Source organism: Paenibacillus foliorum (assembly GCF_013141765.1).
GTDB lineage: Bacteria > Bacillota > Bacilli > Paenibacillales > NBRC-103111 > Paenibacillus_S > Paenibacillus_S foliorum.
The window spans coordinates 1-57,671 of the sequence record NZ_WHOD01000052.1; the positions used below are offsets into that span (position 1 = coordinate 1).

Sequence of the window (57,671 nt, forward strand, 5' to 3'; positions counted from 1 at the left end):
CCGGTTGCTCCAGTTTCACCTGTTACTCCCGTTGCTCCGGTTGCTCCTGTTACTCCAGTTGCTCCAGTTTCACCTGTTACTCCCGTTGCTCCCGTTGCTCCGGTTGGTCCAGTTTCACCTGTTACACCCGTTGCTCCCGTTGCTCCGGTTGCTCCGGTTGCTCCAGTTTCACCTGTTGCTCCCGTTGCTCCTGTTGCTCCTGTTGCCCCGGTTGCTCCAGTTTCACCTGTTACACCCGTTGCTCCCGTTGCTCCTGTTGCTCCGGTTGCCCCAGTTGCTCCAGTTTCACCTGTTACACCTGTTGCTCCCGTTGCTCCTATTGCTCCAGTTTCACCTGTTACTCCCGTTGCTCCGGTTGCTCCTGTTACTCCAGTTGCTCCTGTTGCCCCGGCTGCTCCAGTTTCACCTGTTACACCCGTTGCTCCTGTTGCTCCGGTTGCCCCAGTTGCTCCAGTTGCTCCGGTTGCTCCAGTTTCACCTGTTACTCCCGTCGCTCCCGTCGCTCCCGTTGCTCCTGTTGCCCCGGTTGCTCCGGTTGCACCCGTTACTCCAGTTTCACCTGTTACACCCGTTGCTCCCGTTGCTCCTGTTGCTCCGGTTGCCCCAGTTGCTCCTGGTTCACCTGTTACTCCCGTTGCTCCCGTTGCTCCCGTTGCTCCCGTTGCTCCGGTTGCTCCTGTTGCTCCCGTTGATCCCGTTGCTCCGGTTGCCCCAGTTGCTCCAGTTTCACCTGTTACTCCGGTTGCTCCTGTTGCTCCTGTTGCTCCTGTTGCTCCTGTTGCTCCAGTTTCACCTGTTACTCCAGTTGCTCCTGTTGCTCCGGTTGCCCCAGTTGCTCCCGGTTCACCTGTTACTCCCGTTGCTCCGGTTGCCCCAGTTGCTCCTGTTGCCCCAGTTGCTCCTGTTGCTCCTGTTGCTCCTGTTGCTCCTGTTGCTCCTGTTGCCCCAGTTGCTCCGGTTGCTCCTGGTTCACCTGTTACTCCGGTTGCCCCAGTTGCTCCTGTTGCCCCAGTTGCCCCAGTTGCTCCTGGTTCACCTGTTACTCCGGTTGCCCCAGTTGCTCCTGTTGCCCCAGTTGCTCCCGGTTCACCTGTTACTCCAGTTTCACCTGTTACTCCAGTTGCTCCTGTTGCTCCTGTTGCTCCTGTTGCTCCGGTTGCTCCTGGTTCACCTGTTACTCCAGTTGCCCCTGTTGCTCCGGTTGCTCCGGTTGCCCCTGTTGCTCCGGTTGCTCCTGGTTCACCTGTTACTCCGGTTGCCCCTGTTGCTCCCGTTGCTCCTGGAGGACCGCCTGCTGGTCCTGTTACTCCTGTTACTCCGGTTGCTCCTGTTGCTCCTGTGGCTCCTGTTGCTCCTGTGGCCCCTGTTGCTCCTGTTGCACCTGTTACTCCGGTTGCTCCTGTTACTCCTGTTACTCCTGCTGCTCCGGTTGCCCCTGTTGCTCCTGTTGCTCCGGTTGCCCCTGTTGCTCCTGTTGCTCCGGTTGCCCCAGTTGCTCCTGTTACTCCTGTTGCTCCCGTTGCGCCTGTCGCTCCCGTTGCCCCTGTTGCTCCTGTTACTCCCGTTGCTCCCATTGGTCCAGTTGGACCAGTTGGACCAGTTGGACCATAATAACCGCCGTCTTCAAATTTAATTTCGATTTCTGTTCCGTTATACAGTTCTATTTCAACTTCCTCAACTTGAATCCAATCGATGATTCCAAGAAAGTTTGCAAGAGCTACCTCTCTCTCAGCCTCGCCTTCATCTTCATCGAAGGATAACTCGTACTTTTCTCCGTTATAATATTTTATTTCAATTTCTTCGATATCTTCGATATCCAACGAATCAATAACTTGCATGACCTTTTCAAGTTTACTCAAGAAGCCTGCCACCTCCTCCTATAAATTAATAATTTTAATCTTCATCTTCATCTTCATCTTCATCTTCTCCGTCTTCTTCCTCAGCATCTTCTCCACATGGCAATTCTATTGAGATTTTAGTACCGTCCTCGTACTTAAACTCTATTTTGACTATTTGATCTAAATCAAATTTCTTCAACCATTTTTTTAACGAATTTTCAGAATCGTCATTAGAGTACGATATCTTTTCTCCGTTTTTTAGATGAACTTCGACTTCTATAGGATCTAAATCGAGAAGGGCTTTTATTAAATTTTTTAATGCCTCCAAAATACCTCACCCCTCTCTTGTATAAATTTGAAACATTCTAGTTTCATTGTGCATTATATGATTAGTAGAAAGGCGTGCTTGGGTGAATAAAAGAAGGTATAAGCGGATTTTTACATTTACTACCATATAAGGCATTGAAAAGCGGTAATAATATCACACATAATAGTAAAATTTTTAACCTTGAATAAAATCTGAAACCTTATATAGTAAAAGCAGCATGTCAAAATGCTAGTTTAGAACAAAATCGATTTCTCATCCGCTGGAGGTTACAATATGAAGCGTAAAAATATTATTCTAATAAGCGCAGCTGCAATAATCTTGCTGGGCATTCTCTGTACGGCCAAACTATATACTAGCAACGCTAGTAATAATGACTTTGTCTTTACTGTTGATGGAATTCCTGTGGCAAATGAAGAGTTTTATATTTTTTACCAAAACAATAAAGCAATGACGGCGAACTATTTTAAAACAAAATATAATATCGATTACAGTGCAGCTTTTTGGACAAGCACTTACAATGGCGAGAATCCCTCAGATTATGCTAAGCATAAGGCCATAGACGAATTGAAAAAATTTAAAATAGAGCAGCTTATCATGCAAGAACACAAAATAATCAAAGATCTTAGTTTCGATCATTTCACGGATAATTTAGATGCCGAAAATAAAGAAAGGCGCAGAAAAATTGAAAATAAAGAGCCTGTATACGGATTAACGCAATTTAACAAGATGCAATACTATTCTTATTTGCATGCTACTCATTACGCCAATATGATTAATTCCTTAATGGACAACCCCGCCTACAATTCGAGCGATTCTGTGTATCGAGAATATTACGAAAGGCAAAAACACTTTTACAGTAAAGGCTTCAAGCTTGAAGGCCAATTGATCACAACAGCTAGCCCCACCTACGAAACCATTTTTAAGTCGATTAAAGAGGGGAAGCTTGATTCGGGTAACAGTATTGTGCTAGAGAACTTGACCTTGAACTTGGAAGAGATATCCAAAGAAGAGCTTACTAAAAGAAGCCTATACGAAGTAGCACTTAAGCTGAATGAAAACGAGTTTAGCGAAATTTTCCCCTATAACAATGTAAATGCCATCTTTAAACTCACAAAAAAACAATCGCTAGGCTATAAGAGTTTTGATGATGTAAAGTCAGACGTAAAAAAGCTTTACATCAATGATAAGATACAAGAACAAATTACAGACCGTCTGAAGACAGCAAAAGTGATTATTAATCAACCGGTTTATGATAAGCTTATGTTGAACTAGCTTATAATGTCTTCCATCTCGTCCCTATCCTCGCGCCTTTTTCACCAAAAAGAACTCCTCCCTGGCAATATGATTGCCGGAGAGGAGCTCTTTTTGTTTAAATCAAACCTATTTCTCTTAGAAGTCTCAGCATGATTGCAGCTGCCTGAGCGCGCGTTGCCTGTTCACTCGGAGCAATTGCAGATTTACCTGTCATTACGTCTACTGTTCCATTAATGAGTCCATGTTCTATACACCAAGCAAGGTCACTTCTTTCACTTGCTGATACTTTGTCTGCATCCATGAACTTACTTAATTCTGTTAGATCGGCATCCACAAGGCTGCCATCTTTCAAATATTGGGCCGCGGCAACTGTTGCCCTTGCCATTTCAGCTCTTGTAATGGGAGCATTCGGCTTCAGGCTGTTTCCTTCAATCCATTTAAGAAGCCCCGCCTTATGGGCAATTGCCATATTTGCATAGTACCAGTCGCCTGATCGAACATCTTCATACAAGCTCTGATTGTCAGCAGTTTTTGGCAATCCCATTGCTTGAATCAGCATCGTGATATACTCAGCTCTAGTAATTTGTGCATCTGGATTAAATCTTCCTTGACCTACCCCACTTAGCAGCAGTCGTGAGCTTGCTTCTTCTATTGGTGCTTTAGCCCAATGCTCCATCGTTACATCCATATATGAGGCATGATGCTCTACCAAACCATATTTACTGTGGCTTGCGGTTTTGATTTGCATGTAGGACTTTCCATCTATTTCTACATACTTGGCCGTTCGTATACCTGCTGTCTTCTCCCCGTTTTCTCCTTCACTTATTGATAATGCTGCTACTACTTTATCTTTGAAGGACGGGCTTACCTCAATCAGCATTGTTCTTTGGCTATCGAAAGCTTTGACTTCCATAATCTGACCATTCGGCGCTTCAAGTCTTAGATGAACATTATACATACCGGACACGAGATTGAAGCCATCCAAGCCTGATTCCGCACCAAGTGCCTGTTCAACGACCTTTTCATCCTCAGGTGTTAACTTGGTAGCTTCTACCTGAACGTTAACCTTTAATTGATCCTTAGTTGTTTGGTTATTCTGCAGGAAATTATCGATACCTACAACCTTACTAGTTACATCGGTGGCTAATTCATAAATAAAGCCTTTTAAACGGATTAGAATTCTCACTCCATCGCTTACTTGCTGTGACTCTTTGAGTTCACCACTGTTAAAAGTCAATGAGACCCGTTCTTTGTCCTCAACATGAATCGTGACCGTTGCTGTCGCAGGATCGAACTCATGCTTGGCTACAGTGCCGTCATCAGCTATCACATTTACGACTCCCCCACCTTCCGCTGCTCCAGACGGCGCAGTTGAATGATGAGAGCTTGAATTATTGCGATAAGGTATTTTAGTGCTTTCGAAAGCCTTTATCGCTATATTTAGTTCTGCTTCTGCCTGATCCACTTCTTGCTGTGCTGCGTCTTTATTACTTACTACTGCTTTTGCACTCGTTACTTCCTGCTTCAGAGTGTCAACCGCACTTTGAGGGTATTGTCCCGTTAGTGATCCGACTGCAGCTGCGCCTAATTTTCCTTCTGCTTCCGCAATCTTGGCGTTCAATGCGTCTTTGTTGGCTTTTGGTTCCGTCGGGTGGTCCGTTACTATCTCACTGTCAAATGCAATTACCGCTCTTGCCAATGCGATTACAGCCTGATCCACTTCTTGCTGCACTGCGTCTATATTACTTACTACTGCTTTTGCACTCATTACTTCCCGCTTCAGAGTGTCAACCGCACTTTGCGGGTATTCTCCCGCTTGTGAACCAACTACAGCAGCGCTTAATTTTCCTTCTGCTTCGACAATTTTGGCTTTTAATGTGTCTTTGTTGGCTTTCACAATCTCTGTCGGTGTTTTCGTTAGGGTCATCCTTTTGCTTCCAACCGTTCCCAAAGCATCTTGAGCTGTTGCAACGACCGTCACTTCACCCTCCATATCTCCTGAAGAAAATACCCCTTCAGTTGTAATGGAAGCATTGGTTCCATTCTGATTGTTGACGGACCAAGTCACTGCTTTATTGACGGCATTATTAGGCGTTATGACCGCTGATAAGGCTACCATTCTTCCTACTTCCAGAGAATTTTCACCATTTGGAGTTTTGACTTCAATTCCCTCAACAAGAACCGGTTGATTCGTAACCGTAATGTCGAGAGGGCCGTCAAAGCCTCCGTCTTCAGAAATTGCATGCACTCTCGCCGTTCCATTCACGACAGCCGTCACAAGGCCTGTATTGGAAATTTGGGCTACTTTAGTAGAGCTTCCGTCTGTATTAAGAATTTTCCATGTAAGCTTCTTGTTTGTTGCGTTAGACGGAGAAATCGTAGCAATCAGCTGCAAGGTGCCGCCTGCTACATCTATGCTCTTCTTATCATTGGTGCCTCTAGTGCTCACTTCTGTCACAGAAACATATTGATTGGATATCGTGACATACATTTCCGCTTTAAGCGAAGGATTAGCCACCGATTGCGCAATGACCTTGACCCGTCCATCTTTGATTGCCGTCAAGAGACCCGTATTAGAAATCATAGCTCTGCCTGTTTCTTCCTCCAGGCTCCAGATCAAGCTGTAATCAATACCAGGTAACTGATTCGGAATCAAGCCGCCTTTGATCTGAAGCGTACCTTTATCGGTTGTAATCGATGTAGCGTTGTCCTCTCCCCAGATTCTCACACCGTCGATTTGAGTAGCATTTACTTTGACAGTTAGAGGAATCGCAGTCGCATTCGTTCTTGGCACGACAACTCGGATATCGTCATAATAGAAGTTACCTGCGGAGCTGTTCCATAAATTCATAAGTGAAACTGCCCGAAAACTGGATGAATTAAAAGTACCTGCTGGCTGATCATCAATAAACATGTTGACCATCGGACCTGTATAATCCCACTTTAATTCATGCCAGCCAACGCTGCGTGGAACATTGGACACGGACCAATTTGTAGTTTGGAATCTCGTAGCAAATTGGGAAGCAGAACCAAGTGAACCATCATAGAATAAGCCTAGTCCCATAATTTTTGTATTATCTCTGTAAGCCCCAACACTCCCAACCGCCCGGTTCGCCTTCGTTGTTCCATCATCATAGATCCACATCGAGGCTATAGCTTTCATGTCGGTAGAGAACGCCTTACTCATAACACTTTTGACTGCATTAATACGTTTCAGGCTGTATGCACCGGAATGGGCTTGCTCTGTAGAAGATTGCACCGAAACGGCATAGTCAGTTCCACTATCCATAGCAAAGTCGCCTAGCGTACCATCCTCAAATCCTTCCGAATACACCACATCTTCGTACGAAACATTAGCCGTTACATGTATTTCTGACGCACTGCCTAAATCCCCAGTAACTGTCAAGAGGCCATCTGAATCGATAGATACATTGGAATTGTCCGTGCTGTAGGTGACACTATTCAACCTAGGCTCGTTCAGTTCTGTTACTTTCTTTTTAAGTTCTCTTGTGCTGCCATCGCTCATCACGTTAGCAATTTTCAAATTAATTTTGCTGTTTGTTGCATCTAGATAAGGATAATTCGCTTCGACTATCATATCGCTTGTAGTTGTGATGGGTGCTTTAACCGTAATTTTAGTGGTAGCTGCAAGTCTAGGATCTGCTGTACTTTTTACGGTAATATTCGCAGTTCCTATAGCTACAGCTTTAACAGCCCCATTGGAATCAACCGTTGCCACAGATGGCTTATCGCTTTCCCATGTCATTGTTTTATTCCATGCTGTAGCAGGTTCAATTATCGTACCAAGAAGCGATGCTTCCCCTACGAGCAATGACACATTGGCCTGGTTAAGCTCAACTGACGTCGGCAATACTTCAGTAAAGGTATGAGTAGGGACATCATTAGTAAATTGGTGAATTCCGATATCACTAATACTGCCTAGCGGATTACCGAACATATCTTTCGTTACATCTGTAAAAGTAGACGGTAAGTCGACCTTCCAGCCAGCGCCAATCGCAGGCGAATTCGCCAGGATTTTGTAAGCTTCCAGCTTGGATACATCAAATCTATTTTTAGCTGTAATCACGTTCTTAGGGATTTCTCCGGGTCTTGCCAGCTGGGGATTCACATACAAGTTATTGGCAAGCTCTACACTTCCTGCAACCCCTCCAGTCGTCAGGATGTTCGGGTAGAAAATATTGTTCTTGATATAACCTTGCGTCAGATCTACATTGGCAAACCTTTTCACCTTACCCAGTGTCATCATGATGTTGTTGGCAAACTTGATATAAGGAGTGCTGTTATTAAATACAGTTGTAGCTATATCTTTCCCTGTAAAAATGGTATTGTTGTAAATCCAAGGAGCCTTCGTATAGGAGGATGGATGGTAAAAGAACAGCTCAGCCCCATTCCCATCGTTCACACTTAGATTATAACGGAACACGGATTGACCCGTACCCATGAATAAAATGATACCGCCTCTGTTTTCATGACTGTAGTTATATTGGTAAACAATATTGTCACTATACAGGTCGACATCCCACGCTTCTCCATCGTTGTACCCATATATGCCGCCAAAGGTTTCATTATATTGGAAAAGAGTATCCTTACTGCCATAAACCCAATTTGCTGCATAGTTCAAGGAGCCGACATTCGTGTTGGCATAACGCAAAATCGTATTATATTCGACGATACCGTTGTAGACATCCTTATCGCCATTATCAGCAATGTTACTAATAACCATACCGTCGCCCTGTACGTCCTGAATATAGTTGTTTTTAAAAACTATATTGTTCATAACCTGTGGAGCCCCACCGTTGGATGAACCGCTAGGAGCCATACCTGCATTTCGGATTCCTTCTATGGCAACATTGATAACTTTATTTCCTTCAACGAGGACGTCGGAATAATTGCCCAGTATCAGGATCCCCCCTGTCATTTTGTAAGCAGAAGGGTCTGAGTTAACGTCATGAACATAGCAATCCCTAATCACGATATGCTTAAGCTGATTTTGCTCCCATTCAGTTACCGTCACTCCCTTTTCGTTCAATGCGATAATACCGGCTCTCATGTTTTTCGTTGTAGCATCGTAGTTGGTAACCTCCAGGTTGCTAATCTCCCAGAAGCTTTGGTTTCGGACCTCAACCGTTGCGGCATAATGCTGACCGGCCACACTGCCTAATGGCATCACCAAGTTGACTCCGTCAGCCTCATCCGTTCCCATACCATTAAAAATAGGCCGAACTTCAGGATCAGTACTTCCATACTTATCAACTTTAATAGGAAGTCCTTCTGCACCGCTTCCATTCAGTCTAAGCTGACCGTTCCAGATGTCGCCTGCTTTGAACCCTATTTTATCGCCGGGACTGAATGTGGATGCATTCACTTTGTCCAGGCTTTTCCATGCTGTTGCTTCACTCAGACCGTCATTCGCATCATTACCGGACGTAATGCTTATATAATAAGTATGGTAAGACTGCCCGGAAATAGTAATCACGCATTGTCCAGCAACGCCGCTTCCATCTTGTGCTGTTGCTTTTACCGTTACGGTTCCATTGGAAATGGCTCTTAACAGACCTGTGCTGCTGATCGTTGCGCTTCCCGTACCATTTTCCACGGTCCAGACTACGTTTTTATTTGCAGCTTCAGCAGGGATACCAACGGCCTCCATTTGAAGAGAACCAGCTAACGCTGTTATCGATGTGGCACCTCCAGCGCCTACTACGGTTACAGTTGTAAGCTTTATCGCAAATGTGAGAGACAATATATTACTTTTAACATTACTCCCGTCCTTCGCAGTCGCCTGGATTTGGACGGTTCCGCTTTTTACAGGTGTCACTACACCTGTATTCGATACAGCTGCGACATCCGTACCTTGTATAACGGACCATGTAACAGCCTGATCTCCCGCATCTGCAGGCAAAGCTGTTGCGCTCAGCTGAACAGGATCCAAAGTTCCAAAGCTTGTCGCTCCCGATGGAGCTTGTATGGATAATTCAGTAACTTTGACGGTTTGTCCTGAAATGGTTACCACAAGGCTATTGGATACTGCCGGCTTGACAGCAGACGTTGCCGTTACCTTTACTGCACCGTTCCTTATAGCCGACAATACTCCGTTTGAGGATATGGAAGCTTTGTTGGTCGGTGTGCCGTCTTGATTTTCCACCTTCCATGTAACCTTCGATGATGCGCTGGAGGGAGTAACAGCTGCAGTCATTTGAAGACTGCCAGCATCTGCTGTAATGGTGCTTGCTCCACCCTGTCCTGAAACTGTTAGACTATCAATATCGCCAGTACCAGCTGTAACGGGTATGGATAATGCAGATGATGTACTTGTCCCAAGCTTTGTAGCTTTAATATCGTCATAATAGGTATTACTGTTGTCGGGCTTCCAATTTCCGACCAATGCTATGTATTGATATTGAGCTTCCGCGTTCGTAGCTGCTACTTGTGCACCATCAATATACATGGTGGCACCTGTACCTGAGGTGAGATCCCATTTGAACTCATGCCAGGCCGGTGTCGTTCCACGAGCTGCCGAAGTTGGGGAGAAAGAAGAGGTCATAATTCTTGATACGAATTGGGTGCCTGATCCTGTGCCTCCATCCCAGTGCTCTCCAAGAAGCAAGCCATTGGAAATGTCCACCCCGTTGGTAGCGGCATTAAGCTTTGTGCCTACAAAAATATTATTTCGCGAATTGCCTGCCGGTGTCCCATTATAGACCCATGCCGTAACCGTACCTTTCATGGCTGTGCCCATGTCTGCTCTTAATGTATTGTTCGTTGTGCCGCTGTTATTTCGATTGGCGCTGTAAGAACCACTGTGAGCAGGAACACCAGTTTTCGCTACAACCGAGGTAGTTGCGGTGTTAGTAGCTCCCGGATCATGTGTAAAGCTTCCTAAAGTCCCGCCTTCAAAACCCTCAAAATAGACAACATCTAAATAATTGACACTCGCACTAACATTCACAGGAACTTGCCCTGATGAGCCGTCATAGGTTAAAATGCCTGTCGTATCATCAATCGTCACCCCTGCAATAGTTGATGAATAATGAACGCTGTTAAGCTGCGGATCTGTTGAATTGGACGCCGTATTTTTCTTGAGCTCTTTATCAGGTCCGCTGCTCATCTTAGCCATAACCTTTAAATGAACCTGCTGATCGTACGCAGAAATTTCCGTCTTGTCAGCACCAACATAGGTACTTACTACCGTTGGAATAGTCGGCGTAACGACGGCTGCATGAGCTACATGCCTCTCAGTTGGGAAATAAACCATATTCACAGCCATGAGTAAAGTAATTCCTAAGGACACAGCACGTTTAATATTTTTACTCAATTTAATTGTACTCAACCCCTTTAAGCTTATTATGAAACGCTTACATTGCTGCCTGAATCGTCCAGTCGCATTAATCATAATACTCGAAGCTGAATAGAAAGAATGTGCACGATGTTTACTATATCGTGCACAATTTTTACTCTATACTATATGTCTTACCGATAATCCTTTGGACTGACGCCAACATACTTTTTGAATACCTTGGAAAAGTAGGTCCGTTCCATATACCCAAGCTTGAAAGCAATTATTTCAGTACTCTCCATACTTTCTTTAAGAAGCTTGCAAGCAATGTTCATTTTGTAACGGTGTACATAATCCGTAAAATTCATGCCGGTTTCCAATTTGAACGACCTGGAAAAATAACTCGGATTCAAAAACAACGTATCCGCCATATCGACGAGCGTAATATTCTCGGATAAGTGCTCAGATATGTACCGGTCAATTTGCTTTAACTTCATATTTTTCTCTGAGCTAGACGTGCCACTGATCATGATTTCTTGAATTCTTGACTTCATCAATTCAACGGCTGCATCCCATCGCCCACATTGCTGCAAACAGCGGTGAAACGAGTCTTCTCCCTTTAGATCACGCTCAAATTCCATAACTCTAATCCATTGCGAGCATTTTCCCATCAATTCAACTGGATCCAACTGCTGATGCTTAGCCTTTTCCTTGATCTCCTCCAAAGCGATGGTGATCGCATTATCATCACTGTCCTTAAACCCTTGTACGAGACGACTCCAAAGCGCTTCTAACGTCACCATGATCTCATGGTTCCACAGCTTCAGCTCGGACGACGGCAGTACGCCGAAAGAAATTTCACTGTAAAAAGCCTCTCGGTTATCCTGCTTTAAGCTCCGCAGCTCTTGTGAAATATTAGATATCCCTTTAAAAGGCGAAGAGTAATAAACATGAATCCCAATTCGGAGAAAACTGTGAATTTTCTCCCGAAGGGAGGCGAGAAAGCTTGAGAAGCGCTCCACTATATTGCAGCTCAAATTCGGTTGATAATTAAGTATGCACAGGAAATAGGACTCCTGATCCGTCAAGGTGGTTATCTCCAAGCTACCATCCAGCATTTCTTCTGCAATATTCGAAATCGCATACAGCAATATGGGCTCATCCTTATATCGGTATCGTTTAGGAAATGAAGCATAATTCAAATTACCCATAGCTATCATAAAATGGGAATGCTTCCACTCAATTCCGAGTTGTTTACCTGAGGTAAGCAAATCATCATGTCTATCCTCCAGCGTTAACTGCTTCAAGAACTGCCGTTTTAGCACGTCCTTGTTCATGAAAATTTCTCGCTTGTAAGATATTTCCTCGAGCTGCTGCCGAACAGTCTTTAGATCCTGAACCGATTTCCGTAAGCTCTCTTCCAGCTGTTCAGCCGTTATCTCGTCTTTGATAAGGTAATCATCAGCGTCAAGTTGAACCGCTTTCCTCGCATAATGAAACTCCTGGTGACATGTCAAAAACAGGATTCGCACTTCAGGCTTGAGCTTTTGCATCTCTGCAGCAAGCTCCATTCCATCCATTAACGGCATGCCAATATCCGTAATAACAATATCGGGACTAGTCTCCCGAAACAGCTGAAGCGCTCGCTTGCCTGAATGAGCCACTGCCACGATTTCGATTTGCAAAAGGCCCCAATCAATAAGCTTAGATAAATACTTGATCATCGGCACATCGTCATCCACCAGCATTACTTTGTACATTGCCCGATTCTCCCTTAGGTTGCTTAATTTGTAGTAGCTGCACCTGCATTCATTCTGCCTTAGATAATATCGGAATACTGACACAAACGGTGGTGCCGCCATCATCATTAGCAAGCAGATGAATAGCTGCTTCAGGGCCAAATGTTAACCGCATCCGCTGCAGCACATTTAGCAGGCCAATTCGTTTATAGGATTCATGCTCCTCAGTACTTCCAGCCTCCAGCATTACATTCAGTTCTTCCCGGATGTTTGTCGAAATTCCTACCCCATTATCGGAAATTTGAATCTCCACTTGATTGCCGATTTGTTCCGCAACTATGAGGATATGTGGATGGCTCTCCCCGCTATCCGCAAAGCCGTGTATGAAGGCGTTCTCTACAATAGGCTGCAGCAGCAGCTTCGGTATTTCAAGCTCTGCACATTCTGGTGCTACACGTATTTCTGAATTCAACGAAAGATCATTTCTCATCTTCATGATCTCTACATAGTCACCAAGCAGTTTGCACTCACTTCGCAATGATAAAGGTTCAGCCATTTTCATGTAGGCACGCAGAAGACTCATGAGCGATTCGATTAACCGGGTATGAACCTGGTCGTCAGACAAGCTCAGATTGCATTTAATAGAATTGAGTGTATTTAACAAAAAATGCGGCCGAATTTGAGCATACAAGGCTTGAAGCTCCAATACCCTCTTTTGCTCCTGCTCCTGTTCGATGTCGATAATCAGCTTATTTATTTGCTCGACCATGCCATTCAACGTTTTGCCCAGTTCGGCAATCTCGTCCTTACCCTCCTCCGGAAAGGTGATTGTACGGTTGCCTTTACCAAATTGCTTGATACTGCGCTGCAGCCGCAAAATCGGATAATGCAGCCGTTTGGCTACCACTATCGAGATGATAGAAAACAACAGGAAAAAGGGGAGCATCAGCAAAAGTGACAGGTAAAAGGTCTTGGACAGCTCACCTGTTAACTCTGATTCGGGCGTCTCATAGACGAGCTTCCATCCGGCTTTCTTGATCAATGCTTCATTACGGATATTCCTACTCACCCCTGAAGTTCTCTCATATGGAATATCAACAGCTCCAGCAATTCGCTGCCCATCCGCGTCAAATAAAGCAAGATGCTCAATAGATACCTGCTGAAACATCTTCCCGAAGTAAATCTCCGGCAGCCCGATATAAAGTGTACCAAGTAATTTATTATCAGAAGGATCACGGATTACTCTGGACAAGTAATAGGTCTTAACATTTCCGGATTGTACCATTCCGAGCCATTGTATCTGTTTCGGTTCACTCTCATTCACACGGGACTTGACGCTCTCCCACTGTTTCATAACCTGCTCCGGTGTCGGATACATATCGTACGCTTGCACGATAAAGCCCGCATCGTTTACCAAGTACATGAAGATTTCATTGTTCATTGTTTTGGCCACGACAAGACTGAAAAAATCTTTAATCAGCAAATACTGCTCCAAATGGCTGCCGTTCTCAATCCGTTTAACATTTGAAAAAGTACGAAGCGTATTCCGAACATTTGCGTCCTGAACGAAAAAATGGGATGCGAAGGTCAAATCGTCAATCATTTTCGATATATCTTTTGTCATAACTGCCAAAACATTATCATTGCTGAGCATCAGCTTTTCCTTCACTTGACGATTCGTCATAGAGTAATTAAGAAAGGCAACCATGATCGTGGGCAGCAAAATAAGCACCAAAAACGAAATTTGGATGCGTCTGTAATAGGTAAATCGAAACAGATGCCTCATGTAGCTGTCTCTTCTCCTTCGTTGTCTGCAAGTATTGGCGATATGTTCCTTCCCATATTAGTATAAAGGCTCTCAAATCGCCAAGACCAAGAAATGGAAAATACCCTCTTTCCAGATTAGCGGACGGTTTATGCGCAAAGAGGACGCTAAATCAGCGTCCTCATAACGATTGGTCTTATTTACCTTTACTTTGTATTTTGCTTGATCAGCTTGTCCCCTTCACCCATCATCCATTTCTGGGCATCTTCAGAGGACATGTTATCCAATAGCACCTTGGAAAGTCCGCCCTCAAGAACCGCTTTCAGTTGACTTGCATAAGGTACCGCAATATCTGATGAAACTGATGTTCTAACACGTTTATCATACAATGTGCTCGTTAGCGACTGCATGTCGATCAGATCCTTCATATTTCCAAACAGGCGTTCCACGATAAGCTTCGAATCACTCTTTTTCCACCCAGACAATTCAATTCTAGCCTCTTGTTCAGTGGACATGTATCGGATAAACTTGTAGGCTTCTTCCTTATATTTCGAGTTTGCTGCTACAGAAACATAATTCCCGCCGATATTCGTCAGTCCCGGCTCTGCATCCTTGGAGGAACGCGGTAGAGGGGCCACAACGGTTTTGAACGTATGCGGATACTTAGCCGTATCGCCAATGTTCGGAAGCGCGAAGGTTGCTGTCATTAACATGGCCGCTTTGCCGGTCAAGAATTCGTTGTTGTAATTCAGCTTAGCACCGATTACATCCGCCAGTGGCTTAACCGACTTGTCATCCTTTTCCATCGCTTTACGAAGATTAAAGAAATATTTGAAAGAAGCATCTTCGAATTGCGGTTTGAGGTCTATCGTCAAGAAAGGATTTTTCTTATCTGTATATACAATTGGATTCGCATACTCACCCCAAGAATGGAAGTAAGCCCCAAAACGCTTGTTGTTGTCATCGCCTTTGCTCAGCTTTTTGGCATAGTCGCGGAAATCATCCCATGTCCAGTCAAATGACGGTACAGGCAGATTGGCTTCCTTCAATGCATCAGCATTCAACAGTACCAGCCAGTTGCTCGAATTATTCATCAAAGCATAGCTTTTCCCCTTAAACTTCGGGTTGATATAATATTCTTCATCAGCATTCACGTTATCCTTCTTGTAGAAATCGTCAAGCGGAGCCAGTACGCCTTGAGCCGCTCGAGCGATAGTTTCTTCAATGCTAGGGAACATGACAACATCTACCTGTTCTCCGGACGACATGGTTACATCCAGCTTTTTCAAAGTTTCCACCGAATTGCCGGGTACAAGCGGAATAGACTCAACCTTAATATTAGGATTTTTAGCTTGATAATTCGCGATTAGTTTTTGGGTAGCAGCCTCAGCAATGTCTGGATTCCAGTTATAAAACTTCAGAGTCACATTTTGAGCGGGCTTTTCTCCTGAAGCCTGTGATGGTTTATCCCCACCAGCATTATCCGGCTTGGAAGCACATCCTCCCAATACACTTACAGCGACCAAAGCACTGCTTAATAATACGGCACTTGTTTTTTTCATATCTTTTCCCCCTAGAAAATATCGTTTATATTTGCATATTACAACAGCCGCTTTCCAAATGATGTGCAATATTTTGTGGCGTTTGTGCATTTTGTCTACCTTGCCCAAACCTAGCCTTTCACGCCACCCAACGTAATTCCCTTAATAACCTGCTTCTGCAAAACAATGAAGATAACAAGTAATGGAACAATCGCCGCAAGTGATGCCATCATTAGAACCGCGTAATTGTCAGCGTAATCGTTTTTGAACATTTGAATACCAAGCGGGATAGGAAACAACTTCTGTTGGATCAGGAAAATAAGCGGTCCTTGATAATCGTTCCATGACCAGATGAATTTGATGATGCCAACGGTAGCCAAAATCGGCTTGCACAGGGGTACCATGATGCCTGCATAAATTCGCCAATACCCTGCTCCATCGATTTTCGCTGCTTCTATATACTCATTATGGATACCAGCCATGAATTGGCGCAGAAGAAATGTAAAATACATGGAAAACATGCCCATCAGGATCAAACCCTCATGAGTATTATAGAGATGAAGCCATTTCAATAATAGATACCTTGGAACAAGTGTTGACTCAGACGGAATGATCATTAGTGCTAACAACAGTCCGAACACGTAATCGCGTCCCTTGTATTGCAGCTTCGTAAATGCGAATGCCGCCATGGAAGAGAAAATTAGCGTGAATACGGTCATGATAACAGCTAGCTTCAAAGAATTCCAATAAAATAGAGAAAACGATATTTTGCTGAACCACACTTGCTTGAAATTAGCGATAACATTCCATCGCTCTGGGATCCACTGGATCGGGTAAGTAAGAACATCCGCCTCATACTTCATGGCTGCTGAAACCATCCACAACAATGGAATGAGGAATAATATTGAAAAAATAGCGAGCACAATCGTTGTCAGCCATTTAGAAACATCGAATTTTGTAGTTAGCAACTATTTCACCTCTTTGTTAAGATCACTTCTTGCTGTTTTGTAATTTCCATGTTAATAAAGTCACGATCCCTACAATCAGGAATAATACCCAGGAAATGGCCGATGCATATCCCATCCGGAAATTACGAAAGCCTTCTTCATAAATGCGGTAAACGAGAACTGTGGATGAATCATTCGGACCGCCTCCCGTTAAGAAAGAGATTAAATCGAACACTTTGAACGACGACATAAGGGTCGTAATAAATAAAAATGACAATGTAGGCGCAAGAAGCGGCAGCGTAATACGGAAAAATTGCTGCAGAGAATTGGCTCCATCAATGCTCGCTGCTTCGTAGAGCTCATCTGGAATGTTGGTCAAGCCAGCGATAAAAATAATCATTTGATAACCAATTGCTGCCCAAATGGCGATAATAATGATGGCAACTAATGAATAGTGCGTATCCGCCAGCCACTTTGGAGGTTCTGAAATCCCCAGGCTAATCAGAAATCTGTTGACCGGGCCTGAAGACGGATGATATAATGCGCTCCACACCGTGCCAAGTGCTATAATAGAGGAAATATACGGAATAAAGAAGGCGACTTTAAAAAAGCTTTGGCCGTATACACGGGAATGGACTAGCACCGACAACACCAATGCAAGAAATAACCCTACCGGCACAACAAAAATCGTATACGTGAAGTTGTTTTTCAAAGCCATGAAAAACTTCTCGTCCTCCAGTAGCATTTTAAAATTATCCAATCCCACGAAATTAATAGTCGATAGCCCACCTACCAAATTCCAGTCGCAAAAGCTTAAATACAGCGAAAACAGAATCGGAAACAACCCCAGCATAAGGAGACCAATCAATTCCGGGGCCGTAAAAAGCCATCCTGCCAATGCTTCTTTTCTAGTAGTGTTCCAATATTTTTTTCGTAATGCGGCAGGTCTGGACGCTGCTTCCACTTTGGCCATACTCTTAGTCACCTCAACGATAGATTTGATACTATTACTATAACGCGATCTCGAATCCACACCCGCACCTGATTTTTACTAATGTGTGCACTATTTTTACCTGAGTACTCTTCCAATTCGGTTCACTTCTAATGAATGCGTTTTCATTTTTTGCTTGAAATTATAGGGTTTCCATCTTATATTAAATCTTATATTGCTGGCAAACAGCATGATGGTATACAATATACTCAAACATAAAATAACTAAGAATGGAGAAACATCAACCATGACAAATGATAGCCTCTTTTTACAACTAGATCTTGTAAGAGAACGCACCCTCCAACAATTAGAATTAGTTACAGAAGAAATCGCTGACCAAATCCCGCTAGGATACAGAAATAACCTTCGCTGGAACCTGGGACATATCCTGACGGTTCAGGAAAATTTGGTTTTCAAACTCATTGGTGAGCCCGTTAGCCTACCGGAGACATATTCAAGCCTATTTAACAATGGAACGTCGCCGGCAGATTGGCAGATTGAACCTCCTGCAATTGAAACCATCAAGCTTCAACTGACGCAACAGACAGAGAGGATCAAGGACAAGCTTTCACAACGTCTGGATGAAAAGCTTCAGCAGCCTTTCAAAGGTATTGATACAGTAGGCGGAATGATTAGCTTCACTCTATATCACGAAGGAATTCACACAGGATATATGATGAGCATGCGCAAGACCATCCAAGCTACCTAAATACATATCAGTTACAAAAAACATTGTTAATCGGAATATTTCGATTAACAATGTTTTTTTATTCCAAGTCCATATTGATTTTCTTACTATTTGACGCATAATAGTACAAGGGAGATGAATCTAAGTTTTCGTGAAAGATGCTATTTTATGGTTAAACTCAACATCGGATTTTTGACACATGGATGGAGGAATTGTATGAGTTACAAAGATATTGCTTTGGGCATGTTTAGGACAGGCATACTAGGATTTGGCGGCGGCCCATCTGTAATCCCTTTGATACGTTATGAAGCTGTGATCCGGTATAAATGGGTTGGAGATGAGGAATTCGCTGAAATTCTAGCCATTGCTAATGCTCTGCCCGGACCTATAGCAACCAAAATGGCTGCTTATCTTGGATATAAGCAGCGCGGCTGGATGGGCGCTTTCGTATCTATTTGCGCTCACATTTTACCAACCAGCTTGGCCATCGTCGCCTTGCTTGGCGTTCTATACTCTTTTAGCAGCTCCAAATATGTAGCGGGTATGATCTATGCTGTCAGACCTGTGATTGTTGTTATGCTTGGAATGATGGCTTACGAGTTTATGTCCAAAGCCTGGAAAGGGCTAGGCAAAGGATTTGCTATTGCATTCGCACTGATCGCTGCGCTATTGCTAACTGTTCTTGATATCCATCCTGGGATCGTAATTGCCTTATACTTAGCTTATGGAGCCTTCCATTTAAAATGGTTTCAGCGTAAGGCTGTACCTGACAAGGGGGCCTCTCGATGATGACATGGCTAACCCTATTTTGGGGATTTTTTGTAGCTAATGTACTGGGGTACGGTGGAGGTCCTGCGTCAATCCCATTGATGCAAGAAGAAATCGTCAACCATTACGGTTGGATCTCTAATGAGCAATTTGCTGATTTATTAGCTGTAGCTAATGCACTTCCCGGGCCGATTGCAACTAAGCTTGCCGCTTTTGTAGGCTACCAACAGCTGGGATGGTTCGGCTTTCTTATCGCTACTATCGCTACCGTGGTGCCTTCCGCTGTTGCATTGATTGTTTTACTGAACATACTGAACCGGTATCGGCAATCTTATGTAGTAAAAGGCATGACCCTGCTTGTGCAGCCTATCATAGCTGTCATGATGGTTATCTTAACTTGGCAAATGTCTGACGTTTCCATTCAAGGCATCGGATTCTGGCATTCACTAGCCATTGCTGCACTAGCCTTTTGGGCTATGACCAAAGGGAAAATTCACCCTGCTCTCATTATTGTTGTCGCTTTCCTATATGGCGGTTTCGTGATATCACATATCATTTAGTTCTTGAATTAGAGTCATTCTTGTTAGCAAAAACGATACCGGGAGGTAAAAGATGCGAAAGCTGATTTTTTTCGTAGGTCCCGCCGGAGCCGGAAAGACAACAATCGCGAAAGCATTAGCTCGCAAGCGTCGCATGGCATTTCTGGATATGGACACATTGCTACGGCCCTCTGCAGAGGTTATTATGAGAATTTCCGGGAATGATCCGAACGATCGGGATTCATTCGTGTACAAAACGCATTGCCGGGACTTGGGCTACCGTGTCACTATAGACGCTGCGCTGGAAAACGTGGAGCTTGGACTAGATGTTATTGTCGTTGGACCTTTTACCAAAGAGATCGAGAACCCTTTGTGGCTTGAACAAGAGCTTAAGAGGATTAATGCTTCAAGTCATGATGTCGATGTAATGGCCATATTCGTATCTCTTCCCGACAAGGAGCTTTACCGCCAACGAATCCAGGCAAGAGGCTTGGAGATGGATGAGTGGAAGCTGGAGAACTGGAGCGAATTCAGCCATTCACTCGTGCAGCGGCAAATCAAATGGCCCCTTCCTGCTTCTTCCGTATATTATTTCGATAATTCAGGGCAATTAACGGAAGAGAAATTTTCTCTTATCGAGCAGTTTGTTTTTGGAGACGGTCATAATGGTTGAAATCAACAAAAAAGGCGTTTATACCTGCGGTCCGTACCGTCAGATATAAACGCTTTTCATTTTCACTATTTTTTCAGCAATTCGATTGTTTTACCAAAATGTCCGCCAGTTTCCTGCAGTGCTTGAGCTGCTTCTTGTTGGCTAATGTTATATTTCAGCATTAGGATAGCCACTCGAGCATCACCTTTGGCCGAACTCACATAGGCTTTAGCTGTTTCTTCATCGGCAAGCGTTGCATCCTGCACGATCCGTACTACACGATCCTTCAGCTTAGCATTCGTCGCTTGGACATTTACCATTAAATTTCCATATACCTTACCAAGCTGAATCATCGATCCTGTTGTGATCATGTTTAAAACCATTTTCGTCGCTGTTCCAGCCTTAAGACGTGTTGATCCTGTAATAATTTCAGGTCCCACAGGAACCTCTATCGGATATTGAGCCGCAGCGCTCATGGGTGCATCACCGTTACAGCTTAGACTCACAGTCAGAGCGCCAATGCGGGCCGCCTCCTGAAGTGCGCCTATCACATATGGCGTGCGTCCGCTAGCGGCAATGCCGATAACAGCGTCACGAGACGTCACCTGAGCAGCAGCCTCCAATTTGCCAGCTTCGGCATTATCCTCTGCATTCTCAATAGCTTGAGTCATAGCTTTCTCGCCACCGGCAATAATGCCAATGACTAGCTCTGGGCTCACCCCGAAGGTAGGAGGACATTCGGATGCGTCCAGAATTCCCAACCTTCCGCTAGTGCCTGCCCCAAAGTAGAACAATCTGCCTCCATTTTCCATGATTCGGACAATCGCTTCAATTGCCGAGGATATTTGAGGCAACGCCCTGCTTACCGAATGCGCCACGGACTGGTCCTCTTCATTCATTATTTCTACAATTTCCCGAACGCTCAGTTGATCTAATTGAATAGATCGCTCATTGATTTGTTCCGTTGTCATTGTATGGTTTGTGAGCTGTATCATCTTGCTTTTCCCCTTTGTCATTGCATTGTTGTTGAATTCTATTTATCATCTCAGGCGTAACAAGCAGCCCAGCCTGTTTAACAGCAAAGTAATAACTCCCAATTACAGGAGGTACGTTCAAGCAACGAATATCAAGCGATAATGAACGTATTTCCGGGCATTCAGTGAATGATTCTAAGAAATAAGGCTCCTGAAATACGCCTCCACTCAAAATAAGTGGTGTTCTATCAGATCCTAGCTTCAGCTTGTTATGAGTAGCAGCTACAAGTGCTGCCAGCTCACGAACAGCTTCGGACACAATAAACTCTGCTGCAGCGTCTCCCTCCTTGGCCGCTTCAAATACTGCCGGAGACAAGGAAGCTACTTTTGCTCTCATATTATCTGATTCATAAATAGTTGTAATGAGTTTATCCGGGCTGGCAATTGAGAGCCTCGTCAATATTTTATCCGTCAACAAAGTGGGAGCTGTTCTTCCGTCATAGGCTTTCATTACGGCTTGCAGACCTTTTTTACCAAGGTCGAAGCCGCTACCCTCATCTCCAAACACATATCCCCATCCGCCTACACGGACATATTCCTCTGTAACTGGGTCAAATGCGCAGCAGATGGATCCAGTGCCTGAGATCAGCACCATTCCTCTTTCACCAAAGGTTCCGGCAGCAAGCGCTGTGATAGCGTCATTGTACACAGTGATCACTGCTTGCTGAGGCAATTCAGCTGATAGGAACTCTACAATGCGAGCCCTGTCCTCGGGTCTGTCGCTTCCTCCCAAACCAAGAACGATGCCTGCCACCTGATCCCGCGAAGAACCAGACTGCTCTAAGCCATGGCGAATCAACCCGGAGAGTTCAGCCTTCACTTCATCCCATGGCCTTGATTTCAAATTGCTTGAGCCTCCTCGGCTAAAGGAAAGCAGATGTCCTTCATCATCTCCGACTAAGAGAACCGTCTTAGTTCCTCCGCCGTCAACAGCAAGGAAACGTCTATTGCTCTTACCCGTCATTACGCATCCTTCCCTTCTGCGCTCATTCGCCCGGAAGCCTCCGATTCCAGACAATTGAACAATTCGCCCAGGTTGCTAATGACATAAGCCGGAATGTAGCTATCCGATAAAGGAGCTCCCGACAGTTCTGGATTTTCCTGTACGGCAAGCTTTCCTAACAACTTCAGAAGGGTTTCACTTTGTGTCCGTTCCTTTGGATTCAAGGCAAGCAGTTCCTCCGGCATACTACGATTAATCAGCACCGGTGCTACCCCTATCCTATTAGCTATCGTAATATCGTGATCCAGACGGTCTCCTACATGCGCAACAATTTCCCCGCCTTGCAGCAAGCCGTCTACCATACGGACATCCGGCTTAGCATAACCGACTCGCTCCGGAGTAACAATCTCATCCAGCCACTCGGTTAGCCCCAGTGCTTTCATTACCGGGTATTGGTATTTATAATATCCGTTTGTTACAGCAGCTACTGAATACCCTTCTTCTTTCAAACGCTTTAAAGCAGGAAGAACCGTATCGTCAAGCAAATATATTTTGGGCCAAACCGAGTGCTTAAGCACCATTTCTTCAATGTTAAATTGTCTGTTCAAGCCCAGTTCTTGTGACAATCCTTTAACAATGCTGTCCCAGTCATAGGCCGCTACAATTTGTCCACTCAGCAGCAAGCTTTCGTGCTTAGCTAGCAGCTCTTTCTTTGCTTCATAGGGAGAATTCAGTTCCCCGGACAAGATGCCTTCAATCTCTGGAAAAATCCAGGAACCAAAAGGATTCTGCATAAGGGTTCCATCCAAATCAAATGTAATCCATCGTTTCATGATTTCACCGCCCCTGCTGTTAAGCCTTCAATAAATTGTCGTGATGCAATCAGAAACGCTATGATCATCGGCAAGGAAGATAAAGTAAGGCCGCTGAACAATAAATTCCACTCCGTGTCATATTCACCGAATAAATTCAGCATGCCTAGGGGAATAGTCCCCTTCTCTGTCGATTTAATAAAAACCAGTGGATAAAAGAAGTCATTCCATACATGAATTAAGTCCGTAATCGCAACTGTAGCCATAGCGGGACGCATAAGCGGAAGTACTATTTTGTAATACACCTGAAAATCATTACATCCATCAATTCGAGCGCTTTGATCCAGGTCCTTCGGCAGTGTTCCAAAAAAACCAAAGAATAGAAATACCGCAAACGATATATGCCCAGCTATATAAACAATGATCAATCCTATCAGTGAGTCAAGTAAATTCAGCTTCATCAGCTGCATATACAAGGGCGAAATAGCCAGCTTCATTGGAAGCATCAATCCAAGCATGAAGAAGAATAAGACCGCTCCGTTCCAACGGAAGGTATATCTTGCTAGATAGAACGCGGCCATCGAGGAGATGATCAAAATAATAATGACTGATACCCCACTGACAAATACACTGTTAATGAAATATTCATCAAAATGTACTTTATTCCAAACTTCGATAAAGTTAACAAAAGAAAAACTGTGAGGAAGCCCTAGTGGCGACGTTGTAATTTCTTTCTTGGTTTTAAAGGAAGACATAATCATTAAAAATATAGGGTACAATGATATGAATGAGAAAAGGGTCATAACGGCATATTTGGACAATTGTTGAAGCCGGTGTTCCATACACATCCTCCATTACTTACGGAATCCTGATGATTCGTCTAATCGTGCGAGTTTAAAAAAACAGTTCTAGCTCTAGTAGTCGACTGCTTTCTTCTTAAAGAAGAACATGGATATTGCGGTTGCTGCTGAAATAAGGGCAAGCAAAACTACAGCAAGCGCAGAACCAAGTCCGATGGAATCTCCCCCACCTACACTACCAAACATCAAACGGTAAAAATAAAGCGCTAACACATCCGTTGAATAATAGGGACCACCCGATGTACCCTGCATGGCATATATCATCTCAAACGATTCAAAGGATGAGATAAAGGTAAGAATAGTCATGATCATTATCGACGGCATGGAAAGAGGAATCGTAATTTTGAATAGCAGCGTCAACCCGGCTGCTCTATCTATTTTGGCTGCTTCATAGATTTCACTGGAAATGGATTGAAGCCCGACGAGAAAAATGAGTACGGCAAAACCGAAGCCATACCAGCTATCAACCATAATAACCGTAAGAAACGCCGTCTTCGGGTCTCCCAACCATGGCTTGGCCAGCTCCGCCAGACCAATTGCTTTCAAAAACGTATTTAATGCTCCGTACGAAGGGTTCAGAATCAAGCTGAATAAGAAACCTACCACAATAACGGATAATAATTTCGGAAGAAAAAAAACAGTTTTGAAAAACTCTTTGCCTTTTAACTTACTGTTAATAATCAAAGCTAGCATATAGGCTACCATCAACTTCGCAGGTACAGTAACTATGAAGAAAATAATATTATGTCCGAATGCATTATAAAATGTTTCTGCGTGTGGGGATTCGGTAAACAAGCGGATAAAATTCTCAAACCATATGAAATCTCCGCGTTTTAGTCCATTCCAAGCAAACATACTGTTCAGAAGCGCTGAAGCGATCGGGTAAACCATAAATCCGACGTAAAAAAGAAGCGACGGAAGCAGGAATAAATGTACAAAATGCTTGGCGTAATTGCGTTTTCGTTTCCTTTCAACACCAGTCGCTGCTAACTGCGGCCCTTCATTCAAGCCAGTTCGCCTCCTTCGTAAATAAGGTTCCATACATATAACGGTCGAGCATCCGGTGAAATCCATTCTCACGGTTTCAGTTTAATCCATAGCTTCGAATATCAGATTGGAAGCGCTGGAGATCAATCCAGCGCTTGCCTAAACCAGTTACGGTTGAGCTTTAAACCATTTGCTGCTTGAGGTTTGAACGGCTTCCGCTACTTGCTCAGGAGTTAGCTTGCCGAGATACATACCTTGCAGCGAATCCTCAAATGTAACTTTGGTTGGTGGAGTTCCTAGATTGAAATTCGTAAGGATCAAATAAGGTGTTGAATTTTTACTGCTGATAGTAGCCATCTTTTTCAATAGAGGGTGAGTCGGCTCTACTCCTGCAATAGGACTAACGCGGGTCAGCTTTTCACTGAACATCTGTCCGAATGTTTTCGAAGCGATAAACTCCATGAACTTCAAGGATTGCTCTTGATACTTGGAATCTTTAGCTACAGCATACGAACCGTCAACCCAAGTAACGATGTTAGGCTGATCCCCTTTTTTCGCAACAAATCCGGTGAAGAAGTCTACAGGGAAATCCAATTTATTCGCCTCAAAGGTTTCTAAACGATGACTTCCGTTAATGTACATAGCAGCTTGGCCATTATAAAACAGCGTCTGTGCATCCTTATCATCAATTGCAATGAAATCTTTAGGGAAGTAAGGCTCCAGCTTCTTCATCCGGCTAATCGACTCTACAAAGCCTGGATCCTTGAAGTTGCTTTTCCCTTTTAACAGTGAATCTACGAAAGCATTACCGCCATAAGCGCTTTCCCCTATCACAGAATGAGTCATGGAGAGTAAGTAAGCCGCTTTACCGGATTGGGCGATCGGCACTATATTTTTGCTTTTTAGTTTTTCACAAACAGCCAAAAATTCTTCAAAGGTTTCTGGCGTTTTCAAGCCCTGCTCTTCAAACATCTTCTTATTATAGAAGATAACCGCATTATTTAGCATGAACGGTATGCCGTACACCTTATTATCACTGCCCTTAGCCGCAGCCAAATAGGAATCAGGAATTTGATCGACACCCTTTACCTTGTCCAAAGGTGTTAAATACTTCCCATCCGCCAAAGTTGTGGCAACATCATAAGGACGGAGTTGAAGGATATCAACACCCGAACCCGATACAAGTGTGTTGTTTAGAATCGTATTGTACTCTGTTGATTTAAAAGGCTTGAACTCCACTTTAATATCAGGGTTCTGCTTCTGGAATTCGCCAATCAATGCTTCGTACCCGGCTTTGTCCTCAGGTCTCCAGCTGTACATCGTCAGCTTAACCGGATTACCACTTGGTTTAACCGCAGCTTCGCCTGCCGGCTTCTTTGCAGTTTCTGCCGGAGTTGTCGCGCTTCCTCCACACGCCGTTGCTAATATACTCGTCATTAGTAAAAGGGTAGTACCAAATAATAATTTGCTTTTCTCCATCCTTAACCCCTCCAGATAATTGTTATATATATGAACCATAGGTAAATCCAAAAAGTTACATATTTTTGCTGACAGCCTTACGAGTTTTTTCCAAGGATTGCACGTGACGCTCATGGTCTTTTCGAGCAATACCTACGTACAAAATGTCAATGACATTCAATTGAGCAATTCGCGATGCCATAGCTCCACTTCGTATACTATTCTCTAGTGAGCTCGTAAATAGATTAATTTCAGCTGCACTCGCAACAGGGTTACTGCCAAAACGTGTGAGTGACAAGGTTACAGCCCCATTTTCTTTAGCCAGCTCAAGAGAATGAATCACATCTTTCGTCTGCCCGGAATATGAGATACCGAAGGCAACGTCACGCTCATCCATATTGGCTGCAAGTGTCGCCTGCTCGTCCACGCCAAGGCCTGTTTCACACCAATAATTGATCCTCGTAAGCTTCTGCTTCAAATCCATAGCAATGACCGCTGAAGCCCCAACGCCGAAAATGACAATTTTCTTCGCCTTGCTCAAGACATTTATAGCCTTCTCCAGACTTTCATTAGAAAGTACCGTCAATGTGTCCTGAATCGACCTCATATTATTGTGTGAGATTGAAGCAACTAATTCAGAGATAGGCCCATCAATTTGGATCTCTTGGTACGAATCAAACTCATCCTTGTTTTCAGTCATATCAGCGGCAATACGCAGCTTCATCTCTTGAAACCCTTTAAAGTTGAGCGAGCGACAGAGACGAATTAAGGTAGCCTCGCTAACACCAGCCAATACCGCTACTCTTTGTACCGATGTATTAACTACTTCCTCCGGATGCTCTAATATGTATTGCGCAGCCTTCCGTTCTGTCGGCTTCAAGCTGGAAATGGCTGCTTTCAAACTAATTAAGCCGCCCTTCAACATGGATATCACTTCCTTTTTAATGAGGGTAAAGCTTTAAGCAATTTACGTTCCTTATTATAATACTTTATTTCATTTTGTAAATGTTTTTTTGAAATTTTATTTCATGAGTGTTATATATCATTACATTTAGTCGTTAAAAACCAGTAATCTCATTTTAACAATAAAGTTGATTTTTCTATAAAACCAATTTTTTCATAATAACCCAACATCTGATGTAATGTATTGCCGTTTTGTGATTAATTATTGCTTCTTTTCCTCGTAATACATGTAATTTTATTTCAGCTTAGAAGACGAAATAAAGACAGGTGAGAGGTAGGCACACGGAAGTGTAGATTTGCATATTAATTGACCGATGGTTATATAAAACAAAAAATCGCGAAAGCTCCTGCACTTGGCGGGAACTTTCGCGATCTTTCTTCTCCTCTATTCACTTCACCCTTTTATTCCTGTCGTAGCAATCCCTTCTATAAAGTAACGCTGCCCAATAAGAAACACGATTACAGCAGGCATTACCATGATCGTTGTTCCTGCCATCAATAAATTCATAGGCGTATTATTAGCTAAGCGAAGGGTCGATAAGCCTAATGAGACCGTATATTTATTGCTATCATTCAGATAGACCAATTGCCCCAAAAAGTCATTCCACACCCCAACAAATGTAAATAACAGGACAACTACGATAGCCGGTTTAATGAGAGGAATAATAATTTTAAAATATATCGCGAAATAGCCTGCTCCATCAATAACAGCTGACTCGTCCAGCTCTTTGGGAATCGTCATTAAAAATTGTCTCAGCAGAAAAATATTAAAAGCGCCTCCACCAAAAAAGGCAGGAATAATAAGAGGCCAATAGGAATTGGTTAGCTGCAATTTGGACCAGCCTATATAAGTAGGCACAAGGGTTACTATGCTTGGAAGGAGAATGGTCATAATAATAAGTGTGAACCAGAAATCCTTGAGCGGAAATTCCAGTCTGGCAAATCCATATGCGGACAAGCTGCTTGTTAAGGCAACGCCAATCATAACGGGCACGATGATCATTAGCGTATTCATAAAATATTGCGCGAAGTTAATTCTTTCCATAACCTCTGTGTAATTTTCCAGTCCCAAGGTGTGAGGGATCCAGATCGGAGGAAACTCCAAAATTTCTACTAAGCTTAATAAGGAGGATCGTGCAATCCAATACATAGGGAAAAACACGATAATGGCTAATACAGCAAGGAAAAAATAAGTGACGAGTTGGCCTCTCAAACGGTAAGTCATTATTTCTTCCCTCCCTCGTAATGCACCCAGCCTGAAGAGGACTTAAACAACAAATAAGTAAAGAACGACACAATAATAAACAATACCCAAGCCAATGCACTGGCATATCCCATGCTTTGACGTTGGAACGCCTCTCGGTAAATGTAGAAAGCATAGAATAACGTAGAATTTTCCGGACCGCCTTGAGTCATCGAGTAAGCTTGAGTGAAAGCCGTAATCGAATTGACAAAGCCCAGAATTACATTATAAAAAATAATAGGAGTCATCAGCGGAAGGGTCACGGACGTGAGCTTATGCCACCAACCCCCTCCATCGATTTCCACGGCTTCAAGCAAATGCTTGGGCACATCCTGCAGGCCGGCCAAGAATATGACAATGACGTTGCCAGATCCCCACACAGCAATAAGTACCATAGAAAGAACTGAGGTATCCGGGCTGTTAACCCACATTAGCTTCTCTATGCCAACAAAGCTCAATATATGATTGATAATGCCAAAATCAGGATTGTATAACCATAGCCAAATAATGCTGGTAGCCAACACCGGGATGATCGATGGTAAATAAAAGACAGCACGAAAAAAAGCTCTTCCCTTTATATCCTGATTCAAAAAAAGCGCGACGATCAAACAAAAAACAATGGATACCACAACACATCCGATGGAATAGAAGGCTGTTGCCTTAAGCGAATCATAGAAAAACAAATCCTCAGTAAAAATAGCTCGGTAGTTGGCTAATCCTATCCATTGCATCGGCTTTAAAATCGTCCAATCTGTAAAGCTTATATACAAGCTGTACAGCAGCGGCCCTAATGTAAAAATAAACACGCCGAGAATCGCCGGTAATATACAAATGTAACCAACTAACACCTGCTGTCGTTTATAGCTTCTATAACTGGCTGACTTATTTGTAGACATCAGCTACTGCCTCCTCTAAATACCCCTTAACTATCGTGTAAGGAGGCCGCTCATACTGTTCATCGCAGCCTCTATGCACATGAAAATTTCAGGTTAGCCTGCTAAAGCTCCAGCAGTACTTCTTAATTCGCTTTGCCACTTTCAAAAATCGGCTTTATTTTGGGCATCATTTCGGCAATGGCATCTTTGGCGGATTTCGTACCTAACCAAACCGGATCAAGTCCCGGATTGAGGGATATCCCCGATCCTGCTGTAGGTCGGCAGGAAGAACCATGGAGTTGGATACGTAGCTTTCAGAGCATAATCGATAACGGCCGTTTTATATTCGGGAGGATGAACCGGCGATTGCGTCCATCTTTTAATTTTGTCGGCGTCGGTATACCAACTTGCTTCAGCAGGCATCCATACACCGCTGTCAATATTGGCCAAATTTTTCTCCGTATTCATTAACCATTTGTAGAGCTCGACGGTTTCTTTGACATGCTTGGTGCTTTTATAAATAACAATGGGTGTTCCTGTGTTGGTTGTCGCAGGTTTTTTGAAGATAGGCAGGACGCCAATACCATTTTTCAAGCCTTTGCTAAGCTGAGGATTAATATTAATCAATTCCCACTGTCCGGATGTCACCATCGCCACCTTTTTAGATAACAATAATTGACCTACATCACCGGGAAGCCCTGAAGATTGTGCCGCCGTAGGGGAAACATGCTCGACATTCGACAGATCGGCGATTTTCTGAATGGCCTCAATCGTTTCAGGCTTATCCAGCAGCAATTGTTTACCGTCTTGGCTTACCTCTCCTCCCCCATTGCTAATTGCAAAAGGAGTCCAGAAGAAGTCCTGACCATGACTGACATTGATTCCATACTGCACAATATTTTTGGCATCAAATCCAGCTTCGGTTGGATTCTTGCCGTTTTTATCCTTCGTTAATTTCCTTGCAACCTCAAGCATCTGATCCCATGTCCATGCCTTTTCGGTCTCTGCCGGAGGATACGGAAGCTTCGCCTCATCGAACATTGTTTTGTTATAATGCAGAAGAATAATTTCATTGGCTACACTATACCCTAGCAGCTTGCCATCAGGTGAAACGAATTTATTGCTTTCCAGCTTAGGAGTAACCGAGCCGTCCTTGTAGAACGATGACAGATCCATCAAAATCCCGGATTCTGCGTATTTTAACGCTTGTGCTTCCAGCATGGTACTAATTGTCTGGCAACGTATTCGAGGCAGCCATAGCGCTTAGCTTCGCTCCGAATTCACTTAACGCTACGTTCTGATAGTCTACCTTTATAGTAGGATTGGCCTTCTCAAATTCTTTCAGACTGATGCTTTTTGATTTGGCTTCTTCATTATTGGCCCAGTCTGTAAACCGAATCGTCACTTTCTCTGAGCTAGTCGGAGCTTTGGTTTCTACAGTAGGTGTTGGTGCTGTGGTGCCTGGTGCTGCTGTCGGACTTGAAGCTGGGCCGCAGCCCGCTACAACAGCAAACGACAACAAGGTGAATGCGCTTGCCTTCCATGCTCGTTTCATTGAACTCATAATAACCCCTCAAAATGGTATATGATGTTTGCATAACGTTTAATCCTAGATTTAGTTTTCTCTTACCCACACCACCATTTCTCCGCGGCCCCGATTCGCCCAGGCAAAATAAGGAATGAAGGTTGCTGTTATCGGCTCCGTTCGAAGGTCTTCATCTACTTTATATAGCAAGTCATCCTCCCAACCATCAGCTAGCTCCTTATGTGCTCCAATGCTCAATACCTGAAGTCCCCCTAATAATTTCGTATCAAATTGGACCTGCTCCTGTGATTTCCGTTCAATTACAATTTGGTGTAAATTCGCTCCGTTATCAGCCTCCTCCATACAATAAACAATCGGCCCTCGCTGCAGAGCTACTTTTCCAATCGTTTCGCGAAGCAATGGATGTCCTTTCATACGATTGACCGTCATAGGCAGATTAAGCTCGATGGTATCTCCCGATCGCCATACCCTGTTGATATGAACATACCCATCTACTAAAGCAGCTGCATCCGACAATTGAATCGTAATACCATTCACTCGAACCTCAGCTGCCTTGCACCAATTCGGGATTCGCAGCGCTAAGTTAAACTTGGCTTCTCCTTCCACTGTAATTGCAAAACGAACATCACCTTTCCAAGGAAGCTCTGATTGTTGAAGCAAGCTTACTAAATGGCCGTCCAATTCTATTTCAATCTGACTTCCTATATACAGGTGGGCATAAAGGGTCTTCTCTTTCTTGGAATACACATAATGACCCAACGAGGCTAATAACCTGGCAATATTCGGTGGGCAGCACGCGCATCCGAACCAGCCCTGACGCTGAGACTTCACATGCTTCAAATTTTTATTGCTATCACAAGCATCAGGCCATACCTCTAAAGGGTTAACGTAGAAAAACTGTCTCCCATCACGTGACATACCGCTGATTACTGTATTGTACAGAGCTTGCTCCATGACATCTGCATATTCACTCTTAGCTTCGATGTTAAGCATTCTTTGTGCAAAAAAGATTAAGCCGATCGACGCACAGGTTTCCGCATAGACCGTATCATTAGGCAAATCATAATCAAGAGAAAACGCTTCTCCATGAGCCATAGACCCAATTGCCCCCGTAATGTACATCCGTTTGGTAACAATATTGTTCCAGAGACTCCGACATGCCTCCAATAGCTCTTGATCATCCTTCTCCGCTGCAACATCCGCCATACCTGAGCACATATAAGCAACTCTAACTGCATGGCCCTCTGCTGTTTTTTGCATTCGTACCGGCAAATGAGCCTGGCTGTATGACCGATCGTAGATCATATTTAATCCACCAAAGTGGATTTTACGATTCCGCCGCTCAAACTCCATCTCGTAGAAGCTTGGATCCGTACCTCTTTCATCCAGAAAATATTGGCTTAAGCTTAAATAGGTTTCCTTACCTGTAGCATGATAAAGCTTAACTAGTGCCAGCTCGATTTCTTGATGACCATCATAACCATGGAGTTTCCCTACATCCGCACCAAAAACAGCATCAATACAATCCGCCAAACGACACGCCACATCCAGTATTTTCATTTTTCCCGTCGCCTTGTAATAAGCAACCGCCGCCTCAATCAAATGCCCTGCACAATAAAGCTCATGACATTCCGCCAAGTTCATCCATTTCATATCCGGCTCTTTTAGAGAAAAATAAGTGTTGAGATATCCATCCGCCTGCTGTGCTTTGGCAATAATCTCAATAACCTCATCAGCTAATTGCTCCAGATCAGGATCCCTTTTTGTTTCCAATAAATAACTTACAGCTTCGAGCCATTTAGCTACATCGCTGTCCTGGAATACCATGCCATAGAACTCCCCCTGGGCCAAGCCAGCTGCAATCTTGAAATTCTGTATAGCATGACTGGGCTCCGTACCTTCTACGCGATCGTTCAAAGCCTCCCACTGATACGGAATGACAACCTCTCGAACCAGCCGAATATATTCGGACCAGAAGTCATCTTGAATGTGCACATTGGCTAATGGCAGTGGTTTGGAGATGGATTGATTTTTCATAGTACACTGCTCCTCTAAGACAACTTTTTATATAATTACAACGTTCCAGTAAGCGCTTTAAATATAATATTACATGTAGTAGTATGGAATGGATATATGGATTTCCAACCACATTTTTAAAAATCTCAACCTATGGAGGTAATCAATTGAATTCACCCATCCTTCATTTCATATCACCGCCAGTACCTTATTTTATAGATTGCGGGAGGGCTTATTACCGTTCTGGAGAGTCTCATATCAGCAGGAGCAACATTGGATCATTTGATTTGATTGTGGTAACTAAGGGGACTTTGTTTCTTGGGGAAGGTACCAACGAGTGGGCAATCCAAAAGGGAGAAGCTTTTATACTCAGACCTGATGCGAATCATTACGGAACTGCACCTTGTGTAGAGGAAACCGAAATCATCTGGATTCATTTCCATACCTTTGGAGCTTGGGATGAGTGCGAGGGGATGAATGCTTGTCTGCAAAACCAATCTGCTCTAATCGAGCATCATAAGCAAACCGCCTATTTAAACCATGCGGAGGTTTGTCCGATATTCATCCCGAAATATATGAAGCTATCGCAGAAGACAATGGACATTTTGGAGCAGTTTTTTCAGCTGGAGCATGAACCTCGATCCCTTAGGAATTGGAAAAGACAAACCGCATTTCAGCTTTTTATGCAGCACTTGGATCGAGATCTTGCAGCTACATCAGATGTATCCGCATTCCATCTAGCCGAGAAGGTCGAATTGTTCATTCGTCAAAATTTCACGCAAAGAATAACGAATGCCCTTCTTCAAAAGGAATTGAATTACCATCCTAATTATTTAGCCAAATGTATGCTTAAGGTTTATGGAATGACGCCGATCGACTATTTACAGCACTATCGTATCGAGCAAGCTAAAAAGCTGCTGATCCAAACGGAGTGGTCGATAACTCGAATCTCTGAGGAGGTAGGCTTTCAACATGGCTCTTATTTTTCATCTTGCTTCTCAAGCAAAGAGGGTATCTCTCCCTTAAACTTTCGCAGAAAATTCATAGGCAACGGTTAAGAGTTGATGAAATATAAGACCAGAGAAACAAAAAAAAACTTAATCACAAATGATGTGATTAAGTTGCAAAAGTTAATGATTTTATTGGAATTTACTCAAAATAAGTAAATTCCCAGTCGCCTTCTTGAGCATCCCACTTAGTAGCATCCACATATTCCGGTACATCCGTGAATTCAAGTGTATATTCGATTTCTTCACTTGGCTTCAGGTTCACTTTCAGGTTGCTGAAATATTGATGTGCTACTTCTTTGCTATCACCAGCGTCATTGGACAAAATAATTTTTACATCTACTTTGTTAACTGTTTCAATGTTTTTGCCACCTACATTTTTGAAAGTACCAGCAGCCTTTAAGACACCGGCTTCATAGCCAACGCTAGTAACTACAAAATCAAGAGCTGCTTCTGCTGCGGCAGCCTCAGGAGCTGGAGCCGCTTCAGCAGCTGGTGCTGCTTCTGCTGCTGGATCTTCAAAGTATGTAAATTCCCAGTCGCCTTCTTGAGCATCCCACTTAGTAGCATCCGTATATTCAGGTACGCCAGTAAATTCAAGTGTAGCTTCTACAGATTCACTTGGTTTAATATGAACTTTCAAGTCTGAGAAATACTGATGTGCTACTTCTTTACTGTCTCCAGCATCATTGAAAAGAATAATTTTAACATCGACTTTAGTTACCGTATCAATGTTTTTGTCTCCAGTGTTTGTAAATGTACCCACTGCCTTCAAAGCTCCGTTGTCGTAACCAACCGAAGTAACTACAAAATCCATAGCCGGATCAGCTAACGCTGCCGATGAAACTCCAAACATAGATAAAACAACGACAACTGAAGCAAATAAATAATTCAACATTTTCTTTTTCATTTTCTCTCCTGCTTTCAATAATATTGTAGTAAAAATGTAACTATGAATTACTCTGAAGCTTTTCTCTCTCTAAATCCCTGAAGATGGTCTTATTTTATCGATTTAACAAGTAATAATCATGTGACTAAAGTTATAGAAGTGAATAAATTGGGACAAAAGATAATATAAAACAGAATTTTGTCATACTTTGGATACATTTAGTTTTAAGTATGCGCTTACATGTATTCCCCTACGAATTCTGTCCAATTTTGTTGAGATTCGACATGAGCGTGTAGTCATATACGAACTATTCTAAAATATACTTGTCAGTATCAAATTTTACAATTTATTGGGAATCATTGTGTGATGACCTATTCAAACTCCCATGTTAGAATGGAACAACCTTAAGAGAACGGTTAAGTCCCCAAACTTTTCCTGTTCTTTTGAGAAATTAATTAAAAGGCCAAAGCTTCTTATGAAGCGCGGGGGAACCCATTCTTTGGGGTGAAGTCACTTTTGTGGCAGGGTGATTGCTCTTTGACCCGAATCCGTCAGCTAACTCCGCAGGCCCTAATAAAGAGAGGATGAATTAAATGCGTTTCAAGAAGACAGTGTTAACGGGTGTACTTGCATTAGGCACAATGATTGGAGCTGGAGCTGTGTCCGCCGCTCCATACCAGGTAACAGGAAGCGACAACATCAACATGTGGACGCTTCTCAAACAACACGGTATTAGCTTAGAAACTCTCATGCATGCGAATCCTCAGATTGCCAAATCGAATATTATTTGGTCAGGGCTGGTAATTAATATTCCTGGAATGAATTCAGGTATAGGCTCGGACACCGGTACTAACGCGGGTTCAGGTTCAGACACAAGCACAAATGCAGGTTCAGATACTGGATCAGACTCTGCTACTAATGCAGGCTCAGGTTCTGACTCTGATACAAATACAGGCACTAATACAGGATCAGGCACGGATACAAGTGCAGGTGCAGGTACGAATGCAGGCACAGGTTCTACTGTTCAAGAAGGAACAGATACTACTACAGCTGTGTCCGATTTTGCTAGCCAAGTAGTTACTTTGGTTAACCAAGAACGTGCTAAAGCAGGCGTACAGTCGTTAGTAAGCGACAATGCCTTATCAGCAATGGCCCTGAGCAAAGCTAAGGATATGTACGATAATAATTATTTTGATCATAATTCCCCAACCTACGGTTCTCCATTCGACATGATGAAATCATACGGCATCCAATATACCTATGCCGGTGAAAACATCGCTAAAGGACAACGAACACCACAGGAAGTTATGAATTCCTGGATGAACAGCCCTGGACACCGCCAAAACATTTTAAGCCCTAACTTCACCAAAATTGGTGCAGCTTATTACAATGGTGAATGGGTACAGGAATTTATCGCGAACTAAGCCATTCTTACTATTGACGAAGACTGCCGGTATTACCGGCAGTCTTTTTCATTATCTATATAGGGATCAAAGCGCCCATTGCTCTCTGACAAAATCCCATACCCGGTTTTTGAAATAACGGTGTCCACCATTTCCAACAAACAACTCACATCGATCAGCAGAGCCGAATTCGCTATATATATTTTGAACATGTTCGAAAGAAATATGTACGCCTTCTATGGGAAAGAGCGGATCCGTTTCTCCGTTGATCATTAACACAGGACGCGGAGCTATCAATCCTACCACATCATACATCTCTCCAACCTGCATGATTCCGGGAATCGCGTTACAGATGCAATGATGAACGGATACAATCGAATGCTCGAACGTACAGAAATAACAGCCCGGTGCTACAAGACTGATGCGCTCGTCCAAAGCTGCCGTGAATACGCACACCGCTCCTCCGCTGGAACTCCCAGTAATCATGACCTTCTCCATATCAAGCTCGGGACGAGTTGCCGCATAATCGAGCACCCTACTGAAGTCATGAACCCTCTCTCCGATTAAAGATCGGCCTAATAAGAGCGATATCCGCTGCATGTCATCGCAAGATTTGCTTTTCCCTTCGTGCATATCCTCTTGGCGGGCCATCTCCCAGAACCCCCGAACTTCAGGTACAAGAGCGGCATAACCTTCCGAAATCGCTTGCTCTGCTAAATCCCGATCCTGATTAATTGCTTGCTCCCTATCCTCTGGGCTCTCGAAATTTCCAGCGTAATCTTCCTTACCACGTCTTCCGTGTCCGTGCGCACAAATCGCCAAAGGCACCGGCTTGACTGCGTTCTTCGGCAGCAGTAGATAGAACGGCACCTCTATATCCGTCTCACTTGTGATATAGATCTTTTCCCGCGTATATTCTGGGAACTCGACGGTCTCCGTTATTCGAGGCGACAGCGGTACGCCAATTGCTTGTCGCTTGATTTGCTCAAGACCCGTGATCTCAGCCAGCTTGCTGCGAAATGCTTGCTGCCATTCCTGCCATTCCTGCCATTTTCCCGTACCCAATACATGGCGGTAATCGAATTCACGTATCATTTTGGCCAAAACCGTCTGGATATACCGTTGCTCATCAAAATAAATCATCCATTTACCCTCCTTATTTCGTTGCTCCGCTGTATGCCATAGGCGGCACACCCATTTCATTTTTAAACAGCTGGATAAAATACCGCTTATTGTCGTAACCTAATAGATATGAGATCTCTTCCACCGTTTTGTCTGTGGTATCCAATAGCTCTTTGGCCTTATTCATTTTGGTTTGGATCACATACTCGATAAAGGTCAATCCCGTTTCCTTTTTGTACAGCCTGCTGAAGTAGGATGAATTCAAGTGCAGGTAATCGGCCACCTCCTCTAACGTTATTTTTTGATGCAAATGCTCCTCCACATAACGCTGAGCTTTGTTGATTTCCACTCGCTTCGAATGCTTGAAAATAGTGCCCATTTGCGCAAGCATTTCATTCAGATGTACGAGCATCCAGCTTTTCAATTGATTCGTATGATCGATTTCGCTCATCGTGCTGTGGAGAACCTCAACGGAGTAATTGGTTTGGAATTTTTGCAGAGATTTGAATTTGACCCGCATGTCCAGAAGCAGCTTTAAAACCCATTCTTTTATCATCTCCGGAGGAAAGCGCTCTTTTTCCACAAACGCCATCCATCTGTCAGCCGCCTCCTCCAAGCCTTGCGCATCTTCTTGCAAAATAAGCTGCTTCATTTCCTCCAACGCTTGCGAAAAGAAGGTAAACAAATCAGCCTTTGTAAACTCTTCTTCATTAATTACACCAATATATCCCTCAGATAAATAAAACTGATGTTCCAATGTATTTAACAGCTTCAGCAGGTTAGCCTTGAGCTCCAACGGCTGCTTAGATCGTTCACCCAAATAAAAAGAGACTTGAACCCTCAAATATTTGTTCAATGAATCCTGAACCTTCTTGATTGTTTCATTCACCAAGCTGTAGCCGTTCTCCTTCAAAGTCAGGCGGCAGGGGATCAGTATAACTCCTGATTTGATGCTATAACGAAATGTAACCGTTCCCTTTACCATCCCTAATACTTCGTCCATCACATTTTCGATCGCATACATCAGCATATCATCGGACATATTTAAATTCTTCTTCGTTTGCGCATGCCTTTCGATGTTATAAAATACAAGCAAGTAAGGGTTTGCTTCAAAGTCTATGCCGTACTGCTTAATCATATCCAGCCAATCTTCCATATGCCATATCGGATTATTTAAAGTGCCCAGTAAAAATTTCTGCTTCAGCTCTGCCTTGTTGTCATTAACAATATGCTCTAATTGATGTCTCTGCTTCCGATTCTCGCTTAGCTCATCCAAACGCTCGCAAAGCCGCCGAAGTTGTATGGCAATCGTATCCGGAGATATGCTCTCCTTCAATACATAGTCCTGCACGTTCAGCTTTACAGCCTGCTGAGCAAACTGAAAGTCATTGTAGCAGGAAAGAATAATCGTACACAGCTCCCCGTCCATTTCTTTTAGCTGCCGGATTAACTCAATTCCCGATATTTGCGGCATGCCGATATCTGTAATCAGAATGTCGGGCATTTCCGTTTTTGCATGCTCAAGAGCCTCAAGCGGATTTTCGTACATTCCTTGCAGTTGCAGATCAAGCTCTTGCCATGGGATTACTTGCGATAAGTATTCCAAAACAGGATAATCATCGTCAACCAACATGACTCTATACATCCGATTGCCCCCCCTTGCTGCGCATCTTTGGAATATAGACGCAGACCTTCGTCCCAACGCCTTCTTCACTTTCAATCGATAATAAGCTCCCGTAGCCGTAGATTAGCTGCAGACGTTCATAGGCATTTTTTAATCCGATTCCAGAAATACCTGTATGACATGAGCTGCTTTCCTCGGCCGAATCGAAAGTTCCAGCAAATAATTTCTTTCGCAGCCCGTCCAGCACCTCCTGCTTCATCCCCTCTCCGTTGTCCTCTACCGTTATAGCCAATCCATTCGCATCCTTCTGGCTCGTGATAAGTACGGTTCCACCTTTATGCTTCAATCCGTGAATGATGGCGTTTTCTACAAAAGGTTGAATGGAGAATCGCGGAACTTCTTCCAATAGTGTCTCCGACGCGGGATTAAGCTCCAACACAATCGGCTCCTTATGCCGAAAATTAACAAGCAGGACATAGTTGGAGATCAGTTCCAGTTCATCATGCAAGGAAATATACTCATTATTGCGATTGATCGTCATTCGAAGAAACGCCGATAAAGAACTGAGCAATTCGGCATTTTCCAGATCGCCCTTCATCCATATTTTCATCCGTACGGAATTGATAATATTGAACAGGAAGTGAGGATTCACTTGAGCCTGGAGCATTTCCAACTCGGCTGTCCGCTTTCCCGTCTGCTCGAGCGTAATTTGCCCGATCATCTGTTGAATACGGTCAAGCATATAATCGAATGAATGGGCGAATTCCCCAATTTCATCTTTGGTTGTAATATTCGATCTGATGGATAAGTTTCCGGATCTTACCTTGGCAGCCACCTTGCCCAAAAGCTTGATTGGCTTGGTCCACTGGTTCATTAGATAAAGCAAAATAATCAGAAACAAAGCAAAGCAAGTAATAGTCAGCAGCAGAACATTTTGGTGGACACGGCTGATCTTATCGATTGCTTCTTTATAAGGCGCCAAGCTGACCAAATACCAATCTGAGAAGGAAAGCTTATGCCTGACCAATAGATAATCTTTGTTCTGATCCTTAATGATGACAGGAATTTCGCTCTCTTCCTCCCAAATCCCGTTCTGATTCATAAATGGAAAGGTTGTGCCGATTTTGGAAGGGTTCGTATGTGAGAGTACAACTCCCTTGCTGTTTACGAGCATAATCTCTTGCGTGCTGTTGTAATTCTGAAATATTTTATGAATATCTGTTTCGAACATACTGGCGATAATATATCCGCTTGTTATGGAGGAATTTCGAATCGTACGGGCAATTGTAATCAGATACGGACTTTTACCGGCACTCGAGGCAATATAGTTCGCCTGCGTTCCGACCCAATAGGTTTCTAGAGAGTCCATATTCTCCAATTGATTAAACCATTCCAGGCGTGTAAAATTCAACGGATCGTAATCCTGAAATCCAGAATAATTGGAATAAGCCGTCCCCGCTATATCAATAACAGCCAAATAAACGGGATTGCTTGCGGCCGTCTCCACATTGGCAAACTTCTCGTTCATCCTTTTTATATTAAAAAATTGGGCTGCAGAGCTCTTGTCTGGAATCCGGTCATTCAAAATGGTGGTGACCTCATTGTCGAACTGGATGACATTCGTGGTGTACACCATGCTGCTGATCAGATTCGTAATATAAATATCCAATGTGTGCAGGGATTGCTCCATATTCGCGATTGCTTGCTCCTTTAGCACATCCTTCGTGGCATAGTTGGATATTAGCACAGCGATGACCATCGGAACAATCAAACAAAGGATCGAGGAAACGAGCAGTTTTTGCCTAAATGATTTGACAGTAAGGAGGTTCGACCATCCGTTCATTCACTCACTTCTTTTCCGTTGTCAAGAAAAGGACCGAGGAGACATCTCCCTGATCCTTATACTTTAAGTTTCATTACTTTTTGTTTGCCGTCACTATTTTGCTCAGCGCTTCGGTCCCTTTGGAAATCGTTGTATTGAGATCCTGAACACCAAGCAAGAACTTTTCGGATTCTGCGTTGAATGCTTTCTGTGCTTCTGCATTATAAGAAGGAGGCATATCCAGTTCCGCAAATTTGAATGTGTTCAATACGTGCAGGAGAGATTCCTTATCCATAAATTGCGGTTGAGCCACATTACTCATTACTGTATCTACCAGTTTGGATTTATCCGCTTTCTTCCAGGCTGGAAACTCCTTGCCCTGAAGAACTAACCCTTCGGTTGATAAATACCTCGCTACCTTATAAGCTTCTTCTTTATGCTTCGACTTGGAGGATACGGCGATGAAATCCCCATTCACTCCTGTTAATCCGCTGGGATCATCCTTGGAAAACTTCGGATAGGGGGCGTATACCGTTTTGAAGGTTGCAGGCAATTGAGCTGTGCCTCCGGACTCCTTCACCAGCCAGGAGCCGTCAAATACCATAGCGATATTGCCTTTCATGTAGGCTGCCCGGCTATCCAGCTTTTGCGCGATAATGTCTGAATAAGGCATTGCTGTTTTATCAACTTGCTGCGCTTTCCACATCATTTCCAATGATTTTTTCGTACGGGCGTTATCCAGATTCGGTGTTCCGTCTTTTTTATACATCCCGTTTTCCAACGCTTGATTCGAAAGTACCGGGTTCAACAATGTATTATGAAAGTGTCCTCCATATATTTTTTTCACACCTTCACCTTTTGTCAGCTTTTTGGCGTAATCCATGTAATCATCCCAGGTCCAATCCGTCGGTACAGGAAGTCCAGCAGCATCCAAATACTCTTTATTCAACAGTACCAGCTTTGCACTGTATTTGCCAGGTACGGCGTAATATTTCCCGTTAAATTTCATGTCCAGCATATATTCATCGGTATAATTAACACCTTCCTTCTTCATATACTCATCGAGCGGCTCCAGCATTCCCATCCCAATACGCTGCGTGTAACTACTGGAGCTATTTAGTACAAATACGTCTAACTGCTCACCTGATGCAGCCAATAAATCCAGCTTTTTCATAGCGTCGATCGCACTTTCAGTGAGAAACTCATACTCCAGCTTAATACCGGGGTTCTTGGCATTGAAATCGTCAACAGCCTTGTTGATCGCTTCCCTTTCGTTCGTATACCAGCTGTGCAGCTTAATGACGATTGGCTTTTTTTCACCTGAGGTGACATCTTTATTTTTCGTGTCCGGTGCACTTTGTCCGGAAGAGCAACCGATTATCGTGCCGAAAGAAAGAACAACTGCAAGTGATAACGCTAATCCTTTTATTTTCAAAATATTTCCCCCCATAAACCACTTGGATTTTTTACCCTTTTACACCGCCTAGAGATATCCCTTCAATAACCTGTCTTTGTCCAATAATGAAAATAACGAGCAGTGGAATAATGGCTGAAACCGTGCCTGCCATGATGAGTGAATAAAATTGACCATTTTCGTCCGCAAACGACTGAATACCTAATTGAAGCGTATACAAATGCTGTGAACGAAGAAATATGAGTGGGTTCTGATAGTCATTCCAGCTCCAGATAAACCGCAAAATCGCATAAGTAGCAATAGCCGGCCGAACAAGCGGAATACCGATATATAAGAAAGTCCGATAATGTCCTGCACCGTCAAGCTTTGCGGATTCCATGAGCTCCTTGTTAATTCCCAGAAAAAACTGTCTAAGCAAAAAGGTTCCGAGAACGCTAAAGCTGCCAAGCAGAATCAGTCCCGTATGGCTGTCAAACAATTGCAACCAACGGTAGAAAATGAACTGTGGTACTAGAATGGCTTCATGCGGAATCATGTACGTACATAACAGCATGAGGAAGACCACGTTCTTGCCTTTAAAATCAATTTTGGAAAACCCATAACCCGCCATGCAAGAAACCACAATAGAAACGAATGTCGTGATGCAGGATATTTTCAAAGAGTTCCAATAAAAAAGCGGGAAGGGGGATTTGCCCATCCATACTGCTTTATAATTTTGCACCACATTCCAGTGCTGAGGAATCCATTCTACGGGATAGTTGAACACATCGGCTTCCGGCTTCAATGAGGCAGAAAGCATCCAGATAAACGGTAACAGAAAAGCAATTCCTAAACAAGACATGATCACGGTGATAATCATTTTCGTCGGATTGGGCCACATCATGCCTTCACTCCCCTTAATAGTTAACCCATTTCTTTTGCCCGTACCACTGGATCAGGGTAATAAATAGAACAAACACGAAAAGCACCAACGCCATAGACGATGCATAACCGATATTCAAATTAATAAAAGCCGTTTCATACAAATAATATACGAGAACCGAGGTCGACCGCGCTGGCCCTCCCTGCGTCAGTACACTAATAATATTAAACACTTTGAAGGAACCGATAATGCCCGTCACTAGTAAAAAGAAGGATGTCGGCGAGAGCATTGGAATCGTAATTCGGGTGAGCTGTACCCATGGACTGGCTCCATCCATTTCCGCCGCTTCGTAAAGATCCTTGGGGATCGACTGCAATCCGGCCATGTAAATAATAAGGTTAAACCCGATACCTGCCCAAGTCATAATACCCATGAGTGAAGGAAGCGCATAATCCACATCGGCCAGCCATTTGGGAGGGTTGGCAACTCCTATGGAAATCAGCATCTGGTTGACCGGACCATGGCTCGGATGAAATAACACTTGCCAGACGATTCCAATAGCAACAATACTCGAAATATAAGGCATGAAATAAATGATTTTAAAGAAATCCTTGCCATAAACCGATTTATTGATAACAACCGCCAAGAGAAGGGCAAGGATCATCGACAAGGGAACGATCAGAATAAAAAGCATATTATTCGTTATTGATTTCCAGAATATCGGGTCGGCCACTAGCCTTTTAAAGTTTCCTAAGCCTACAAATTTCATTTGATCAATGCCTGCCACAAAGTTCCAGTCGGCAAAGCTTAACAACAACGAAGCGATGACTGGCACCATTACCAGCATAAGCACGCCGAGAAGCATCGGGCCCACAAATACATAACCGGTCATCGTTTCGATCCGGCGAAGCCTACTTTTGCTGACCGCAGCCTTTTTGGCCTGCAGACCGATAACCGTGTTGGAATGCAATGAAACATCCCCTTTCTATATGTAACTATTAGTTGATCAACTAAGTTAATTTCATTATAAAGAATCCAATTTTATTGTATAATGCAGAGGTTAGACCGAATTGTAATTATTTTTACTAAATATTTCTTCTATCCAACCAAAAAAATGCAGGCTGCTAGGGAATCCCCTTGCAGCCTGCTACCAGCATAACCCGGCCTTACTTTTGAGCCGAACGTTTATTGTACTCTGCATTCATTTCTTCGATAATTTTTTGATAATTGGCGTCCTTTTTAAGTTGATCGACGTATTTATCCCATTCCTCTATAGGAATTTTACCAATGATGACTTGCGTTTTCATATCCGCAATTTTCTTCGTATAGTCGGCGCCCATCTTAAGCTCCGTCTCGGAAACCAAGCCAATCGTCGGGTCACCAGTAGAAATCTTACCTCTTTCTTCCGCAATTTTCATGTTTCTTTGATAAACCTCTTTAGGCATACCCGCTGCATACTGCCATAAATCCACAACAGGTGTACTGAACATCTTCCCCCATGAGGCTGTCCCTACACTATCTGCTACTGCCTTGTCGTTAGCCACCTTCAGACCGTCTACAACGCTGTAATGAACATCTTTAATCCCATACAGCGTTAGATCCAAGCCTTCACCGCCGGAACCATAATTAATGAATTTCAGGATTGCTTTCATCTTTTCTTCAGGCACTGATTTCGGTATAGCCAGAACACCATTCATGCCTGTGCTCTGGGATACATAGGCCTTGCCTCCGGCTTTGGGACTTAAGGACACCATAGGAGTCCATTCTACCTTCGGATCCTTCTTCCATTGGTCCATCGTATATCGGAATAATGCCTCAGGAGTTTCCACTGTAACCCCGGCTCTTCCACTTGTCGCTAGCTCCCAATATTGTGTTTCCTTTAACACTGGGAAATCCTGAGGAATCAATCCCTCTTGGTATAATTTGCGTTGATAGATTAATGATTCCTTCACCTCTGGCTCCAGATTCATATTGATAAGCTTGCCATCCTTCTCCTTCCACTTGCCAACGGTTCCTGCGAAAACCTCTTCGATAACATTGGCACCACGCATTGTAAATCCGATGGTATCTTTTTTACCGTCAGGCGCATTATCTTTAAAAGCTTTCATCACGGTATAAAGCTCATCCATCGTTTGAGGCATTTTCAAACCGAGCTTATCCACCCAATCTTTGCGAATGGAGAAAAATCCTCCTCCGTTCAAAGGCCGTCCGGCTGGCACTGCATAGCTTTTTCCATCAATTTTCGTATTATTCCATATCTTAGAATCCAGTGATACTAAATTCGGATAGTCCTTGACATAAGGCGTCAAATCCCAGAAAGCTCCCTGCTTCACCATTTGGCGGAATAACGGAGTTGTAATGCTGGGGATTTTAATTAAGTCTGCAATATCGCCTGCGGCAAGTGCGACATTAACGCGATCCGAATAGTCGCCGCCTGGTACCCATTGAACCGTCAGCTTCGTATTAGTCTTCTTCTCAAATTCCTTTAGCACCGGATTATCGGGTGATGGGGGCTGTGCTATTGTGTAATCAGCCATAATCTTGATCTCTGTAGGCTTGCTTGGCGTCTTGGACTCTTCCTTTGCAGTCGTCGCCCCATCCTTTGGCGGAGCTGCTGGTGCAGACGAAGAGCAAGCTGCGGCAAGCGAAGAGAATACAACCATAGTGGACAAAACTAACAGAGTAGGCTTTTTGAACAAATGCGTATCACTTATTTTCATGCGAACTCATCTCCTCATATCATGTTTATTGGTTGTATCCATTGAGATCAAACAACCCAGCCGTTTTCTCGCACCTTATTCTCGTAATTAGCCGCATCTATATGCAAACCGAACCCTGGCGCTGAAGACACTGCTATCTTGCCATCCTTGATCGAGTAACCTGACGTATCGATACCTGGAATTTCCGCTTGATCCCATTCGACGAACATGAATCCTTGGATAGCCGGATAGACCTGGGCAGATGCAAAGTTACCGTAGAACCCGCCATAATTATGCGGCGCTGCTTTTACTCCGCTCTTGGCAAGCCGATCACTCAGCTTCAACCAATTTACAACTCCATAGTCCTTCAAGTCATACTGTATCGCATCAATCAAGCCTTGCTCCGCCCATTCGACGATAGGCCCGGCAGCCAATCCTTCGCCATCTGTTATCAGCACATCTAGCTTCTGCTCGGCCAACCATTCTTTTAGATTACGATATAGCCTGTCATCCTCATGAAAGGCTTCCTCCATCCACAGCAGATTGGACTGAGCTGTCTCCTTAAGTACATGCTTGGTCAGGTTCAAGTTGTATCCATTGTTCGCATCGATCGAAATATTGCAGTCCGGACCGACCACATCCCTGATCCCATTGACAATAGCGATATCCCTTTTCGTTCCCTCCATCAAATCCATATGCATCGCACCACGGCCCACCTTGATTTTAAACCCGCGGAAGCCCTCATTGTATCCCTGCATAGCTTCTTCTTGGAGCAAACGAACCGCATCGGCCTCTGAACTCAGATGCAGGTCATCAAAATACAGCGAAGTATCGTAGCATGGAACACTTAGCTGGGTTGTCCACTGTTTATTAGTCAGCAGCTCGTACACGGGTGTTTTTCTAACATTCCCTAGCCAATCGAACAGAGGGAACTGAATCTTTAGAAAGCGATCCTGAATCCACTGTTCCTCCGAAAATATTTCGTTAACCGTAGCTCCGATCAAGGCTTCTGCAGCTTCACGGGTTATGTTGGACCAACCATATCCTGCAATGCCCCCGATTGTGATGCGAAGCAACGGAAAGCTGACTTCCTTGCCATGTACGCCAAGTCTAGCATTACAGCCCGCCAACCTCCGGCGCTCCCCCTTCATAACGACTCGTTCGATTTTCTCAATACGCCAATTGCTTTCCAAATCTGTAAAATTAGTCATTTTTCCTTCTCTCCTTTGATAATGTGATTATAAATTCAATGGAAATAATTATTTATGCCAGCTCATCCTTTTACGGAGCCTAACATGACACCCTTGGTAAAATGCTTTTGCAGGAATGGGTATACCATCAAAATGGGAAGGGTTGATACAACCACAGCGGCCATCTTGATCGTTTGAGTGGGAAGCTGCTTATCTGAAGCCATTTCCACAGCCGATGCTCCACCCATAGCCGTATCGGAATCGATCAGCATGTTGCGCAGTACAATTTGTAAGGGCACTTTCGTAAAATCATTGATATAGAGCACAGCGCTAAAGAACGTGTTCCAGTACGCTACCGCATAGAATAACCCGAATGCAGCAAGTGAAGCGGCGGAAAGCGGCAATATAATCCTGAAAAAAACGCTTAGGTCGTTGCACCCATCCATCAAAGCCGCTTCCTCCAACTCGACAGGAATGCTATCAAAAAAGCTTTTCATTAGGATCACGTACCAACCGCTGGTCAGAACGGGAATAATCAAGGACCAAATGCTGTTGATCAAGCCCAGATCTCGCACCAGTAGATAGAGTGGAATAATTCCCGGATTAAACAGGATCGTAAACATGACCATAAACATCATCAGCTTTCTACCGCGCAATCTCTTTCGCGATAATCCGAAGGAGAAGGCCGATGTTACCATAAGGCTCAAGACCGTTCCTACCGTTGCCAGAAAAGCGCTAATCCCAGTGGCTCGAATAAAAGCTGATGTCGACATCAAGTATTCATAGGAGCTTAAGCTCCATTTACTCGGCAAGAGCACAAAACCATATTTCTCAATGTACTCATGCGGCTCTGTAAAAGAAACGACGAATACGTAGTACAAGGGAAACAATGTAATGATTCCAACTACAACCAAGAGAACCATGTTAGCTATACTAAATATGCGGTCTCCCAGGCTTTCTTTCATTTAATCACTCCCTAGAGTTATTGCGATAGCAAAAACTGTCTTCGTTAGCATTCGTTCGTTTTGGCGATAGCCAAGACTGCCTTCGTAATCAGCTACTTAATAAACGCCTTCTTCACCAAAACGCTTGGCCAGCCAGTTAGCCCAAACAACAAGCGCCAGCCCAATAATTGATTTGAATAAACCGACAGCCGTTGTATAGCTGAATTGACCTTGCTGAATCCCATTTCGGTAAACATATGTTTCAAATACATCAGAAACATTCGCTACTGCGCCATTAGACATCAAGAACACCTGCTCGAAGCCAACATCCATAATATGACCCAATCGCAAAATCAAGAGAATAATAATAACATTGCGAATACCTGGCAGCGTGATGTGCCATATTTGTCTAATTCGGCTAGCACCGTCAATCTTGGCCGCTTCATACTGCTGTGAGTCAATCCCGGTTATGGCAGCCAGGAATATAATCGTTCCCCAGCCGGTATCCTTCCAAATATTTTGCCCAGTAAGCAGTCCCCAGAAGAAATTGGCATTAGTTAGAAAATCTATCTTAGAGTACCCCATGTACTCAAGCATAAGATTGATAATTCCACTGGATTGCGAAAACAGTAAGAAGGTAATTCCTGCGATAATAACCCAAGATAGAAAATGGGGTAAGTAGACAACTGATTGAATGATTCGCTTAAAATATTTATTGCCAACCTCATTCATACAAAGGGACAACAAAATAGGTAAAGGAAAAAAGAAAATTAAGCTCAATAAGCTGATCATCATCGTGTTGCGAAACAGAAGATAAAAGCTCGGGTTGGTGAAAAATCTTACAAAATGTTCGATTCCTACCCAACTGCTTTTCAATACCCCCATATAGGGAGAATAATCTTGAAAAGCTATGATGATGCCCCACATGGGGTAATATTTGAAAATAAGAAAGTACAGGATACCTGGAAAAACCAGAAGGTATAAATACCTGTCACGTTTAAGGTCGGACCAAAGCATCGTCTTACTTTTCCTTTTTGCAAGCGGTTGCGAAATTGACTTCGTCGCTTGGAAATCCATCTACCTCTTCCTCCTCACTTGTTAATTCAAGCTATGTTCATTCCTTATCCATACATGATCAATATAGGTTTCGTCTCCCCTTTCCATAAAACTGGTTTGTTTGATTGACTGATGCCCTAACAATAGAGCGCTGTCATTACAAACGCAATACCAATAAATTATCACTATGCCCGTGCAAAATTTCCGGCTATCGTCTTTTTTTGAATTTCAACAAAAGGCTCTTACAACAGCAAATTTGCGCTGAATCATTTCTTGCTCACAAAAAGGCCCTCCAAAAATTCGAAGGGCTTAACTTCATTTTATGCCGAAGAATCTGAAGGATTGCCTTGAGTATGCTTCTCACGATACTGCCTGGGAGTAATACCTTCACTCTTTTTAAAGATACGAATTAAATGGGAGGGTTGATAGTGTAGCAGCCCGGCTATATCATTGATTTTCATATCGGTTGTAACCAACAGTTCTTTACATTTCTCAATTCGTAAACGAATAATGAAATCGATAAAATTGATGCCATTGATTTGCCTGAACGCCTTACTTAGCTTCGAGGAGCTCATCTGCAATTGGTCGGCATACATTTCAAGCGATATGTCCAATAGTATTTCCTGTTGAATTTGCCCGTGCAGCTTATTCATCGTTTCTCGCATATTGCTGTCATAAGCAATGGTTAATGTCTTAATAAAGGGACGAATCAGCTTATACTGAAACCAATCCACAATTGGATCCGGCTCGGATATTTGCATGAGCTGTTCATAAAGGTGAATCCCTTCGTATAAGGTATACAGATTCACATCATGCTTGATGATAGTGTCATGGAGAGTGCCCAGCAGCTTCATCATACCTTGATGCACCATTAACTCAGTGCTGTTGTTGCTTTGCAGCTCAATCATAAATTGTTGGATAAGACGGACCGCTTCCTCTTCAAGACCCATGTTGACCGCATGCACAATATCTCTTTCCAGCTCAGAGGGAAAATGCTTGAGGCTCGTATTTTCAATCATAAATTGATTCATATCCAGCATCTGGTTGGTTGTATGAAGATCGCGAAAGCGCAGTGCTTTTCTTGTTTGATCGAGTACATTGGGTATCTCCACGATCGAATCGGAAATTTTGCCCATGACTATGGTTATCCTTAGACGCAGTACATTATTAACCGAAACTATATAATCATGAGCAAGCTTATTGAGCAAACCCTTAATCTCTTCATTAGTGAAGCTATTGTCCAACGCGAAAAATATACCTACGGATAAATCCTGAAAATTTGTTACGTGAACCAGCTTTAGCTTCTCGGAGCAGAGCTCCAATATAATATTGGAGGCGGCAAACGTAATGAGCTGAGCGTCCCGCTCTGTGAATTTTCCACCGAGATCCGAAAGACCATGCAGCTGCGCGACCATTACTGCAAACCTTTTATTCTCCACATCCCAATCCAGCTGCTTCATTTTATTAATAATCTCCGATTCCGTATGAGTGTACAAATTCCCCTGCAAAAACTGCAATAGAAAGCTTTCCCGGAGAGCCGGAATGGACTGCTTAATTCTCATATCAAGTGCCTGCTGTTCCTTCAGATGCTGCCTCCACTGATTTTCAATATAGATGATTTCATCTTTTTCTTCTGACCGGTTATTTCTGGAAGCTTCGAACAAATTCTTCAATCGATAGATCGGAGCGTACATTTTGTTGGATGCGAACCAAGAAAGCAGTAGCCCAATCGTCAGTCCAACCATACTGATCCATAAAATAAGACGGGACAAAAAAGTTACAGGGGCTGTAATTTGCGACAAGGGAGTTGCGGAAACAACGGTCCATTTGCTGCCTAGCTTAGCTATTTTACCGTACGATACCGTGTAGATTTGATTTCGCCATTCATACTTGAACAAATGATCATTAAAATTTTCCTTCATAATCTGATTTTTAAGTGCATCTTCCAAAGATAGTTGATCTGGAGTAGGTTCATTATTACGAGGGGTCGTCAAATAGTCTCCATTCTCGTTAAATAAGAAAGCGACTCCTTCTCCTGAGACTAGCTTATACACCATCGTATTTAATTTATCCTGATCCAAATAGATGATAAAAGCTCCGTAAGAACCGTACATTTGGCCTCCAGGAAGCTTGATGATAATGGCTTTGTTCTTCGAATTGGGCTTATTTATCTTCTTTAATGAATAATTCCAGTAGATCGTGCGCTCTTTCTCCAACAAGGATTCTAAGAGCTTCCGGTCCTCATCCATTCGGATAGATTGAAATCCAACCTCGTCACCAAGCAGCTTATCCGCATCGCGCAAATATAAGCTAACACTGTCGATGAGAGAATTCGATTCGGTTATTAATGAAAACGATTTCATAAATTCGTTTGTTTTACTGAATTCTTGAATCAGATCCATATTCTTTAGCATTTCATCCATGCTTCGATCGAAAGCAAGCCTCACCACAGAATGCTCAAGATTAGTTAAATAATCATTCATCTGTTGAATGGACAGGTTAAGCTGATTCTGATGTGCCCTGTTCACTTCGGCTTCGATTCGAGAGGTTCCGATGTAATATAGAATGATGCCTATGAAAGCAATAGGTATACAGGTAATCAACAGGACCAATCCTAGGTTTTTCCAGAAAAAACTTCCTCTGCTTCTGCCGATTGGCTTAATCATATGATCCTCCACACATCCTATCGCCAAAACCCATAATATTATCTATACACAATACTATATATATTACCCTTACACAATATACACTGTATTATGATGATATGAAATAATCAAGATATCTTAGAAACCTTCATTAGCAGCGTGGGGTTCGACCGACCGCCATGCAACACACAACGTCGCACGGGAGCCGCGCGCGTTGGAAGATTACGTTTGTTCGTTAGGAGCGAGGTACTATGTATGGGAACATTACCCCTTACATGCAGTTCACTTACCCCAAAACCATATCCATAAGTATCATAAAAAAAGGAGAAAGCTCATCAACTCTCTCCTCATTCCTACTATCCCATATATACAATTGAACTAGCCAATTATTAAAGAAACAACCTTGCCTTCATTTACGTCAATTAATCCATGATCTGTGATTTTCAGCGCTGGACTAACAGCTAGTGAATGTGTGCTGATCGACATTATCGGGTTATAATGCTTGTACCCTAGCGACTTCATCGCTTTGCGGATAGCCTCCAGCTCCATTGCTGTCTGTTCCAGTGATGCTTCTGTTAAAATGCCGCCTACCGGCAGATGGAGGTTCGCAAGCAGCTCCCCATTATCTGCTACACAAAAGCCACCTTGATTCTTAATCACTTCATTGGCGGCCAGCATCATATCTTCGACATTATGCCCTACAACAAGCAGATTGTGATTGTCATGAGAGTAAGTCGTCGCTACGGCACCACGTTTGATCGTATCGCCGCCAATTAAGCCGAATGCGCGATTCCCGTTTTTTCCGTAACGTTCGAACGTAGCAATAAGCCCGTAACCACTTTCCTGCCAGCATAGCTCGCCTTGGCGAATCTCTGCCTCTCCCTTATGCTCTTCAGTGAAAGTCGAACCGTCTTTCACCATCATCACGCGGCACGCGTAACGACCATCAACGGAATCTACAGCCACTGAGAAATCCTTCTCACTCAGCTGCGGCAGCTTAACACTTGTATAGTAATGCGCAGGAAATGCACCCTGACTCGCTTTGGAGCTGTAGGTTTCTGCTGCATCGTATACCTTCCGGCCCTTTTTAAATACTTGGTCGATAGTCAGCTCTGACAAATTCGAGATCAATAAAAAATCGCTGATTTTTCCTGGAGCAATAGCTCCACGGTCATACATTCTCATCCTTTTGGAAGGGGTGAAGGTACTCGCGTAAATCGCTTTCTCCGGTTCCATTCCCATCTCAATTGCTTTGCGAACAATATGATTCAAGTGCCCCCGACGCTGGAAGGAATCCGGCATCACATCATCGGTTACGAAGCAGAAATGTTCGGCAACATCATGCTGAATTAAATAATCCATCACTTCAGGCGTCATTGATTTCTCCTGGATCTCAATAAACATCCCTGCACCGATCCGCGCTTCCATTCCTTCTATCGTTTGATGGGTATGATCGGAATCTACCCCACTGTATATCACCCTTTGTAAATCCAGGTCAAGCAGCTTAGGACAATGACCTTCGATTATTAAATTCGGATAATTACTGCGGATATGAGTTAAAATTTGATTCGTCTTGCAATCAGGATCCTTAATGATATCCACATAGTTCATGATTTCGCCTAAGCAAATGATTTTTTCCGATCGCAGGAGCTCATCCAAATCCTCAATTTCAATAGCTCCCCCTGTCGTTTCCATAGAGGTTGCCGGTACTGAGCTTGGAATCGCATAAAACATATCGGCCACACAATCTTTGCTCGCCTTGATCATTTCCTTCACACCGTCAAGCCCGAAAACATTAGCCATTTCATGAGGCTCCGGCACAATGGTAGTTACTCCATTCTTGATAAGCCCATAGGAGAAAGTTTCCGGGGTGACCATCGTGCTTTCAATATGAAGATGAATATCAATCAGACCGGGGATCATGTATCGTCCTTGCCCATCTAGCCTTTCACCAGCTTCGAAGCTTTCTGCACCACGATTTCCGATATATAAAAATTTACCGTCCTTTACTGCTGCATTGCCATGGACGAACTTTTTAAAGTAACTGTTGTAGATCTGTACATTTTCAATCAGCAAATCGACTAGCATTTGCTTGCACCTCCAAATTCACTACTCAACTAAAACTAATTTCTCACTAGGGAATAGAAGACGTATTTCGCTGCCATTAGAATAAGGGGCTTCCATTTCTTTGTTTACAGTGAAATCCCCCAAATCAGTCTCCACGACATACTGGTAGCTTCTCCCTAGGAATGTGCTTACTTTCACACGTCCTGCCACGCGATTCGGACCCTGTCCTATTTCTTCCGTTGAACCAATAATCACGTCTTCAGGGCGAATAGCGCCTTTCTTGCCCTTCTGCTCCCCTTTGCCAGGGCTCTTAGCCGCGATAAAAGTATAGCTCTTAACCTTAAGCTCGACCTCATCGCTTCTTTCTTGTCTTTCATCAAAGGATATAAAATTGTTAAAACCGATAAACCGAGCTATAAACTCCGTCTTCGGATATTTGAAAATCGTAGCAGGCCGGTCCAGCTGTTCTATGATCCCTTTATTCATGATGGCAACCTGATCCGATATAGAGAAGCACTCTTCCTGATCATGGGAAACATAGACGGTGGTAATGCCCAGCTCCTGTTGAATGCGGCGAATTTCCACCCGCATGTTCACACGCAGATTGGCGTCCAGATTACTTAGCGGCTCGTCGAATAGCAATAAATCCGGCTCGATCACAAGCGCCCGGGCAATAGCAACCCGTTGTCTTTGGCCTCCTGACAGTTCCTTAGGGAACCGCTTCTCAAAGCCGGACAAGCTAACCGTATCGAGCATTTTTCTTACACGACGGTCTAGCTCAGCCCCGCTCACCTTGCGCAGTCGAAGCCCAAACGCTACATTGTCGTAAACCGATAAATGCGGGAACAAGGCATAGCTCTGGAATACGAAGCCAAAGTTACGCTTATTGACGGGTACACGCGTATAGTCTACACCGTTCAACGTAAATCGGCCTTCTTTTGCCTCCAAAAACCCGGCGATAAGCCGCAGAGTAGTTGTCTTGCCGCAGCCGCTCGGGCCGAGCAGCGAAATAAGGCTCCCTTTTTCCACGTTCAGGTTAAAATCCTTCAAAATATATTGTTGGTCATAGGCAACCGATACACCCTCTAGAGTTAGCAAAGCCATAAGCGAAAGCCTCCATTATCGTTTGGTAAAATAGGATAGACCCATCAGCCGTTCGATCACGAACATGAAAAGTGCTGTAAAGATCATAAGAATTACGGATATAGCGGCAATCGTTGGGTCAAAATGATTTTCCACGTACGTCAGCATTTGGATAGGCAGCGTACTGACCCCTGGACCGGTCATAAATACGGAGATATCGACATTATTAAAGGACTCCAAGAAAGCGATAAGAACGGCTGCGATAATACCGGATTTGATATTCGGCAGCACCACTTTGAAGAAGGTCTTCAGCTGTCCAGCACCCAGACTTAAAGCTGCTTCTTCTATGGCGAAGTCGAAATTCGATAAGCTTGATGCAATAACACGTATAATAAAGGGCAGCATAACCACCGTATGTCCAATCAGCAGTGCCGCATAAATCGGCAGGTTATACGTCACGATTACGTATTTCAGCATCGTGAACCCAAGTACAATTCCCGGAATAAGAACCGGAGAAATAAAAATAGCATTGAGTAAATTTTTCCCTTTAAACTCAAATCGGCTTAATGCATACGCCGCCGGCATACCTATCAGCAGTGCCAATAAATTACCAATAAGCGATACGATGATCGAAGTGTAGAAGGTTTTTACAAACATTGAAACTTCCAAAATGTTGCTGTACCACTTAAGCGAGAAGCCTTGGGGCGGAAATTTCAAGACGCTCCCAGGTTCGAATGAAGTGAAAGCAATAATCACAAGCGGTCCGAGCAAAAATAAATATACAAGCAGCGTAAACAGGCCTAGACCTCGATTCTTCTCCTGCATCCCTTCTACCCCTTCGGATTTAATTTATTAGCCAGCTTGTTCATGAGACCAATGACCAAGAACGTTATGACGATCATGATCGTGGCGATGACAGAGGCCAAATACCAATCGTTAAGCGTAATGGCATTTTGATACAGAAATGTGGAGATCACTCGCTGTTTCCCGCCTAATAATGCCGGCGTTGTATAAGCTGTAAAGCTTCCAACAAACACAAGAATGCTCCCTATAATTAATCCTGGTACACTTAGCGGCACAATTACCTTGCAGAAAGCTACAAAGCGGTTCGCACCTAAACTCTCCGCCGCTTTAATCAGGTCAGGATCTATATTCTCCATAACACCGACCAAAGTTATAATAATTAACGGCAAGAACAAATGAACCAGACCGATTATCATCGCAGTAGGTGTATACAAAATATCCAAAGGCTCTTGAATCAACCCCATAGCAATAAGCGAGTTGTTAAGCAAGCCCTTTTTGCCCAAAATGATCATCCAGCTGAAGGAACGGACAACCGAGCTCGTAAGCAGTGGAAAAATAGCCAGCGCGAGCAGGATCGCCTTTTGCCTCGGAGACCGTCTGGAAATGTAATAAGCAACGGGAAACCCTATAATAATACACAACAACGTAGTAAATAGGCTGACACGCAATGTTGTCATCAGTATTTTAAGGAAATAAGGATCCTTGAAAAAGTGCATATAACCTTCAAAGGTAAATGCTCCTTTATTGAAAAAGGTTGAGCCTATCGTCAGAAGAATCGGCACTACCATAAACACCGTCAGAAACAGCAGACCCGGTATCAATAATAAATATAAATACGTTCTCTTCATGTAACTTTTCTCCTGTTCCTTGAGTTAGCTTTCGCTAGGCACGCAGGGCCCGGGTAAATAGCTGGAGAAATTCGTCTGCCTTTACGTCGAGACAAACATGGACATTCGGCTCCTTGGACAAGCGATTCTGAAAGTCGCATACCGTTTGCCCGTCGCAAAGCTCACTTTTCGTTTCCACATCTACATAATAATGCTTCGTGGTAACCAATGCTCCATTGATAGCCACACCTACAGCCAGCGGATCATGTAATGCACAAGCCCTGACACCGTACCGCTCGTAGTACCGCTTCATATAATCAGCCGTACTTTCTCGAACATAACGACTGATGGGGGAATCCCCCAGAGCTTGAATATGCTCCTCTGTCAGCAATGCCTTTCGAGTGACATCCAGACCAACAAGAGTTAGGGACGGGAAGCCAGCTTGAAGCACAAGCTTTGCTGCCTCTGGATCTACATAGATGTTATATTCCGCAGTTGGGGTTACATTACCGAAGCTCGCAACTACACCGCCCATAACTATGACTTCCTTCACTTCATGAACCAATGCAGGATATTTCATTACGGCAAGAGCTAGATTCGTCAGAGGCGCAGTCATTACCAGAGTGACTTCCCCGGCATGTCGGCGTACCTGTTCAATAATGAAATCAGCAGCATGTCCCTCCTGAACAGTTTGATGAACCGGCATATCGCTTAAGGCTCCGCCTAGTCCATCCTGTCCGTGAACCCTGTGTTCAAAAAAGGACGTCCGCAAAAATGGTTTATCCGCTCCTCGAATGACAGGAATTTCTTGCTCAAGTTCAGCCAGCTGCAAAATTTTGCAAGTATTCGTTGTCGCTTGGTCCAAGGATACGTTACCGTTAACGGTAGTAATCCCCAGAATATCGAGCTGACCGCTGCGGATGGCCAGTAAAATGCCAAGAGCATCATCTATTCCCGTATCTACGTCGAGGATGACCTTCTTCATTAAACTTCCCCCTTGTACTTTCCGTGACTGAACAGATAACAAGGGTACATGCTAGAGCTTGCTAGGTCATATACCCTTGCCACTGCTTTATATAAAGCCTATTATTGCGTTACTTCACGGTTCCAACGATCGATCCAGGATTTC

At 43.6% G+C, this 57,671-nt stretch carries 45 protein-coding genes and 1 riboswitch (1 of these 46 running past the window's edge); of the genes, 7 read left to right on the top strand and 38 right to left on the bottom strand.

Going from position 1 to position 57,671, the window contains the following annotated elements; genetic code table 11:
* On the bottom strand, nucleotides 1–1,859 hold a 1,859-nt coding region (locus GC093_RS11985; protein WP_216624603.1), incomplete at its 3' end, for a hypothetical protein.
* 34 nt (nucleotides 1,860–1,893) lie between these two features.
* Nucleotides 1,894–2,166: a hypothetical protein gene (locus tag GC093_RS11990; protein WP_171652111.1), complete on the bottom strand. Its 273-nt coding sequence runs from the start codon at nucleotides 2,164–2,166 to the stop codon at nucleotides 1,894–1,896.
* Nucleotides 2,167–2,439: 273 nt separating this feature from the next.
* On the opposite strand from GC093_RS11990, the gene GC093_RS11995 reads away from it, so the two are divergent.
* Nucleotides 2,440–3,438: a peptidylprolyl isomerase gene (locus tag GC093_RS11995; protein WP_171652112.1), complete on the top strand. Its 999-nt coding sequence runs from the start codon at nucleotides 2,440–2,442 to the stop codon at nucleotides 3,436–3,438.
* Between the two features lie 97 nt (nucleotides 3,439–3,535).
* On the opposite strand, the gene GC093_RS12000 is transcribed toward GC093_RS11995, so the two are convergent.
* The 6 genes from GC093_RS12000 to GC093_RS12025 all read right to left on the bottom strand — a co-directional run bounded on the left by GC093_RS12000 (nucleotide 3,536) and on the right by GC093_RS12025 (nucleotide 17,682).
* Nucleotides 3,536–10,771: an Ig-like domain-containing protein gene (locus tag GC093_RS12000; protein WP_171652113.1), complete on the bottom strand. Its 7,236-nt coding sequence runs from the start codon at nucleotides 10,769–10,771 to the stop codon at nucleotides 3,536–3,538.
* A gap of 140 nt (nucleotides 10,772–10,911) precedes the next feature.
* Nucleotides 10,912–12,477 carry a response regulator transcription factor gene (locus GC093_RS12005; protein WP_171652114.1) on the bottom strand — a complete coding sequence of 522 codons (1,566 nt, stop codon included), beginning with the start codon at nucleotides 12,475–12,477 and terminating at the stop codon, nucleotides 10,912–10,914.
* Nucleotides 12,478–12,526: 49 nt separating this feature from the next.
* Complete coding sequence (locus GC093_RS12010; protein WP_171652115.1) at nucleotides 12,527–14,242, bottom strand: sensor histidine kinase; 1,716 nt, start codon at nucleotides 14,240–14,242, stop codon at nucleotides 12,527–12,529.
* Between the two features lie 185 nt (nucleotides 14,243–14,427).
* Nucleotides 14,428–15,783, bottom strand: coding sequence for an ABC transporter substrate-binding protein (locus GC093_RS12015; RefSeq protein WP_171652116.1), 1,356 nt, complete (start codon nucleotides 15,781–15,783; stop codon nucleotides 14,428–14,430).
* Nucleotides 15,784–15,893: 110 nt separating this feature from the next.
* Nucleotides 15,894–16,730 carry a carbohydrate ABC transporter permease gene (locus GC093_RS12020; RefSeq protein WP_246314101.1) on the bottom strand — a complete coding sequence of 279 codons (837 nt, stop codon included), beginning with the start codon at nucleotides 16,728–16,730 and terminating at the stop codon, nucleotides 15,894–15,896.
* Nucleotides 16,731–16,752: 22 nt separating this feature from the next.
* The gene (locus GC093_RS12025) at nucleotides 16,753–17,682 is read right to left on the bottom strand and encodes a carbohydrate ABC transporter permease (protein ID WP_171652117.1); all 930 of its coding nucleotides are present in this window, start codon (nucleotides 17,680–17,682) and stop codon (nucleotides 16,753–16,755) included.
* 265 nt (nucleotides 17,683–17,947) lie between these two features.
* On the opposite strand from GC093_RS12025, the gene GC093_RS12030 reads away from it, so the two are divergent.
* The 4 genes from GC093_RS12030 (at nucleotide 17,948) to GC093_RS12045 (ending at nucleotide 20,368) form a co-directional block, all read left to right on the top strand.
* Nucleotides 17,948–18,409, top strand: a complete 462-nt coding sequence (locus tag GC093_RS12030) for a DinB family protein (protein WP_171652118.1) — start codon at nucleotides 17,948–17,950, stop codon at nucleotides 18,407–18,409.
* 195 nt (nucleotides 18,410–18,604) lie between these two features.
* Nucleotides 18,605–19,177: a chromate efflux transporter ChrB gene (chrB, locus tag GC093_RS12035; RefSeq protein WP_171652119.1), complete on the top strand. Its 573-nt coding sequence runs from the start codon at nucleotides 18,605–18,607 to the stop codon at nucleotides 19,175–19,177.
* Nucleotides 19,177–19,716: a chromate efflux transporter ChrA gene (chrA, locus tag GC093_RS12040; protein WP_171652288.1), complete on the top strand. Its 540-nt coding sequence runs from the start codon at nucleotides 19,177–19,179 to the stop codon at nucleotides 19,714–19,716. The genes chrB and chrA overlap by 1 nt, the downstream gene beginning before the upstream one ends.
* A 52-nt stretch (nucleotides 19,717–19,768) precedes the next feature.
* On the top strand, nucleotides 19,769–20,368 hold the full coding sequence (locus tag GC093_RS12045) for a P-loop nucleotide/nucleoside kinase family protein (protein WP_171652120.1): 600 nt from the start codon (nucleotides 19,769–19,771) through the stop codon (nucleotides 20,366–20,368).
* A 65-nt stretch (nucleotides 20,369–20,433) separates the two neighbouring features.
* On the opposite strand, the gene murQ is transcribed toward GC093_RS12045, so the two are convergent.
* The 12 genes from murQ to GC093_RS12105 all read right to left on the bottom strand — a co-directional run bounded on the left by murQ (nucleotide 20,434) and on the right by GC093_RS12105 (nucleotide 33,105).
* The gene (gene murQ / locus GC093_RS12050; protein ID WP_246314109.1) at nucleotides 20,434–21,318 is read right to left on the bottom strand and encodes an N-acetylmuramic acid 6-phosphate etherase; all 885 of its coding nucleotides are present in this window, start codon (nucleotides 21,316–21,318) and stop codon (nucleotides 20,434–20,436) included.
* A complete protein-coding gene (locus GC093_RS12055; RefSeq protein ID WP_171652122.1) occupies nucleotides 21,296–22,345 on the bottom strand; it encodes an N-acetylglucosamine kinase in 1,050 nt (349 codons plus the stop codon). The genes murQ and GC093_RS12055 overlap by 23 nt, the downstream gene beginning before the upstream one ends.
* Nucleotides 22,345–23,157: an HAD family hydrolase gene (locus GC093_RS12060; RefSeq protein WP_171652123.1), complete on the bottom strand. Its 813-nt coding sequence runs from the start codon at nucleotides 23,155–23,157 to the stop codon at nucleotides 22,345–22,347. Before GC093_RS12060 ends, GC093_RS12055 begins: the two co-directional genes overlap by 1 nt.
* Entirely contained in the window at nucleotides 23,154–23,978 is an 825-nt protein-coding gene (locus tag GC093_RS12065) for a carbohydrate ABC transporter permease (RefSeq protein ID WP_171652124.1), read from the bottom strand. The genes GC093_RS12060 and GC093_RS12065 overlap by 4 nt, the downstream gene beginning before the upstream one ends.
* A 72-nt stretch (nucleotides 23,979–24,050) precedes the next feature.
* Nucleotides 24,051–25,004 carry a carbohydrate ABC transporter permease gene (locus GC093_RS12070; RefSeq protein WP_246314111.1) on the bottom strand — a complete coding sequence of 318 codons (954 nt, stop codon included), beginning with the start codon at nucleotides 25,002–25,004 and terminating at the stop codon, nucleotides 24,051–24,053.
* A 147-nt stretch (nucleotides 25,005–25,151) separates the two neighbouring features.
* The gene (locus GC093_RS12075) at nucleotides 25,152–26,462 is read right to left on the bottom strand and encodes an ABC transporter substrate-binding protein (RefSeq protein WP_171652126.1); all 1,311 of its coding nucleotides are present in this window, start codon (nucleotides 26,460–26,462) and stop codon (nucleotides 25,152–25,154) included.
* A 55-nt stretch (nucleotides 26,463–26,517) separates the two neighbouring features.
* On the bottom strand, nucleotides 26,518–27,366 hold the full coding sequence (locus tag GC093_RS12080) for a MurR/RpiR family transcriptional regulator (RefSeq protein ID WP_171652127.1): 849 nt from the start codon (nucleotides 27,364–27,366) through the stop codon (nucleotides 26,518–26,520).
* 432 nt (nucleotides 27,367–27,798) lie between these two features.
* The gene (locus tag GC093_RS12085) at nucleotides 27,799–28,629 is read right to left on the bottom strand and encodes a carbohydrate ABC transporter permease (RefSeq protein ID WP_171652128.1); all 831 of its coding nucleotides are present in this window, start codon (nucleotides 28,627–28,629) and stop codon (nucleotides 27,799–27,801) included.
* Entirely contained in the window at nucleotides 28,629–29,543 is a 915-nt protein-coding gene (locus GC093_RS12090; RefSeq protein ID WP_171652129.1) for a carbohydrate ABC transporter permease, read from the bottom strand. The genes GC093_RS12085 and GC093_RS12090 overlap by 1 nt, the downstream gene beginning before the upstream one ends.
* A gap of 216 nt (nucleotides 29,544–29,759) precedes the next feature.
* Nucleotides 29,760–30,743, bottom strand: a complete 984-nt coding sequence (locus GC093_RS12095; protein ID WP_171652130.1) for an extracellular solute-binding protein — start codon at nucleotides 30,741–30,743, stop codon at nucleotides 29,760–29,762.
* A 4-nt stretch (nucleotides 30,744–30,747) separates the two neighbouring features.
* A complete protein-coding gene (locus GC093_RS12100) occupies nucleotides 30,748–31,077 on the bottom strand; it encodes a type 2 periplasmic-binding domain-containing protein (RefSeq protein WP_171652131.1) in 330 nt (109 codons plus the stop codon).
* 60 nt (nucleotides 31,078–31,137) lie between these two features.
* Nucleotides 31,138–33,105, bottom strand: coding sequence for a glycoside hydrolase family 127 protein (locus GC093_RS12105; protein ID WP_171652132.1), 1,968 nt, complete (start codon nucleotides 33,103–33,105; stop codon nucleotides 31,138–31,140).
* Nucleotides 33,106–33,251: 146 nt separating this feature from the next.
* Here GC093_RS12105 and GC093_RS12110 point away from each other — a divergent pair, with 146 nt between their 5' ends.
* Nucleotides 33,252–34,142, top strand: a complete 891-nt coding sequence (locus tag GC093_RS12110; protein WP_171652133.1) for a helix-turn-helix transcriptional regulator — start codon at nucleotides 33,252–33,254, stop codon at nucleotides 34,140–34,142.
* Nucleotides 34,143–34,233: 91 nt separating this feature from the next.
* On the opposite strand, the gene GC093_RS12115 is transcribed toward GC093_RS12110, so the two are convergent.
* Nucleotides 34,234–35,001, bottom strand: a complete 768-nt coding sequence (locus GC093_RS12115) for a hypothetical protein (protein ID WP_171652134.1) — start codon at nucleotides 34,999–35,001, stop codon at nucleotides 34,234–34,236.
* Between the two features lie 430 nt (nucleotides 35,002–35,431).
* Nucleotides 35,432–35,565, top strand: a riboswitch (cyclic di-AMP (ydaO/yuaA leader).
* Nucleotides 35,566–35,573: 8 nt separating this feature from the next.
* On the opposite strand from GC093_RS12115, the gene GC093_RS12120 reads away from it, so the two are divergent.
* Nucleotides 35,574–36,404 (top strand): CAP domain-containing protein, encoded by an 831-nt coding sequence (locus tag GC093_RS12120; RefSeq protein WP_171652135.1) that lies wholly within the window; start codon nucleotides 35,574–35,576, stop codon nucleotides 36,402–36,404.
* Between the two features lie 66 nt (nucleotides 36,405–36,470).
* Here the strand turns inward: GC093_RS12120 and GC093_RS12125 are convergent, their stop codons facing one another.
* The 17 genes from GC093_RS12125 to GC093_RS12205 all read right to left on the bottom strand — a co-directional run.
* Entirely contained in the window at nucleotides 36,471–37,526 is a 1,056-nt protein-coding gene (locus GC093_RS12125; RefSeq protein ID WP_171652136.1) for an alpha/beta hydrolase family protein, read from the bottom strand.
* 13 nt (nucleotides 37,527–37,539) lie between these two features.
* A complete protein-coding gene (locus GC093_RS12130; RefSeq protein ID WP_171652137.1) occupies nucleotides 37,540–39,150 on the bottom strand; it encodes a response regulator transcription factor in 1,611 nt (536 codons plus the stop codon).
* Nucleotides 39,143–40,900, bottom strand: a complete 1,758-nt coding sequence (locus tag GC093_RS12135) for a cache domain-containing sensor histidine kinase (protein WP_216624604.1) — start codon at nucleotides 40,898–40,900, stop codon at nucleotides 39,143–39,145. The genes GC093_RS12130 and GC093_RS12135 overlap by 8 nt, the downstream gene beginning before the upstream one ends.
* A gap of 145 nt (nucleotides 40,901–41,045) precedes the next feature.
* The gene (locus tag GC093_RS12140; RefSeq protein ID WP_171652139.1) at nucleotides 41,046–42,386 is read right to left on the bottom strand and encodes an ABC transporter substrate-binding protein; all 1,341 of its coding nucleotides are present in this window, start codon (nucleotides 42,384–42,386) and stop codon (nucleotides 41,046–41,048) included.
* 31 nt (nucleotides 42,387–42,417) lie between these two features.
* The gene (locus GC093_RS12145; protein WP_171652140.1) at nucleotides 42,418–43,248 is read right to left on the bottom strand and encodes a carbohydrate ABC transporter permease; all 831 of its coding nucleotides are present in this window, start codon (nucleotides 43,246–43,248) and stop codon (nucleotides 42,418–42,420) included.
* Between the two features lie 13 nt (nucleotides 43,249–43,261).
* A complete protein-coding gene (locus GC093_RS12150; RefSeq protein ID WP_171652289.1) occupies nucleotides 43,262–44,119 on the bottom strand; it encodes a carbohydrate ABC transporter permease in 858 nt (285 codons plus the stop codon).
* A 274-nt stretch (nucleotides 44,120–44,393) separates the two neighbouring features.
* Nucleotides 44,394–45,947 carry an extracellular solute-binding protein gene (locus tag GC093_RS12155; RefSeq protein WP_171652141.1) on the bottom strand — a complete coding sequence of 518 codons (1,554 nt, stop codon included), beginning with the start codon at nucleotides 45,945–45,947 and terminating at the stop codon, nucleotides 44,394–44,396.
* 47 nt (nucleotides 45,948–45,994) lie between these two features.
* Nucleotides 45,995–47,137 carry an enolase C-terminal domain-like protein gene (locus GC093_RS12160; protein ID WP_171652142.1) on the bottom strand — a complete coding sequence of 381 codons (1,143 nt, stop codon included), beginning with the start codon at nucleotides 47,135–47,137 and terminating at the stop codon, nucleotides 45,995–45,997.
* A gap of 62 nt (nucleotides 47,138–47,199) precedes the next feature.
* Entirely contained in the window at nucleotides 47,200–48,081 is an 882-nt protein-coding gene (locus tag GC093_RS12165; protein ID WP_171652143.1) for a carbohydrate ABC transporter permease, read from the bottom strand.
* A gap of 96 nt (nucleotides 48,082–48,177) precedes the next feature.
* A complete protein-coding gene (locus tag GC093_RS12170; RefSeq protein WP_376768647.1) occupies nucleotides 48,178–49,077 on the bottom strand; it encodes an ABC transporter permease in 900 nt (299 codons plus the stop codon).
* 359 nt (nucleotides 49,078–49,436) lie between these two features.
* Nucleotides 49,437–51,782, bottom strand: coding sequence for a helix-turn-helix domain-containing protein (locus GC093_RS12175; RefSeq protein WP_171652145.1), 2,346 nt, complete (start codon nucleotides 51,780–51,782; stop codon nucleotides 49,437–49,439).
* A gap of 357 nt (nucleotides 51,783–52,139) precedes the next feature.
* Nucleotides 52,140–53,849, bottom strand: coding sequence for an adenine deaminase C-terminal domain-containing protein (locus tag GC093_RS12180; protein ID WP_171652146.1), 1,710 nt, complete (start codon nucleotides 53,847–53,849; stop codon nucleotides 52,140–52,142).
* A gap of 21 nt (nucleotides 53,850–53,870) precedes the next feature.
* Nucleotides 53,871–54,932, bottom strand: coding sequence for an ABC transporter ATP-binding protein (locus GC093_RS12185; protein ID WP_171652147.1), 1,062 nt, complete (start codon nucleotides 54,930–54,932; stop codon nucleotides 53,871–53,873).
* 15 nt (nucleotides 54,933–54,947) lie between these two features.
* Nucleotides 54,948–55,736 (bottom strand): ABC transporter permease, encoded by a 789-nt coding sequence (locus tag GC093_RS12190; RefSeq protein WP_171652148.1) that lies wholly within the window; start codon nucleotides 55,734–55,736, stop codon nucleotides 54,948–54,950.
* Between the two features lie 5 nt (nucleotides 55,737–55,741).
* Nucleotides 55,742–56,563 carry an ABC transporter permease gene (locus GC093_RS12195; protein ID WP_171652149.1) on the bottom strand — a complete coding sequence of 274 codons (822 nt, stop codon included), beginning with the start codon at nucleotides 56,561–56,563 and terminating at the stop codon, nucleotides 55,742–55,744.
* Between the two features lie 34 nt (nucleotides 56,564–56,597).
* Nucleotides 56,598–57,527, bottom strand: coding sequence for a nucleoside hydrolase (locus GC093_RS12200; protein WP_171652150.1), 930 nt, complete (start codon nucleotides 57,525–57,527; stop codon nucleotides 56,598–56,600).
* 101 nt (nucleotides 57,528–57,628) lie between these two features.
* Nucleotides 57,629–57,671 carry the end of an ABC transporter substrate-binding protein gene (locus tag GC093_RS12205; protein WP_171652151.1) on the bottom strand. Its footprint extends 1,049 nt past the window's final position, so the window shows 43 of its 1,092 coding nt (coding positions 1,050–1,092); its start codon lies off the right edge, out of view — the gene reads right to left on this strand; it ends in the stop codon at nucleotides 57,629–57,631.

Bases quoted from the DNA above. Each gene is read 5' to 3' on its own strand.
- GC093_RS12010 (WP_171652115.1), bottom strand. From the start codon at position 14,242: ATGAGGCATCTGTTTCGATTTACCTATTACAGACGCATCCAAATTTCG.
- GC093_RS12065 (WP_171652124.1), bottom strand. From the start codon at position 23,978: ATGGAACACCGGCTTCAACAATTGTCCAAATATGCCGTTATGACCCTT.
- GC093_RS12175 (WP_171652145.1), bottom strand. From the start codon at position 51,782: ATGATTAAGCCAATCGGCAGAAGCAGAGGAAGTTTTTTCTGGAAAAAC.
- GC093_RS12115 (WP_171652134.1), bottom strand. From the start codon at position 35,001: ATGAAAAAGAAAATGTTGAATTATTTATTTGCTTCAGTTGTCGTTGTT.
- GC093_RS12095 (WP_171652130.1), bottom strand. From the start codon at position 30,743: ATGCTGGAAGCACAAGCGTTAAAATACGCAGAATCCGGGATTTTGATG.
- GC093_RS12150 (WP_171652289.1), bottom strand. From the start codon at position 44,119: ATGACCGGTTATGTATTTGTGGGCCCGATGCTTCTCGGCGTGCTTATG.
- GC093_RS12060 (WP_171652123.1), bottom strand. From the start codon at position 23,157: ATGAAACGATGGATTACATTTGATTTGGATGGAACCCTTATGCAGAAT.
- GC093_RS12090 (WP_171652129.1), bottom strand. From the start codon at position 29,543: ATGTCTACAAATAAGTCAGCCAGTTATAGAAGCTATAAACGACAGCAG.
- GC093_RS12200 (WP_171652150.1), bottom strand. From the start codon at position 57,527: ATGAAGAAGGTCATCCTCGACGTAGATACGGGAATAGATGATGCTCTT.
- GC093_RS12055 (WP_171652122.1), bottom strand. From the start codon at position 22,345: ATGACGGGTAAGAGCAATAGACGTTTCCTTGCTGTTGACGGCGGAGGA.
- chrB (WP_171652119.1), top strand. From the start codon at position 18,605: ATGAGTTACAAAGATATTGCTTTGGGCATGTTTAGGACAGGCATACTA.
- GC093_RS12045 (WP_171652120.1), top strand. From the start codon at position 19,769: ATGCGAAAGCTGATTTTTTTCGTAGGTCCCGCCGGAGCCGGAAAGACA.
- GC093_RS12025 (WP_171652117.1), bottom strand. From the start codon at position 17,682: ATGGCCAAAGTGGAAGCAGCGTCCAGACCTGCCGCATTACGAAAAAAA.
- chrA (WP_171652288.1), top strand. From the start codon at position 19,177: ATGACATGGCTAACCCTATTTTGGGGATTTTTTGTAGCTAATGTACTG.
- GC093_RS12130 (WP_171652137.1), bottom strand. From the start codon at position 39,150: ATGTATAGAGTCATGTTGGTTGACGATGATTATCCTGTTTTGGAATAC.
- GC093_RS12195 (WP_171652149.1), bottom strand. From the start codon at position 56,563: ATGAAGAGAACGTATTTATATTTATTATTGATACCGGGTCTGCTGTTT.
- murQ (WP_246314109.1), bottom strand. From the start codon at position 21,318: ATGACAACGGAACAAATCAATGAGCGATCTATTCAATTAGATCAACTG.
- GC093_RS12085 (WP_171652128.1), bottom strand. From the start codon at position 28,629: ATGACTTACCGTTTGAGAGGCCAACTCGTCACTTATTTTTTCCTTGCT.
- GC093_RS11995 (WP_171652112.1), top strand. From the start codon at position 2,440: ATGAAGCGTAAAAATATTATTCTAATAAGCGCAGCTGCAATAATCTTG.
- GC093_RS12190 (WP_171652148.1), bottom strand. From the start codon at position 55,736: ATGCAGGAGAAGAATCGAGGTCTAGGCCTGTTTACGCTGCTTGTATAT.
- GC093_RS12075 (WP_171652126.1), bottom strand. From the start codon at position 26,462: ATGGAGAAAAGCAAATTATTATTTGGTACTACCCTTTTACTAATGACG.
- GC093_RS12160 (WP_171652142.1), bottom strand. From the start codon at position 47,137: ATGACTAATTTTACAGATTTGGAAAGCAATTGGCGTATTGAGAAAATC.
- GC093_RS12180 (WP_171652146.1), bottom strand. From the start codon at position 53,849: ATGCTAGTCGATTTGCTGATTGAAAATGTACAGATCTACAACAGTTAC.
- GC093_RS12120 (WP_171652135.1), top strand. From the start codon at position 35,574: ATGCGTTTCAAGAAGACAGTGTTAACGGGTGTACTTGCATTAGGCACA.
- GC093_RS12170 (WP_376768647.1), bottom strand. From the start codon at position 49,077: ATGCTTTGGTCCGACCTTAAACGTGACAGGTATTTATACCTTCTGGTT.
- GC093_RS12030 (WP_171652118.1), top strand. From the start codon at position 17,948: ATGACAAATGATAGCCTCTTTTTACAACTAGATCTTGTAAGAGAACGC.
- GC093_RS12080 (WP_171652127.1), bottom strand. From the start codon at position 27,366: ATGTTGAAGGGCGGCTTAATTAGTTTGAAAGCAGCCATTTCCAGCTTG.
- GC093_RS12185 (WP_171652147.1), bottom strand. From the start codon at position 54,932: ATGGCTTTGCTAACTCTAGAGGGTGTATCGGTTGCCTATGACCAACAA.
- GC093_RS12145 (WP_171652140.1), bottom strand. From the start codon at position 43,248: ATGATGTGGCCCAATCCGACGAAAATGATTATCACCGTGATCATGTCT.
- GC093_RS12155 (WP_171652141.1), bottom strand. From the start codon at position 45,947: ATGAAAATAAGTGATACGCATTTGTTCAAAAAGCCTACTCTGTTAGTT.
- GC093_RS12105 (WP_171652132.1), bottom strand. From the start codon at position 33,105: ATGAAAAATCAATCCATCTCCAAACCACTGCCATTAGCCAATGTGCAC.
- GC093_RS12125 (WP_171652136.1), bottom strand. From the start codon at position 37,526: ATGATTTATTTTGATGAGCAACGGTATATCCAGACGGTTTTGGCCAAA.
- GC093_RS12100 (WP_171652131.1), bottom strand. From the start codon at position 31,077: ATGAAACGAGCATGGAAGGCAAGCGCATTCACCTTGTTGTCGTTTGCT.
- GC093_RS12005 (WP_171652114.1), bottom strand. From the start codon at position 12,477: ATGTACAAAGTAATGCTGGTGGATGACGATGTGCCGATGATCAAGTAT.
- GC093_RS12015 (WP_171652116.1), bottom strand. From the start codon at position 15,783: ATGAAAAAAACAAGTGCCGTATTATTAAGCAGTGCTTTGGTCGCTGTA.
- GC093_RS12165 (WP_171652143.1), bottom strand. From the start codon at position 48,081: ATGAAAGAAAGCCTGGGAGACCGCATATTTAGTATAGCTAACATGGTT.